Raw genomic sequence first — 57,671 nt, 5'->3', positions numbered from 1 at the left:
CGAGGCGCGCCGCAAGGCGGTCGAGGGCAAGATCCGCCGCATCGCCGCGCTGCTGGACCAGCATCCTCACCTGGGCGGATCGGCCCTCGTGGAAAACGAGCGCCACATGCTGCAGGAAATCGACGCGCTCGTGCGCACGTCGCCCACCGAGCTCAAGAAGCCGACGCCGCTCGAGGAGGCCGACACCATCATCGACATCTTCGACAACACGCTGTTCGACACGGTACCGCAGGTGTATCGCCGGTTCGACGACTGGGTGCTGGGCGAGGACGCCGGCAGCGTGCCGCCCGTGTGCCCGGCGTTCTTCCGTCCCGGCAGCTGGATCGGGTCGGACCGCGACGGCAACCCGAACGTCACGGCGAAGGTGTCGCGTCGCGTGGCGGCGAAGTATTTCGCGCACATGGTGTCCAAGCTGGCCGAGGCGTGCCGCACCATCGGACGCAACCTCACGCTGGAATCGAGGCACACCGCGCCCTCCGAAGACCTCATGAACCTGTGGAGCCATCTCGTGGAGATGAGCGAGACGCTGACGGAGCGCGTGGCGGCCGACCTGGGCTTCGAGCCGCATCGCGCCGTCATGCTGGTGATGGCCGCGCGTCTGGAGGGCACCGCGGGGCGCAACACCGACATCATGTACCACGCGCCCGAGGAGCTGGTGGCCGACCTGCGCACGGTGCAGGATTCGCTCGCGCGCGCCGGCGCGAACCGCGCCGCGTACGGCCCCGTGCAAACGCTCATCTGGCAGGTGGAGACGTTCGGGTTCCATATGGTGGAAATGGAATTCCGACAGCATTCGCTCGTGCACGAGCGCGCGTTGGCCGACATCCGCGCCCACGGCGTGCACGGCACGCTCGATCCCGTCACGCGCGAGGTGCTGGACACCTTCCGCGCCATCGGCGCCATTCAGAAGCGCTACGGGCAGAAGATGGCCCGCCGCTACATCGTGTCGTTCACCAAGAGCGCCGCCCATATGGCGGACGTGTACGAGCTGGCGCAGCTCGCGTTCTCCCACGCGCAGGACGTGCCGGAACTCGACGTGATTCCCCTGTTCGAGCAGTTAGAAGACCTGGAGAACTGCGTCGACGTGCTGGACGAGATGCTGCAGCTGCCGCCCGTGCAGCGCCGCTTGGAGCAGACGGGCCGTCGGATGGAGGTCATGCTGGGTTACTCGGATTCCTCGAAGGACGCCGGCCCGGTGACGGCCACGCTCGCCCTGCACTCCGCACAGGAGCGCATCGCCCGCTGGGCCGAGGAGCACGCTATCGACGTCGTGCTCATGCACGGCCGCGGCGGGGCCGTGGGACGCGGCGGCGGCCCGGCGAACCGCGCGGTGCTCGCGCAGCCGAAGGGGTCGGTGAACTGCCGTTTCAAGGTGACCGAGCAGGGCGAGGTCATCTTCGCGCGCTACGGTAACCGCTCGCTCGCGCTGCGCCATATCGAAAGCGTGGCGGCGGCGACGCTGCTGAACTCCGCGCCGTCGGTGGAGCGCGTCAACACCGAGGCCACCGAACGCTACGCCGACGCGGCCGCCCGCCTGAACGAGGCCGCGCACGAGCGCTACCTGGACCTGCTGCACACCGACGGCTTCGCGCCGTGGTTCTCCACCGTCACGCCCCTCACCGAAGTGGGTCTGCTGCCCATCGGCAGCCGCCCGGCCAAGCGCGGCCTCGGCGCCCAATCGCTCGACGACCTGCGCACCATCCCGTGGGTGTTCTCGTGGTCGCAAGCGCGCATCAACCTGGCCGCGTGGTACGGCCTGGGCACGGCGTGCGAGCAGCTGGACGACCTCGAGCTGCTGCGGCGCGCCTATCGCGAATGGCCCCTGTTCCGCACGTTCATCGACAACGTGGAGATGTCCATTGCCAAGACGGACGGGCGCATCGCGAAGATGTACCTGGCCTTGGGCGACCGGGATGATTTGGCGCAAACGGTGTTCGACGAGATGCAGCTGACGCGCTCGTGGGCGCTGGCCATCGTGGGCGACGAGTGGCCGCTCGAGCACCGCCGCGTGCTGGGCTGCGCCATCCGCGTGCGCAACCCGTACGTGGACGCGCTCTCGCTGGCGCAGGTGCGCGCGCTGCGCTTCGTGCGCAGCCAGCGCGAGGAGCTGTCCGACGAGGCGAAGGCCGAGTACCTGGCGCTCATCCTGGCCACCGTGACCGGCGTCTCCGCCGGCCTGCAGAACACGGGGTAGGGACAGGGGCCCGCCCCACCCTCAACCATTGTCGAAATATTGCTCCTCTTTTCGGAGAAATTTTGCTATGAGGTGCGAGAACGCGGAATACGCGGTACTATACGAGGTATCTAGTTGGAGATCCCCTTCTACACACCGCGCCGCCGCATCAGCGTGCGCGACGAAAGGACGGCCATGGGCGACATCGCGTGGCAGGCGGGCAAGGCATACCGCGAGATCATCTACGAAACAGCAGGCGGCATCGCCAAAATCAGCATCAATCGGCCCGAGCGACGCAATGCGTTCACCCCGCTCACCGTCAACGAACTGTACGACGCATTCAGCGAAGCGCGCGACGACGCGAATATCGGCGTCATCATCCTCACGGGCGCCAACCACGGCGGCCGTCACGAGGACGAGGCGTTCTGCTCCGGCGGCGATCAGAAGATCCGCGGCAACGGCGGCTACGTGGGCGAGGACAACATCCCGCGCCTCAACGTGCTCGACCTGCAGCGCCTCATCCGCGTGGTGCCGAAGCCCGTCATCGCCATGGTGAACGGCTACGCCATCGGCGGCGGGCACGTGCTGCACATCCTGTGCGACCTGTCCATCGCGGCCGAAACGGCCAAGTTCGGCCAGACCGGTCCGAAGGTGGGCAGCTTCGACGCGGGCTACGGCGCCGGCTATCTGGCCGACATCGTGGGCCAGAAGAAGGCGCGCGAAATCTGGTACCTCTGCCGTCAGTATTCGGCGGCCGAAGCGCTTGAGATGGGCCTCGTCAACAAAGTGGTTCCCTTCGATGACCTGGAAGCGGAGTGCGTGAGCTGGGCGCAGGAGATGCTGCAGTTCAGCCCCACGGCGCTGCGCTTCATGAAGGCGTCGTTCAACGCGGCGACGGACGGGCTTGCAGGCATTCAGCAGCTCGCCGGCGACGCGACGCTTTTGTACTACACCACTGACGAGGCGAAAGAGGGTCGCGACGCGTTCAAGGAGAAGCGCGCTCCCGACTTCACCCAGTTCCCCAAATTCCCCTAGGATCGAAGCGGCACGTCGAGAGGCAGGAATCCGGCAGCGATGATCGGCGCGTTTGAAAGCATGGTGCGGCAGTGTCCGCAGCGCACATGCTTCACGTACGTTGACGAAGCGGGCAACGAGACAGCGTACTCGTATCGCGAGACGCGTATGTTGTCCGCTGCGCTTGCTCGGCTCCTGCTCGATCGCGGCGTGCGTTCGGGTGACTGCGTGGCCGTCGATTTGCCGAACTGCCCCGAGTACGTGATGCTCATGCTGGCCGCCGCGTACGGCGGATTCGCCCTCGTCACGCTGAACAATCGCCTGACCGATGCCGAGAAGTTCAGCCGCTTGCTCGACATCGAGCGCAAGCCCGACGTGCGACTGGCGTCCCTGCGCATCGACGGAAGCAACGCGAGCCGTCTCGTGGACAGCGCGCAGGCGCTGCTTGCGGGCGAGATGCAGGTGAGCTCCGGGGTGGCCTCGCGCACGGCGGGCCGCGCGCCGCGCACGAGCTTCGCAGGTCGTGCCAACGCGGCCACCGCTGAGGCGCGCACCACGAAAGCGCTCGGGCGCGCAAGCACGGGCCGCGCCTCGCTGCGTCGTCGCAACGAAGTGGCGCAACAGGACGCCGCCGAGAGCGTCATCCACTTCGCCGAGCATGCCTCGCACGTGTTCGACCTCGACGCGCGCGCCGTGGTCATGTTCACCTCGGGCACCACCGGTCGCGCCAAAGCCGTGTCGCTCACCTGGTCGAACATCTGCGGGGCATCCCTTGCTTCCAACACCGCCCTCAACCGTCACGGCGAAGGCCTGTGGCAGGCGGTGCTGCCGCTCTACCACATCGGCGGCTTCCAGGTGATTGTGCGCAGCATCCTCAACTGCTGCCCGTTCGCGCTGTACGCGCGCTTCGACGCGAAGCGCCTGCTGGCCGACGCGGCGAAGAAGGGCGCCACTCATGTGTCGGTGGTGGACAAGATGCTGCAGGACATGCTGGCGCTCGACCATGCCGAAACGGTGGCGCGCTACGCCTGCATCCTGCTGGGCGGCGGCGCCCTCAACCCGCAGACGCTCGATCGCGCGCAGCGCGCGGGCGCGCGGGTGTACGCGAGCTACGGCATGACCGAGACGTCGAGCCAGATTGCGCACGCCCAGGTGACCGGCTCGTTCACGGGCGGGTTGCGTCTGCTGCCCGGGTACGAGGCCCACATCGTGGACCCGGGCGAGGACGGGTTCGGCCGCCTTGCCGTGAAGGGCCCGGGCCTGTTCGGCGGGTACCTCAACGCGCGCGCGGCGTACACGGTGGACGGGTTCTTCCTCACGGGCGACACGGCGGCGCTGTACGGCGGGCGGCTGTTCGTGAAGGAGCGCACGGAAGACATGTTCGTGTCGGGTGGCGAGAACGTGTACCCGGCCGAGATCAAGGAAAAGCTGCTGCGCGTGGCCGGGGTGGCCGACGCGCACGTGTTCGGCGCGCCCGACGCGCGATGGGGGCGGCGTCCCATCGCCTTCGTGGAGCGCGAAAAGCCGCGTCAGCCGCAGAAGGCAACGAGCCGCTACGCGCAGCAGGCGCAGGCTCAAGCCGCCGGGCTTGCGAACCTGTCGAACCGCCAGCTTGCCGCCGCCATTCGCGCGAGCTTGGCACCGCGCCTGTCGAAGCTGTACCTGCCCAAGCACGTGTGCGTGCTCGACGAGTTTCCGCGCACGGGCATCGGCAAAGTCAACCGCGCCGCGCTCGAGCAGGCGTACGACCAGCGCATCGAGGTCGTGCGCGTCACGCTGCACCGCATCCGCCTGCCGTTCATCACGCCCTTCAAAACGGCGAAGGGCACGCTGACGCACCGCGAATCGGTCATCGTGGAAGTGACCGACCATCAGGGCCGCACGGGCCTCGGCGAATGCGTGGCGTTCCCCACCGACTGGTACCTGCCCGAGACGCTCGACCAGGACGTGCGCATCCTGCACGACGTGCTTGCGCCGCTCGTGCTGCACGAGATGTTCCTCCATCCGCGCGAGGTGAGCGCCACGTTCGCCGCGGTGCCCGAACTCAAGGCGTTCCCGCTTGCGTGCGGAGCGCTCGAGCCCGCCCTGTGGGACCTGTACGGCAAGATCGTGGAGAAGCCGTTGTGGCAGCTCATCGGGGGTACGCCCGAGAGTGCGAACGCATCCGCGGGCGCCGCCGTCAAGGGCGGCAGCGTCGCTGTGCCGGCCGGGGCGGTGCTCGGCCTCGGTTCGGCAGTGGAAACGGTGGCCGCCGCGCGCCGCTGCGCCGATGCGGGCTACAAGCGCGTGAAGCTCAAGGTGAAGCCGGGCTCGGCGCTCGCCTGCGTGCAGGCGGTGCGCGCCGCGTTGCCCGACATCATGATCACGCTCGACGCCAACCAAAGCTTCTCGGAGCGCGAAGCCGAAGAGCTGCGCGCCCTCGACGGCCTGAACGTCGCCTGGATCGAAGAGCCGCTCGACCCGCGCCGCCTGCCCGCCGTCGGCCCGACGGACCTGTTCAGCCGCCTCGCGCGCCTGCAGCGGGGGATGCGCACGCCCCTCTGCCTCGACGAATCCATCGCGCGCCCCGACGACCTGCCGCGCGCGCTCGCGCATCCCGAGCTGCGCTGTTACGCGCTCAAGCTGGGCAAATGCGGCGGCGTGCAACCGGCGCTCGACTTCCTGCGTATGGCGCAGACGCGCGGCATCGACGTGTGGATGGGCGGGATGTACGACACGGGCGTTTCCAAGCGCCTGCATGCCGCGTTCGAGACGCTGCCCGCCGTGGGGTCGCCGGGCGATATCGGCGCGACGGCGCGCTACTTCTCCAGCGACATCACCGACCCGCCGTACACGGCCGAGCGCGGCATGGTCACGCTCAATCGCGAGGGATACGGTTCCGGATTGGGCTGCGACCTCAACCGATCGGTGCTGGACGGCGTGCTCGTAGAGCGCATGGTCATCGAATAACCCCTCTTGTCACCCTGAGCGAGCGAAGCGTGCCGAAGGATCCCGTACGTGTGCTCGTGCATGTTCGATTGGGATTGCCCTGCATGCAAAATGTTGCATAACGGTGTGCCGGATTGCAGCGTTGTGGAGTATCATGCTACCAGTCGTACAACGAGGAAACGGTGATTTTATGAGCGAATCCGCATCGCACCACCCGACCACGGCAGTTTCGGCTGCGTCGTCCGCGTCTCCGGACATTCCCCGACCCCAAGGCGGTTTAGGTATCTTCCGCCTGGTCACCACGGTTATCACGCTCATCGTTGGCGGTGGCGTGTTCACCCTGGCAGGCGACCAGGCAGCAGGTGGCGCCAGTGGCGCAGCTATCCTTACCGCATGGAGTATCTCGGGCATCGGCGTTCTGTGCCTGGTCATGACGTTCTTCGCGCTCTCGCGCATCAAGCCCGAATTGAAGGGCGGCATCTACAGCTATGCAAGCGCCGGTTTCGGCGACTTCCTGGGCTTCAACAGCGCCTGGGGCTATTGGATCAGCGCGCTGCTGTGCACGGTGAGCTTCTCGGCGCTGCTGTGCGGCGCGCTCGCGTACTTCTTCCCCATCTTCGGCGAGGGGACGAACCTTCCCTCGGTCATCGCGGCAAGCTGTCTCATCTGGTTCTACGTGTTCCTCGTGTCGCGCGGCATCAAGGAGGCGACGGGCGTCAACGCCGTCATCACCATCTCGAAGTTCGTGCCCATCTTCGTGGGCATCACGGCCATCATCTTCTTCCAGAAGTTCGACCTGGGCATCTTCATGGCGAACATGACCACCGGCGCCGATCCCGGCCTGCCGTTCTTCGACCAGGTGAGCAGCACCATGATGATCACCATCTGGGTGTTCGTCGGCATCGAGGGCGCGGTGGCTATTTCGGGTCGTGCCAAGAAAGAGCGCGACGTGGGCAAGGCCACCATCATCGCGTTCGTGTGCGTGCTGTCCATCTATCTTATGGTGAGCATGCTCAGCATGGGCGTTATGCCGCTGTCCGAGCTGGCCGAGCTGCCGAACCCGGCGCTTGCCGGCGTGCTGGAGCACGCGGTGGGGCAGTGGGGCGCCATCCTCATCAACGGCGGCGTGGTGCTGTCGCTCGTGGGCGCCATGCTGGGCTACACGGTGCTGTCGAGCGAGTCGCCCTACGAGGCCGCCGAGCAGGGCGTGTTTATCAAGGCGTTCGCGAAAACGAACAAGAAGGGCGCTCCCATCGTCACGCTCGTGGTGACGAACATCGTCGTGGAAGTGTTCCTCATCGCCATGCTGTTCTCGGACAGCACGTACCAGTTCTTCTACGCGCTGTCGGCCGGCATGATTCTGCTGCCGTACCTGCTGTCGGCGGCGTACTTCGCCAAAATCACGTTCACCGAGCCTGAGGCGTTCAAGGGCAAGGTGGGCGGCGCGCTCATCCTGTGGCGCATCTTCGGCATCTTCGGCGTGGTGTACAGCTTCTTCCTGGCGTGGGCGTCGGGAGCGGTGGGCCTCACGCTCATGTCGCTGCTGTACGCGCCCGGCATTGTGATGTACATCTGGGGAAAGAAGGAGCGCAACGAGCCGTACCTGAAGAGCACGGTGGACAAGGTGGTGGTGGCCATCATCCTGATTGCCGCCGTGATCTCGCTCGTGCTGCTGCTCACGGGGCAAGTGGTGCTGTAGCGCCGCCGCCCTTCGACATCGACCCTCCCCGAGGAGGCCCGCGCAAACTGCAAGCGCGGGCCTCCTCGTTGTTTGGGGAAGGAGGCTCACCCCGCCCGTGCTCCCTGCAATCCTTACCCTCCCACTTGACAAAATGATCGGGGGGGGGGCATTATATGTGGATGGGTAAGGAAATGTCGCACGGAGGGAGGCGCGAGGACGATGGGCGAGCTGACGGACGCGGTTGCGCGCGAGGGCGTGCGCTCCGTCGAGCGCATCGTGCCGGGCGACCCTATTCCCTACGAAGGCCCGCTTGCGAAGCCGCAGGCCAGAACACGCCGGGTCATGGCGCGCGTCTTGCAGTACCTCGCGGAGCACGAACGCCCCGACGGCCCCTTCGCCATCGTCTCGCGGCACGTGCTGCAGTGCGAGCTTGGCATCACGCCCGGACGTCTGCGCAACGTGCTGTACACGCTTGTGCGGTGCGGGTGCGTGCGAGTGATCGCCTGCTTTCGCGAAGACGGCGGTCAGCGGGAGAGCGCCTACCAGATTACCGACGAGGGGCGCGCCTTCCTGCGCACGTACCTGCATGAGAACATGTTGCCGCCTTCCGAGGCGTTGGGTTGACCCCTCCCGCTCGGCCGCTCGCTCGGGTACACTGAACGGTACACGACATTTTCGGGTCCGGGCGGCTGACGGAGGAAACGCATGGAGCTTTTAGAGGAGCGCATCAAGCACGACGGGGTGGTGAAGTCGGAGGGCGTGCTCAAGGTGGACAGCTTTCTGAATCACCAGCTGGACATCGACCTGTTCGACGCGATGGGCGAGGAGTTCAAGCGGCTGTTCGCCGACGCGCCTATCACGAAGATTCTCACCATCGAGGCGTCCGGCATTGGCATCGCATGCGTGGTGGCGCGGCACTTCGGCGTGCCGGTGGTGTTCGCGAAGAAGGCGCAAAGCATCAATCTCGACGGCGAGATGTACACGACGCGCATCGAATCGTTCACGCACAGCCGCGTGTACGACGTCATCGTGTCCAAGAAATTCCTCGGTGCCGACGACCACGTGCTGATCATCGACGATTTCCTGGCGAACGGCTGCGCGCTTAACGGGCTCATCGAGCTCGTTGACGAGGCCGGCGCCACGGTGGAGGGCATCGGCATCGCCATCGAGAAGGGCTTTCAGCCGGGCGGCGATGACCTGCGCCGCCGTGGGTACCGCCTCGAGTCGCTGGCCATCGTGGACGGCATGAACCCCGAGACGGGGGAGATCGCGTTCCGATGAAGCCATTCGCACACGAGAACCTGTTCAAGCTCGACGGCGACATCCCCGTCGTGCGCGCCATCCCGTATGGCATCCAGCACATCCTGGCCATGTTCGTGGCCAACCTCGCGCCCATCCTCATCGTAGGCGCGGCGGCGGGGCTCGCCGACGACCAAATTGGCATGCTCGTGCAAAGCGCCATGCTCATCGCGGGCATCGGCACGCTCATCCAGCTGTTTCCCCTGTGGCGTATCGGCTCGGGGCTGCCCATCGTCATGGGCATCAGCTTCACGTTCGTCACCGTGCTCACGGGTATCGTGGCAACGTACGGCTACAACGTGGCCATTGGCGCCATCATCGTGGGAGGTCTCATCGAGGGCGTGTTGGGCCTGTTCGCGAAGTATTGGCGCCGCATCATCTCGCCCATCGTGGCCGCGGTGGTGGTGACGGCCATCGGCTTCTCGCTGCTGGGCGTGGGTGCGTCTTCATTCGGCGGCGGCAGCGGGGCGGCCGACTTCGGCTCGCCGCAGAACCTGCTGCTGGGTACCATCTCGCTGGTGTCGTGCCTGGTATTCCAGGTGCTGGCGAAGGGGAAGACGAAGCAGCTGTCGGTCCTGTTCGGCCTGGTCATCGGGTACGCGTGCGCCGTGGTGGTGGGCGCGGTGGACTTCAGCGGGTTCGCGAACCTGCAGCTGTTCGCGCTGCCGCAGCTCATGCCGTTCGCCCCCGATTTCGACCTGGGCGCCATCGTGTCGGTGACGCTCATCTTCCTGGTGTCGGCTACCGAGACCATCGGCGACACGTCGGCTTTGACGATGGTGGGCCTCAATCGCGAGGTGAAGGAGAAGGAACTCACGGGCTCCATCGCGTGCGACGGCTTCGTCAGCTCGCTGTCCGCGTGCTTCGGCTGCCTGCCCATCACGTCCTTCTCGCAGAACGTGGGTCTCGTGGCCATGACGAAGGTGGTGAACCGCAAGGCTATCGCCACGGGCGCCGTGATCATGGTGCTGGCGGCGTTCCTGCCGATCATCAGCGTTATCTTCGCGTCGCTGCCCGAGGCGGTGCTGGGCGGCTGCACCATTATGATGTTCGGCAACATCATCGTGAGCGGGTTCCAGATGATCGCGCGGGCGGGTTTCACGCAGCGCAACATTTTGATTGCCGCGCTGTCGCTGGCCGTGGGCATCGGCTTCACGCAGGTGTCGGCCCTGTTCGCCAGCTTCCCGGCGCTCGTGCAAAGCGTGTTCGCGCAGAACTGCGTGGCCGTCGTGTTCCTGGTAGCCGTCGTGGCGAACCTCGTGCTGCCGAAGGATGCCGGCACGAACGACGCAGTTGCAGCCGAGGGTGAGACGTCGAGCGATGTTCCCGTCCTCGAAGAGGATGGTGATCTCGCGCCGGCGTAGAGACGGCGCGGTGGGATGGCTCGCGACGAGGGCTGCCTTTCTAGCGGGCTTTTGTGAGAACGGGGACTTGGGCTACGAGGCAGAGGCCAAGGATGCCGATGGCGGCGATGGGGATGATGACTTTCATGGGAGTGCTCATGCGCGCTTCCTTTCGTTGCGGTGCGTGACGCCTTCCACCTTACCCGTCCCGCTTTGCGAGAACATGACAAAACCCACCGTTTCCCTTACATTTTCGTCACTTTGACATAAGGGAGTGTCGCACTTGTGGAAACATGCGGGTTTCAGGTAACGGACATATGACCGGGTGCAACAATGCCGTACGATTGCAAGGCGAATAGTCATACAAAGGAGGACCATCCGCAATTATGCACCCAGCAGTCAGTTTGCTTCTTGTCCTGTTTTTCCTGCTCATGAATGCGTTCTTCGTCGCCGCCGAGTTCTCGCTCGTGCGCGTGCGAAAGTCGCAAGTTGAAATCCTTGTCGACGAAGGTCGCAAGGGCGCCAAGAACACCAAGCTTGTCGCCGACAACGTGAACGCGTACCTGTCGGCCTGCCAGCTTGGCATCACGCTGGCATCGCTCGCTCTCGGCTGGTTGGGCGAACCCGCGGTGTCCGAGCTCATCGGCCCGCTGCTTGCCGCCTTCGGCCTGCCCGAGGCAGCCATCCACGCCATCGCCCTCGTCATCGGCTTCGTGGTGATCACGGCGCTGCACATCGTGGTGGGCGAGCTTATCCCGAAGTCGCTGGCCATTTTCTCCACCGAACGATATGCCCTGTTCACGGCTACGCCGCTGGTGTGGTTCTACCGCATCACGTACCCCATCATGTGGCTGTTCAACAGCATCACGAACGGCGTGATGAAGCTGCTCGGCCATGACGTGGCCAACGAGCACGAGGTGTACACCGACGAGGAAATCAAGCTGCTCATCGACGAGAGTACCGAAAGCGGCCTCATCGACCCCGAGCAGAACGAATACGTGGACAACATCTTCGACCTGGGCGACAAAGACGCCGAGGCCATCATGACGCCGCGTACCGATGTGGTGTGCATCGACCTCGACGACCCGCTCGAGGAGAACCTGCAAACGGTGCTGCAGTACAAGTACACGCGCTACCCGGTGTGCCGCGGCAGCAAGGACCGCATCGTCGGCTTCGTGCACGTGAAAGACCTGTACACGCTGCCGCCCCATAGCACCAACGAGGATTTGCGCATCCGCATGATTCAGGCGGTGCCCGAGAGCGTGCCCATCGCGAAGCTCCTGCAGACGCTGCAGGAGAAGCGCACGAAGATTGCCGTGGTCATCGACGAGCACGGCGGTACGGCCGGCATCGTCACGATGAGCGACATCATGGAGCAGATCGTGGGCCGCATCGACGACGAGTACGCGCACGGCGGCTCGGACGAAGTGGTGCAGCTTGACGACGGCAGCTACCTCATCGACGGCTCGCTGCCCATCGACGAGGTGGGCGAGCTTATCGGCTTCGAGCCCGTCGAGTCCGAGGAATGCGAGACGGCCGGCGGCCTGCTGCTCACCGTGTTCGACCGCATCCCCGCCGAGGGCGACTCCGTCACGGTTGAGGACGGCGACCGCGCCAAAGCCACGTTTACCGTGGTTGACATGGACCGCCATCGCATCGACAAGATTCGCGTCGTGCTCGAGCGCGCCCCGGAGGGCGACGCCGACTAGCCGCTAGCTCACCGTCACGCCGGCGAAGCGTTCGGCGTTGTGCCAGAGCATGTTCTCCAGTTCGTCCTCGGTGAAGCCTGCCGTGACGAACTGGTCGTACTCGGCCGCGGGGCTCCACATGGGGTAGTCCGACCCGAACATGATGCGGTCGGTGCCCCACATGCGCGCGAGCTCCACCGTGCGGCGCTGCCCCAGGAAGAACTGGGAGCTTGAGGCGTCCACGAACAGGTTCTCGGCGTTGTGCAGAATATCGTAGCCCACTTCGTAGCGCGACCAGCAGCCGAAGTGGGCGGCATCCACCACGAGGTTCGGGAACGCCTTGAGCACGTTCATGAGGCGATTCGGGTGCGAGTAATCGTAGCGGTAGTCGCCCGTGTGGATGACGATGGGCAGGCGCCCCTCGATGATCTCGTAGATGTTCATGAGCCGCGGATCGTCCATGTTCACGTGCTGCGTGTCCGGGTGCAGCTTCATGCCCTTGAGGCCGAGGCCGATGGCACGCTCGATCTCTTTTTCCGGCTCGGGATAATCTTGATGCATGGCCATGAAGCCGATGAACTCGGGGTGCAGCCGACATTGCTCGGCGATGAAGTTGTTGATGGATTCCACGCTGCCCGGCGTGGTTGCCACCGAGTGCACGATGAAGTGCGTGATGGGCGCCTGCTCCTGCGCGGACAGCAGGTGCTCCACCGTGCCTTCGCCGAACATGTCGACCAGGTAGAAATCGCCGACGGCGTCGACGGCTTTCGGCGCGATTTTCTCGGGATAGATATGGGCATGGGCATCGATGACGGCCATGGGGAATGCTCCTTCGCTGCGACTTCGTTAGGATGGTGCCGGCGGTGCCGGGCGGGGCCTTGCGACCCGTTTCGTGTTTCGCCTTCCGATTGTAGAGCATCGGTGCCGTCGTCGCATTAATCAAAGCGCGGTTCTTGGGGATTTGAGGGCGTCGCTTGGCCGCCGCAACCAATACTTGCGGCTTTTGCCCACCAGATATGCTGGTGCAACCGGCTCCCGCCCGTCTACTATGGGATGCAAAGAAACGACAAAGGAGCTTTCATGGCAGATGTGCGGGTGCAGGCGGCGGGAATCACCGGGTTGGAAATCAAGTGGGCATCGGGCGCGGTTGACGTGGTTGTGGTGGACGACGGGACGTGCGACGCCATCGAGCTGACCGAGACGGCATCGCGCCCCTTGTTCGAGGGGCAGCAGATGCGGTGGCGCGTTGTGGGCGGCACGCTTGAGATCGATTACGGTTCCTGGTTGGAATGCATGATGGTGTGGCGAAAGGACCTCGAAGTGCGCATCCCCCGCGCATACGCGAGCGCCTTCGAGCGGGTGACCATCGATGGGGCATCGGGCTCGTACCGTGTGCGTGGCGTCGGATGCGGCACGCTGCGGCTCAAATTGGCTTCGGGAAAGATCGACGTTCAGCAGGTGGCGGCGCACGCGCTGAGCGTCGATGTGGCAAGCGGGCAGGTGTCGGCTTCGGGCCGTTTCGAGGACAGCGTCGCCGTGCATGCGGCGTCGGGCAAGGCGTGGATCGCGTGCGACGGCCTGTGCCCGCGCACCATCGATACCACCATCGCGAGCGGCGGCGTGCACGTGGCGCTGCCTGCCACGGCGGGGTTCACCGCGCGCATCACGAAAGCGTCGGGCAGGTTCTCGAGCGGTTTCCCGCTCGAGCAAAGCGGCGGCGCATACCGCCACGGCGACGGCTCCGCCCGCATCACCGCCCGCATGGCCAGCGGCTCCTTCGCTCTGGACTCCGTGGGGTAGAGGTGAGGGGTGCGCAGAAAAGGCAGGGGCGCGGCCCGTTCGGCACCGCGTCCCCGCAATCGGTTTACGCCTGCGCCGCTTGCTGACCGGCAACGCGGCCGTTGATCAGGCAGTCGGCCGTAGCGCACGACCCCAGACGGCAGGCGCCGTGTACGCCGCCGGTCACTTCGCCCGCGGCGTACAGGCCGGGGATGGGATTCAGGCTCACGTCGAGCACCTGCGCGTTCGTGTCGGTTTTGAGGCCACCCATGGTGTGGTGCACCTTCGGCCAGACGCGCGTGACGTAGTACGGCGGCACGGACACCGGCTTGGCCTCCTCGGGGATCATCTTGTGGAAGTCCTCGTCGTTGCGCGCTTCGACGAACCCGTTGTAGCGGTCGATTTCAGCCTTGAGCGCGTCGAGCGGAATGTCGAACTTCGCGGCGATGTCCTCGACGCTGTCCATCTTCCACGTGATGCCGTTGTCCATGGCGGGCTGCAGGTTCGCCTCGAAGTTCCATGCAGGAATGTTCTGCTCGTCCACAATCTGAATGAGCGGCACGCCGTTGGCAACGATGGCGTCGGAGTACACGCGGCGATCGGCCAGCTCGTTCACCACGCGCTTGCCGGTTTGCGGATCGACGGTGAGGCAGTACGCCACGTTCGCGTCGATGTAGCTGGGGCCCTTGCCGTATCCCACCTCGTCGGGGCTGCACCACGGGCCCAGCTGAATCCAGTCGAGATGCACGGGCAGCGCGCCGGATGCCATCGCGGCGGCCAAAGCCTCGGACGTTGCGCCCGGCTGGTTCGTGCAGTCCACGTCCTCGCCCACGCGCGGGTCGTGCTTCGAGCGCCACACCACGTCGTTGCCGAAGCCGCCGGATGCCATCACCACGGCGCGCGACGCCTTGATGGTGTAGGGGGTGCCCGATGAGGGGTCGTTGTTCTTCGCGCCCTTGTTCACCTGCACGCCCACCACGCGGCCGGCATCGTCGCGGAAGAGCTTCGTCAGCATGCGGCCGGTTTCAACTTCCACGCCCATCTCGGACAGCTTGTCCAGAAGCGGCTGCACCATAGCCGAGCCGTGGCCGATTTTGGGATGCAGCGTGCGCACGGTGTTGTGGCCGCCGTAGGGGATGACGTTGACGTTGCCCGCTTCGTCGGTGTCCCACTCCACCCCCAGCACGTCGCGCGTCCACTCCCATGTCTCGTTGGACTTCTCGGCGATGGTGCGGCACTTCTCTTCGTCGTTCATGTTCAAGCCGGCGGCCATCATATCGGCCACGTACTTGTCCACGGAGTCTTCGATGCCCTTGGCCTTCTGCGCGGACGACATGCATACGGCGAAGTCGCCGTCGGCGATCATGGAGTTACCGCCCGGCGTGCCCATTTTCTCGATGACCTTCGTGTCGGCACCGGCGTTCTTGGCTTCGTACGCCGCGGCAAGTCCCGCGTAGCCCGAGCCGACAACCAGCACTTCGCACTCTTCGTCCCACGACGCAGGCAGCCCCGTGCCCGAACCCGGTTGCGCGGACGCGGCGTCCGCGTTCTTCGGCGCGCAGCCAGCCAGGCCCGCCCCCGCGAGCGCCACGGACCCAACGGCGAGCCCCTTCAGAAAATTCCTTCTCCCCATCTGCGTGTTCATATGCATCCTCCCGATTGCATGCGCGTATGCGCTTGGTAGTGCACCCGTCGCGGACGGCCGGTGCAAGTGTCGAGGGGAGCATGGCAGGTTGCGGAAACATGCGTGTACCACCATTGGAGCTATTTTCGGGAAAAACCGGGGTGCGACGTGGTCGACCAAAAGGAGGTACGAGGCTGCGATCAGGCGTTTTCTTCGTCGCTTTGCGCGCCTTGCAGCAGATCGAGCAAGTCTTGCCGGGAGTGTACGTCCAATTTCGCATAGGCGCGACGGATGTGCGTCTTCACCGTGTAGTTCGACAGCACAAGCTTTTCGGCGATATAGACGGCGCTGCGGCCCTGCGCGTACAATCCGAGGATCTCTTGCTCGCGCGATGTGAGGCCGGCCGGTTCGGCGACGGCGGCCAAGCGGGCGGCGAAGAGGTCGCTTGCATCCTCGAGGTGCTCGGTGGCCGCTCCGGATGCGGCGGTGTTCGGGCTGGCAAGCAGCTGCTCGGTGCGCTGTTGCTTCAACACGTACAGCCCGATGGCCAAGCAGCCGATGAACAGAATCCACAGGCTCACGGTGGACAGCGCGCTCGCGACCGCGGGCGAGAGCGGCCCCGCGCTCGACAGCGCCATGGCCAGCCCGCGACCGCCCAGCAACCCCAGGCGCATGGTGCCCAGCCCCAGCGCGTAGATGACGAAGCCGCCGAGCGGGCTGCGATGCCCCTCCCAGGCGAACACCACCCACACGAACAGGCCGAAGAAGTTGAACAGCACCGCAGGAAAGCCGCTCGTGAAGAACGATTGGTCGGTGACAAGCGAGCGACCCATGAGCACGGTGGCCAGCACGATGGGAACGATGATCATGACGACGACGCTCGAGCTGGGTTTCGCTTTGATGGCGTACAGCAGCACGGCGAGCGAGATGGCGATGATGCCAATTTGCACCTCGGGCGAGGTGATGAACTGCTCCGACGCCATGAGCGCGTCGATTTGCATCATCGTGCCAAACAGGAACGAGAACGCGAAGCTGCCCACAAGCGACACCTTCGTGAACGACGATAGGCGGGCGGGTGCGTCCGAGCGGGGCGCCTCGACGGCGTTCATGCTGAAGTCGAGCTTCGCCAAGCAGCACCCGAGCAGCAGCACTGACGCTACGGGCAGCACCGCCTGCATGGCGGTTCCCGCATCGGTGCCGGTGCTCAGCGAGATGAGCAGCGAGAACGTGCTCCATAGCAGGTAGGCGCCCGCCACGAGCACGGTGGAGACGGCGGGAATGAACGAGGCGAAGCACACGCCCCAGCACAGGTTGAGCAGCGCGAGGGCGATGTACACGACGGTTTGCAGCGGCATGACGAGGCTGTTGGGAAACATGCCCGAGGCGAGAGCTACCATGGCAAGCGCGCACGCGGCAGCGCAGATGAAGTACAGCGCACGCGACGAGTGCGCGCGGAAGCGGTACGCGAGGTATCCGCCGACGAGGTACGTGAGCGTCTCGGCGATGAGCAGGGGAAAGGGCGTCAGACCGAACGCCCCAAAGCTAGGAGACGGCACTTGCAGTACGACGAACGCCCCGTCACCAAGCATGACGGCGGCCAGCAGCCACCACGGATGCGCTACGCTACGTTCCACGAACCCCCTCTTTCGTCTCATGGCGAGATGCCATTATAGCGCGAAACCATGAGCGGAAATTTATGAACGTTTTGTGAAGTAGCGAGATAATGTTTGCTCATCAAGGAGGAGAAGAGTAATATCCTTTCTTGCCGCTTTTCCTGTTTGAAAGCTATTCGGGCAGGAAGGGTAGGCGCAACATAACGGTGCGGGGTGGAGCAGTCTGGTAGCTCGCCGGGCTCATAACCCGGAGGTCGTAGGTTCAAATCCTGCCCCCGCGACCATTGAACCTAACAGGTCGGAAGCTAAGCTTCCGACCTTTTTGTTTCATCTTTGACTGCGCCTTGTTTTGTACGTTTTTTGTACTTCTCCCTTTTCGGATATGCGAGCACCCTGTATCACGGGCTGTGAATAAGCGTGCGGAGGGAGAGCCATGTTTAAGGTGCTTGCCATTGGGGATATGCACTTGAAGCAGGAGATCATCCTGCCGAGGATTGTCGTGTTGGCAGAGCGGTACGAGGTTGATTGCGTAGTGCTGCTTGGCGACTGCTGCGACGAATGCCACGCGGACAACGACATGTGCATGAGGGGCCTGTACTGCCTTGCCGATTGGGTGGACGAGTGCCGGTCTCCGGGCTTGCGGGTTGACGTGCTGCTGGGGAACCACGGTTACCAATATCTTCCTGGAGGAGAGGGACCGGGCCCCATGCTGGCCTCATGGGCATGGTGCGTGCCTTTCTGATTGATCTTGAACCCGTTATTGCCGTCGAGATCGACGGGTTTTTTGTTTATCCATGCCGGCGTAACCGATGGTTGGGCCGAGCGCTGCCTTGACGAGCCTTGCGATGCTGCGGACGCATACGTTCAGCTTAACGACATGTATCAAAGTTCCCAGATCACCGTGTGCTGGCCGCATGCGGTCCGGGCAGAGGAGGTTGGGATACGCCGAGTCCTTTGTGGACCGATTGCGAGGAGCTAAGGGAAGACCCCTTTCCCGGCATCGGCCAAATAGTCGGACATACTCCTTTGAGCACATGCGAATCGGGCGATGGAGGATTCGATGCTTTTGATGCAGACGAACGACTATGGTTCTGCGATACGTTCTCGCTGAACAGCAGCATGCGACCGCTCGGGGACAGGAGCATGCTGCTCATTGACGACGAAAATGTTTCCGTCGTGGGTGGAGGGGACGATTGTGAGTTGGAGCCTTGGGAAGACGCGGTTGCAAGCTGGCTTCGAAATTGAAAAATGGAATGGGGGGGGGGGTTCTTCATGGACGCATCAGACGGTTGTGATTTTTGCAGAAAGCGCAAACCCCTTCAAAAGAGGACGGAGGCGTATGGGGGCATCTTAGACGTGATCCTTTATGAAGATACCCTTGATGCCTATACCTCTCTTCCCAATGAAGGGAGTGTGGTCGCGAACACTTTGATGACCATAGGCTGCTGCCCATGACTTGAAGTGGGGTTTGCCTGCGGGGACTTGGTGCACACCCCGCTACGCCGGACGCGGACAACCTTCGATGGGCTTGCGTGCGGTAGTGGCTGTGCCACGCGCTTCGCAGACAGATAAATATGGCGACTTGTATATTCGATGATAATTCAACGCATATTTATATAGCGGGCTTTTATCTTCTGCGTGGATGAGCTAAGAGTGCATCGTTCTTCTCGCTTGTTGGTAACGCGAGCTTGTCGTTCTTCTCATAAGTGGATATTATGGCTGGCAGAAGCACTCGCAGTACGTGGTAGAATGTCTTTTTCCTGCTAACCGTTTTGGGGGTATGAGGGCAGCAGGGTTTCCGTTATACTTTTCAGCTGGATTTGCCTCTTCCGAGCGTGTCTTGGCAGATGCGCTCGTCTCCGTATTGAGAAGGATAATTGGATGCCGATTGCTGGAAAGACTGTCAAGCTGCGAGCCGTGGACTTGTTCGCGGGATGCGGAGGCATGTCCAAAGGCTTCGAAAACGCTGGCTATGATATTTCGGCAGCGTTCGAGTTCTGGAGGCCAGCGATTGATGTCTATAAAGCGAACTTTTCGCATCCTGTTGTGGAGCAGGACCTTTCGAAGGTCGATGAGTCTGTCGAAAAGATAAGAGCTTACTACCCGGACATCGTCATTGGAGGCCCGCCCTGCCAGGACTTTTCAACTGCCGGCTACCAGGATGAGACCCGTGGGAGGGCGATTCTCTCCGTCTGCTACGCACGTGTAGTGGCAGCGGTGAAGCCGCACTACTTCGTCATGGAGAACGTTGCCACGATTCGAAACACTGAATCGTTTCGTAAGGTGATCGTTGCCTTCAAAGAGGCAGGCTATGGGCTTACGCAGAAGATGCTCAACGCCGCATACTGCGGTGTCCCGCAGACGCGCAAGCGTATGTTCGTAGTCGGCGAGCTTGGCGGCGATGATGGTTTTCTCGACGAAGAACTTGAGCGAGGGTTCGCCGATAAACCCATGACCATCCGCGACCACCTCGGGGATTCTCTCGGAATCGACTACTACTTCCGCGTACCGACGAACTATACGCGTAGAGGGGTCTTCAGCATAGACGAGCCATCTATGACCATTCGCGCCGTGGACCGACCTATCCCGAAGGGATACAAGGGTCATCCCAGCGATCCCGTACCTGTGAGCGAGGTCAGGGGGCTTACTCCTAAGGAGCGCAGCCTCATACAAACCTTTCCCGAGGATTTCGAGTTCTTCGGTGGCAAGTCAGACATGAACACTATGATCGGCAACGCCGTTCCAGTGAATCTTGCCTCATACGTTGGCAACGCTCTTATGCGCTACGTTGTCAGCAAGCAGGAGGGAGCCGGCGATGCGCGTAGTTGACCTTTTTGCAGGATGCGGTGGCATGTCGTACGGGTTCGAGCAGGCGGGCTTCGACGTCGTTGCCGCCTTCGACAACTGGGACTCTGCCATCAGGATTTACGAGGCTAACTTCGACCACCCCATATACAAGCGTGACCTCAGTATCGATGACATCACTCCGACGGTTCGCAAGCTGAAGCCCGATGTCATTGTGGGCGGGCCTCCTTGCCAAGACTACTCGATTGCTGGGAAGAGGCAGATCGGTGAGCGTGCGAACCTTACCGTGAAGTACGCCGAGCTCGTCATCGCTATCAAGCCGACCTGGGTCGTTTTCGAGAACGTCTACAACATCGAGCGCTTCCCTACGTTGCCGAAGATGGAGCAGAGGCTTCGTGACGCCGGATATGGAATCACCACGCATGTGCTTGATGCAAGCCGTTGTGGTGTGCCGCAGAAGCGCAGGCGTTTTTTCCTGATCGGCAAACTCGGAGAGAAGGATGGCTTCTTCGACGATGCGATCGTTGCGAACTTCTCGAAAAAGCAGATGACCGTTCGCGACTATCTTGGCGATAAACTTGGGACGCAGTATTATTACATGCATCCCCGCAGCTATAACCGTCGCGCTGTATTCTCTATCGATGAACCATCGGCAACGATTCGCGGCATCAATCGGCCGATTCCAGAGAGCTATAAACACCACCACGCTGACAAGGCAGATATTTCCGATGGCGTGAGGGCGCTCACGACGCGTGAGCGTGGCTACTTGCAGACGTTCCCCGACTCGTTCGAGTTTCCCGGAGCGAAGACTGATGTGGAACTTGCAATCGGCAATGCCGTCCCGCCAAATCTCTCGAAATATGTCGCGACCTGCATAAAGGATTACGCTGAAGAATAGAGCCCTGCATTGTCCTGAGGAAGGAATCATGACGTACTTCAAGAAGATCTCCGATTGTCAAACGTACTTAGGGCACGACTCCGAGTTCCACTATGACTTCAACGCTAACAGCGGTGGTGGACAAGCGTTTCTGGGTGGGAAGATCGTCGATGCAGCTGGAGTGTCCGCATCATCGAGCGAACTTGAGGGTCGTACTGTTGGCTTCGCTATTCGGTTCCGAGATCAGCTAATCGACCTCAGTAACAATGGCGGCGGCTCATATGAAATATTTCCACGAGGTGCCGGTAGCCAGAGCATGAAACTCGGCGTGCAGGGGAAAGTAAACCCAAACCTCCTCATAGCCGCAGCACTGATGCTTCCCAAAACATGCGGGCGCAACATGGCGGTATCCATCATGGTCTCGCCGCTCACTACGGAAAACTACTGGCTTCGTTCGATGTGGCTTGACGTTGATCGTGGCAAAACGAACACGGTAACTTTTATACCGAAAGACTTCGTTTTCGAGGGCGGACTTTCGAAGAGGCAGGGCGTGACCTCCCAAAGGGATACAGTGGAAGGCAATCAGCAATTCTTCAAGCTCGATTACTTGCGCAGAATCGAGGACATCGTCTCTCTAGCCGATGAAGTCAACCTGCCTATCTATGCTCGTGAGACCTTGGGTTACTACCGCGATATCTACCTCGGCAACGAGGCATTCGACTACGAGAGCGGTGCCGGAAAGATCCAAGAGCTCATGGGCAAGCTGTCGTTGGACTACAGCGATGCCTACTCTGGGTACAGTGATCCCCTCGTCTTTCTCATGGAGCTATGTGGGCGAGATGATGACTCCTTGCGCGTCCCTGTGGAGAAGTCCCTTGACATTCACGAGCCACGCAACCTCATCTTCTTTGGTGCCCCGGGCACGGGCAAGTCATACGAGCTGAACAAGCTCGCCATTGGCACCGACGAGGAGCTGGGATGCTTCGACCAGGCGAATATAACGCGAGTTACCTTCCACTACGATTATACTTATGCTCAATTTGTTGGCTGCTTTAAGCCCTACTCCGCCGTAAAGGAGCAGGGCGGGGATGATGCTGCGAGCAAGATAGAGGAGGAAATCACCTACCGCTTCGTGCCGGGACCGTTTCTGGAAACCTATATCAAGGCCGTTCAGAACCCCGGTACTAACTATCTGCTCATTATTGAGGAGATCAACCGTGCAAACCTTACCGCGACGTTCGGCGACATTTTTCAGTTGCTTGACCGCAAGGAAGGCGGCATGAGCGAATACGAAATCGCTGTGCCCATAGAGATGCGCAGCTATCTCAAGGCCTTTCTGCCGGAATATGCGACCAACGCGCACATAAGCAACCCGGCAAAATTGTTCTCTGAGCGGTTACGGTTGAAGGAGGAGTGCGAACGACTCTGCCTGCCTCCCAACATGTATATCTGGGCAACCATGAATAGCGCCGACCAAGGTGTGTTCCCGATGGATACGGCATTCAAGCGTCGTTGGGACTTCCGTTACATGGATATCGATGCGGGCAGTTCTGTCATTGCGCAATATTGCGTACCCGTAGCGGGGCACTCGCATCCTGTGAGCTGGGACAAGTTTCGTCGCGGGATCAATAACGTGCTTCTCAGCGCGGGCGTGAACGAGGACAAGTTGCTCGGCCCCTTCTTCATCCCGCCTTTCCGTCTCAAGGACGCCGAGCGCTTTACCGAGACATTCCAGGACAAGGTGCTGCTCTACCTCTTCGAGGATGCAGCCAAGACGAAGAAGTCGAAGGTGTTCAAGCGCGACGGGACGTTCACCTACTCTCAGGTGTGCGCCGACTTTCGCGAGAAGGGCGAGTTTGCCTTCAACTGGAAGGACGAACCTCTCTCTTCCGAAGGACTGCATGACCAAGTGACGGAGGATGCCGACATCGTCGACGCCGAGGAGTAGGCTGATGCAGACGGTCTACGTTCGCGAGCTATCCTTCCATTCCCCACAGAGTTTGTCGAGATTACTCTCGATTGACGCCACTGCTACGCAGCGGCTCATCGAACGGCTCTGTGCGCACGGGGTGCTTAAACTGAGCACGGACAACGACGGCGAAGAGTACGACGCCGACTTCGGGGATGACGTACGCGGAAAGTATCAGTTCGCCTATGTCGGTCTTGCTATGGTGGATGACCTCTGCTTCATCGTATATCCGAAGTATCTACCCTTGGCAGATGCGCATGATCCCGGTGAAGACGCGAAGGCGGCAATGCGGCAGATTTTCCGCGTGCTACGCAAGAGAGGTGGCAGCTACTCGCAGATTGCAGCTATGACCGAGGAGGGGTTGCGGGCTAATGACCGTCTTGCGCTAATGCTTGCGTTGCTTGAGTATTACGACGAGTATGGCGTTTACTCGAATTACGTACGCACCCTTGCAGACAATGGTCCTGGCAACATCAATTGGGAGCGTACTATCAACGCTAACCTCCCATATCTGACCAGCGGCAGGCCGATATACATGCAATACAAAACCGACGAGAGCGACCAAGATGCCGCAGACTTCGTCATGCGGCTACATCAGTGCGTGTTGACCAGGTGTTCAGCGTTCATGCAAGACAGCGGGCTCGCAGATCTCCTCGCGCTCGATGAGGTGTGGCTATCTGACGCCGAAGTAGGGGATTTCGGAGACGCTGACTTCATCATATACTGTCTGCAACAGGAGCGTGCCGTTCAGTACGTGACATGGAAGCAGGATGTCATCGACCTTCTGCTGCGCTATGTGGGCGAGGGTGACTCAACAGTGCAGCTTGATGCACCGCTATGCCTCGGATCATCATCCTTCTATCACGTCTGGGAAGCAGCGTGCAAAGTGGCCTTCAATGACGTTCTCGGTAAGAGGATTGGCGATCTTGGTCTTGATCTTGCGAAAGATTGGGCTGCTAGGAAGAACGAGACGGTGCTTGGAATCATACCGAGGCCAAAATGGTCCTCAGCATACGGTGTTCCTTATGGGGAAGTCCTGACTCTGATTCCGGATACGGTGCTGCTAGCGCATGACGCTGAGGGGAGAAGCGTCTTCGCAATATTGGATGCAAAATACTACACGCCCATGCTCGGTGATAAGGTGACGGGGGCGCCTGGCGTCGAATCGGTGACGAAGCAGTTCCTCTACCAGGCCGCATATCGCAAGTTCATAGAGGATAACGGCTTCGACTCTGTGGTCAATGCGTTCATCGCGCCGACATCGGAGGGCAGCATCCAGCACTCGGGACGCGTAAGCTTCCCCATGGTCATACCTGAGGAGAAGGAGCCGCTCTCCAATGTTGTCGAGCTGTTCAAGATTCCCGCAACGCGAGTTTTCGACGCCTACTTGTCTGATTCATCACTCGATAGCGCCAGTCTGCTTACGATCATCGGGTAAGCCGGCTGCTGGTGATAACCCTTCGACGATTACCCACGTCCGGAATCTGGTGCCGATAGGATATAGATGCATGGTGTCGACATCTGCACCGGGGAATGCCAGGATTATCTGGGCCGTACGTCGTGGTGAACGTATCGCCTCAGAGGCGTATACGAGGCCGTCATCGAATTCTGGCAGCAATGCTGTCATGCGCTCAATTTCGGATTTCTCAAAGTAAGGGCATATCCAGCCATTCCAGTGGTCATCCCGGTCGAGATAGGCACGGTGGTTGCATTCTGGTCGGTGTTCGAGATTGACAATCGCAACATGTTCACAATGGTGCATAGCTCTACGTCCTGTCCGTGCATATTACCTTGAGTGCCGGGACTGTTCTAAACCCGACGAGGAGTCGCGTTTGCCGCCAGAGATAACATTTATAGGCGGATGGAAAGCAAGGCTTTGGATAAGCTGGAACGGGATATTCGTAGCGTTGGCAATTTCAAAGACGTTGCCAGAGCTATCCTTCTCAAGATCCAAAACCTTGTCTGCAATCTGAGAGCGCTCCGACTCTATGACGTTAGGCTCTTTTGTCTTCATGTCTCGTGTGCCCAATTTCTTGCATAGACCATGATATTGCTAATCGCTCACAAGATTCAGTATGTGCGACAAATGAGGTCGCAAATGTCGACACCTTCCAGAACTGCTTGGCCCTCATGACATTACTGAGTGACAGCCCTCGCGGCTCTTCAAGCGGAAGCCGCGGCTTGGCATGAGAAATGCGGAGGCAAGTGCATTTGCCTCCTTCTCGACATCGCACGTCCCCAAACGATCGAAACGCTGGGCACCTCTGAGAAATTCTTTGCGCGCCAATCCTTCATGCTCAGACAATCGCGGAGGCTTCCGGTCGCGCAGAGACAGGGTTCAAGCCCGCGTCCGTTCAAGGGCGAGAAGTCAGGCATGCAGATGACGTAAGGGTCGTAGACAGCCGCCACTACTTCATGAATCAGGTCAACGCTGGGATCGGGTGAGGTGGAGATAGGCTTGTCATCGACAGAGGAATCTTCGCTTGCAGTTTGTGCGGTATTATTCATGTATGGGCGCGATGCTCTCCTTAGTTCCAAAATGTAACCAAATTTTTCGGTCACGTTTTGGAACTAGTCAAGTGGCAATGCAAGAGCGGTTTCTAAAGATGGTCCGTCAGCACGCCATCGTTGCTCTTCAGCACAATGTGAACGCCGAAATACTTCTCTGCCGCATCGGTGTGATCGACCACGATAATGGCTTTACCTTTTTCTCACAATGCATCTAGGTACTTAGCCACTTGAAAAATTCCCTCATTACTAAGCCCTCTAAACGGCTCATCAACACCGATGAACTTCGATGTTGTCCCCATAGCCGTAAGCAGCTTAATTCTTATGTTCTCGCCACCCGACAGCGACTCCGATGGCTGACCAAGTACGAGGTGCCCAAGCATGAGCCTGGAGGCGACAATCAGCGGTTTGGCTATGCGATCGTCTTTGCCCTTGAAGAACTCGGCTGCTTCGTCGATGGTCATCCTCCACGCGTCAAGCATTGTCTTTCCATCGAGCGAGTGCTTGGCCAGCAGCTTGTGGAAGCCCGTGCCGCCGCATCCCCCCGCATTCAATGCGCGACTTGAAACATCATCGCCATACTCTAGATAGCCTGCGCCCGAGCAAACTGGCAGGCGCCGTTGCACCCAAACTGGTTGGTGAAGAATTCCTGTCCTTCTCGTGCTTCGCCGCAAACGGTCCTGTTGTGCGTACGAAGATGCCGAGCAGCGTGGCGGCATGGGAATACTTATTGCCCGCGAGGGGCTTCTGGTCGATGCGGAGGTAACGATCGAAGTGCTGCGGCAAATATTCACGAAGCAGGGTCGATTTGCCTACCCCCGATGTTCCCGACAAGAGATTGAGGGAGCCTTCCCCTATGCTGACGTCGATGCCTGTGAAGTTGTACGCATGGTTTCTTGATGTTAGATGGACCATGCGATTCGGTTGGCCGGCGGCAACGTCGAGACTTCTCCTCTGGCGATCTAGAAACGCATCAGCATCTATCAGCTTCCCGCCGTTCCTGCCGCCGCCCTCGCCCAGGGCAATGATGTTCTGCGCGCGGTCGACGAACATCTCGCTGTGGTTCACGACTACTATCGTGTGCCTGGAAGCAAGTCCCACGATATTTTCGAACACCGAATCGCGCTCTTCTCCGGAAAGCCCCGCGAGTGGCTCATCTAGCACGACGAGCATGTCCGACAGCTGCGCGTTGAAGAGCTGCACCATTCTCAATCTCTGCAACTCTCCACCCGAAAGTGTCGGTATCGAGCGGTTTAGGTTGAGATGTCCCGAATTGAGCTCCACTGCCTTCGAAAGAAAGGCATGTATTATGCCCTTGATGGCAAACGCCACGCCTGAGGAGCCACCATCATCTCTGATTTGCTCCACATGCTTTACGAGCTCGCCGAATGGCAGCGCCATGAATTCGCCTATGGACAAGCCCTCAACCTTGTAATCATCAAAAAACAGAGCAAATCTTTCCCCGTGGCAGCTCTCGCATGCGACATCGCTATAGAGCTTCTTCGAGGGATCGAATCCGACCATCATCGGCTCGCCAGTCATTACGCCATAGAACTTCATGGTTCTGCGCGAATGCGCGCCAGCCTTCTTGTAGCGGATTGAGAATTTGTTCGCACTCTCACCGTACAGGAATTCGCGTCGGTCGCTATCAGACAGCTCCCTGAGTGTCTTGCTTGATTCTATTTTCCGCTCGTTGCAGAACTCTTGGATCATTTGGAGTTATTGATCATGATACAGGGAAAAATGCAGGTCAAAAGACTACATACGATTCTCCTTATCAATCTGATTACGATGAACGCATACCCTTATTCGCTCATAGCCCGGAGGCCGTAGGTTCAAACCCCGCTCTCGTGACCATGAACCTAACAGGGAGGGACACATGTCCCAACCTTTTTAGGATCCGTCGCATCGCGTGATGCGATATCGTTCGGCTCATAATACTGTCTTTCGGAGCGCCCACCCTGTCTGATGCGCATAGTGTTCAAAACCGAGTAGGTCTATCCTTGTTGAACAGGTATACTGATCCTGTGGACACGATAGGTTCGTGGTACGCAGAATCGATAAACGAGGTGATGGAGATGGGTCGAAACAAGAAAGCGTCGAATCCGTCCCAGAAAAAACTCGTGAAATATTTCACATACGCGGCCAAAGATGTCGGACAAGCCAGCGAAGAAGCGGTCATCCAGAACAAGTGCTATCCCAATGGTCAGGCGTTCTATTCGCTGCTTTGGTATTTTGAACACTGCATCGAACGCGATCTTGACCCAAAATCGCCATGCTTCAACCCCCTGCTGGATGCATATCTGAACGGCGATATCTCCGCAATCATTAATCCGCCGAGAATCGACGATGCGCAACGCGCGGAAGAACGGCGTCTGCTGGACACCATGTTTCCCCAAAGCGAGTATCCGTTGAACCCGCGTCAGATCGAGGCGGTGCATAAGGCGCTGCATTTCCCCTTCTCAATTATTAAGGGCCCTCCTGGAACCGGGAAGACCGAAACCATCTTGCGCATAGCCGCGCTGGCCGTGGCCAAAGGCCAAAACGTGGCCGTTGTTTCCACGAACAAAGCGGCAGTGGAGAACGTCGACCAGAAACTTGAAAGAGAGGCTTTGCGGTTTTACGGGCCTCCGTCCTTCGACCTGCTCTCCCTCCATGAGACGAACGACCTTGCTTTCGCTGCGGCGTGCAAGCATGCGAGCCTGGGCGACAAGAAAAAGCGTGCGAAAGCGGAAGATCCTGTGACCAGCGCGTGGCTCGCTTTTGATGCGGAGACAAACCACGGTATCCATGTATTCGCCGACGGCGAGAGCATGTCCGGCTGGGAGCAGAACAAACTGCATGGAGAATTTACCGCCAAGCATCCTCTCGTCACCAGCACCGTTCATTCGCTCAAAAAATGCTTCGCCGATGGAGATGTCGAAAAGTACGACTTAGTAATAATGGATGAGGCGTCGCAGACGAATCTCATAGTTGGAATCGTGGCGATGAGTTGTGCGAAACGCATGGTGCTCGTGGGCGATGAGGAACAGTTGCCGCCGGTGATCACTGAAGTGCACCAAGAAGCCATGAGCACCTACGCCAAACGCAAAAAGCTGTTCAAGAAGGGCGGCGCATCGCCTTACGATATAAGTCGAGACGGCCTCAGCTTTCTTACCTCGTGCTATGAGGTGTTTAGCGATCGCAGTCCTGTTCTCATGACCATGCTGAACGAACATTTTCGTTGCCATCCGGCCATTATCGGATTTTGCAATCAGGAAGTGTACGGTGGCGAATTGGTCATCAAGTCGCATCCGAAAAACCTGGCGACGCCCTGTCCTATCCGTATTTGTTGGTACGAAGGGGACTACCGCGAAGGGGTTTGGCCTCCCAAAGCTCCGCCGGAAGAAAACCCGAATCAAAAGCAGCGGTCCACCTATGTGAACCGTAAGCAACTGCTTATCCTGGAACAAGAAGAGGCTGCGCATCTTCAAGATCTTGCGCATGCTGGAAAGTCTATCTGTATACTCTCGCCTTTCCGTGGGCAGATATATGCGCTGATGAATTCTGTGAAATGGATATTGGCCGGCATTGTTCAAGACTCTGATATCGCCCTCGAAACCAGTTATGAGGAAGAGAGCGACTCTCCGAGGGTGTACGACCCCATCTACACGCTGACTATCCATAAGTCCCAAGGCAGGGAGTTCGATTCCGTGTACCTGCTTCCCGTCGAGGATGGCAACTGGGAGTGGCCCTGGTCGCAAGGGCGTCGACTCGTCAACGTCGCGGCCTCGAGGGCAAAAGAGGAGCTTGTCGTTATCCTCTCGACGAAGCTTATGGAGGACGATACGCAATACTGGCTTGCTGGGAGGAACGCGAACGTCACCCAACCGGCGAGAGCAGCCGACGACAAGAACAATCAGGAAATGTACGTCCGTCGCCTTGTCGAATACGTTAGACGCCTTGCTCCGGAGAAAGAGGGACAGTCCGGGTGCGACGCCTACTACGGTTTCCACAAGTCGGTGATCACTTCGGTGTTCGACGAGGTGCCCTTTAGACAAGGGCGAAAGCGGAACAAAGAGTGGGCTCCAGAGTCGTGCATCAAGGAATCTCTGCAGGATTTGAGGGTAGAAGGAGTATCGGTTGCGCAAAACGTTAAACTCGATCAACTCAGCCTGTCAGACGGCGCGCTGGTTAGCGAGGCGTGTGCCGGTCGTTATATCAAATCCGATGAGGCTCATTACGATTTTGTTCTGTACGAATCCCACTCCAAGCACGTTTTGATGGCCATCGAAGTTGATGGCATGCAGCATCGCTTCAAGCGCAAGAGCGGCCGTCCTGATGACTCGCAGCGCGAGCTCGACGAGACGAAGAACGCCGTGGCTAAAGAGGTGTGCGGCGCGGATCTCTGCTGGTTGGGCAAAATTCGCATGGGGTCGCTCGCGACGGAAACGGGAAACGCGGAAGCCATCGAGGGAGAATCTGCGTCGAAAAGTGCACCGAGAAGCGCTTGGCCCAGTTGGAAATGCTTTCCCAGCAAAATCAGCACCGATGCAAACTTCGTGTTTCTGCGTATTCCGTCCGACGGCAGCACGTTTTGGGAAACCGAGGCGCTTCACGAGAAGGCCCTGGCACTTGGCGCCAATAAGGTTATTGCCAACGACTATCTGCCGCCGACCATAGAGGAATATCTCGAAAAGCAGCGGCGGCTTAACACTCAGAACGCCGCCAAAAACTTACTTCGTTATCTCGGCGAAGAGGGTGAACACGTGGCGACGCCGCCCGCGAAGCAGCCTGGACACAATGAGCGAAATGCGTGTAATTCCGGATCCGAGAACGTGTCCATCACCAAATGTCTTGAAGAGTGGCGTCAGGACTCCGCTTTGGCCGAGTTGTTGGTAGACGTGAGCGCTGCGGATATGAACCGGCGTCTTGTGAGTGCTGGGTATCAAGTACTTGAGGACGGCAATTATCGCAAACGAAAGCCGTCGGAACGAGGTAGAAGCATCGGCATTTCCGAATTCTCATCCTCTGACGCCAAGGGTCCGTACATATCTCCGTGCTATTCGGCCGAGGCTCGTGCGTATTTGGCTGCGCATATGCAGGAACTGCTTGAATCATGATCGCGCCGATGCTGAATGCCGGGTTTTCGAACTCGGTCGATTGAGCCTGATCGCGAAGTGCTGTTGCGCTCCTTGAGCGAAAAATGATTATATACTGCAATCTGGATCGTTATTTCGTTGGGGGAGGACCGTCGGCATGGATGGCTATTTATTCTTGGACGTGGAGTGGGCCGATGCAAGGCGTCATATTTGCTCGGTGGCCTATCAACGGACGAACTACGATGGTGACCTTCTCGACAGCCAGTATCACTTGGTGAATCCCCTGTGCGATTTCGATCCGATGACGCAGCGCGTTCACGGGATAACCGAAGAGATGGTGGCGCAGGAACCGACCTTCGACGTCGTGTGGAACCAATCACTTGGCGAATTGGTCGAGTCTCACGTGGTGGTTGCACATTGTGCCAAAACGGCGGATTGTCCCGCCATCTACCGGAGCCTCGAGTACGTCGAAATCGAAATGCCCGAGCTCCTTTACATCGATACCGGCGAGATGGCGAAGCGGGTGCTGGGTGGTCGGAAATACGGGCTGTCGATGTGCTGCGACTACTACGGTATCTCCCTCGATCAGCACCATGACGCCTTGTGCGATACGAATGCTTGTCGAGAATTGTTTTGGAAACTTGCCCAGGAAACCGAGGTGCCCGCTCCGAGGCTTTACGTCTTCGGCGGGGGCAAAAGGTAGGAATAGCAAGGGCCGCCGCGCTCGATGACGCGGCGGCCCTTGCTTGGCGGGGATGTTATAAATCCAATCCCAGCAGGTTGATGGCGTTTTGGCGGCCGATTTGCTCGCGGTCGGCGTAGCTCAGGGGGGTGTTGTCGAACCAGAGGGCGGCTTCGTCGAGGCTCTCGTACGGGGTGTCGGACGAGAACATGACGTGCGACGCGTCGCATTCCATGAGGGTGTTCAGGAACGCTTGCGTGTTGAAGTGACCGCTCGTGGTGACGTACACGTTCTTCTCGAAGTACTCGGTGAGGGGCTTCTTGTGGGCGCCGCAGGGCTTCTGGTTGTTCAGGCGATGCTGCACGCGCGGCAGGCCGAAGGGCAGGCCTTCGCCGAGGTGGCCCATGATGAGCTTGGCCTCGGGCAGCTCGTCGAACAGGCCGCTGCACAGCAGGCGCAGCGCGTGGAGCGCGGTCTCGGCGCCGAAGCCCCAGGCCGAGCCGAGCAGGCCCTCGTACCCCTCGTAGCCGCGCTGCTGGTTCGGGGCGGGGTCGCGGGGGTGCAGGTAGAGCGGCACGTTGAGCTCGACAAGCTTCTGCCAGAAGGGGAAGTTCTGCTTCTCGTCGAGGTACTCGATGTTGTTCTTGTCGTTCTTCATCGTGTAGCCGTTGATGAGCGCGCCGACGAATCCCAGCTCCTTGACGCAGAACTCGAGCTCCTTGCAGGCGGCCTCGGGGTCTTGCAGGGCCACGGCGGCGAACGCGTTGAAGCGCGTCGGGTACTTCTGCACGTAGTTCTCGTAGATCCAGATGTTCATCTCATGCGCGCGCTTCACGGCCTCGTCGGTGTCGAGCACCTCCTGGATACCCGGCTGCGTGAGCGACATGATGAACATCTCCACGCCGTTGCGGTCCATCTCCTTGATGCGGATTTCGGGAGAATGCAGGCGCGCTTTCACGGCCTCGAAGTAGTCCTCCTTGTTGCGAGCCGTCTCGTTCTCGGGGTCGCCGGTTGCGTCCCAGGTGGGGGACTCGTAGTGCTCCTCGAGCGCGATTTTGCCGTGGGTGACTTCCTGGCCGTAGGGCGCCACGTAGTCCTCGATGAATTCGGTGCGAAGTTCGTGCTCCATGGTGGGTGTGCCTCCTTGTGAGTGGATCGATTGCGATGATCCGCATTCTAGCAACGGGATTTTCGGACCGGTATCTGCAAAATCACACAGATTGTACGAATTCGGACAGATGTAGTAAAATTGGTTGAGAATGCACGAGGAGGGGATCATGGACCGCACGAACGATATGCGGAAGGCTCGCAGCCGGCAGTATATGACGGACGCGCTGCTCGACCTGATGCGCGAGAAGGACTTCGAAAGCATCTCGGTCAACGAGATTGTGAAGCGGGCGCGCGTGTCGCGCAGCACCTTCTACTTCCAGTTCGAGGACAAGTACTGCTTCCTCAACCAGATCATCGACGACGTGCTGGGCGACCTGCGCCGCGCCGCGAACCCGTCCGAGCAGCTGGAGAAGGGCCTCGAGTGGGAGAGCCACGCGTACTACCAGCGGCACTTCGAGTACATCTACGATCACGCGCACTTCTTCCAGACGATGCTGGGCGAGCACGGCGCTCCGCTGTTCAACAAGAAGTTCGAAGAGAGCGCCTACGCCACGTACCAGGACATCTTCCGCAAGGTGCAGGCGGACAGCATGGGCGCGCCCCTCGACTACTTCATCCAGTACATCATCTCGGCTCATATCGGCATCACGGTGAAGTGGATCAACGGCGGCCTGCGCGAGCCTCCCGCCGCGATGGCCGAGCTGCTGACGAAGCTCACGTTCCACGGCCTGCTGCACGGCTTGAACATGGACGAACAGGTGCGCCTGCCGCAGTAACGCCCGCTCTCGCGGCGACCCGGCGCCTCCTTCCTACGCATATTACCCTAAGGAAATACGCGCTTTGCGTACTTACGAACGACCCTGCAAGTTGGGATGATGAGCACGTCGGGGGTTCGGTTCGATACAAGGGGATGCTGCATGAGCGACGGCAAAGATGGCAGTGATCGACGTTTATCGGCGTACCGTTGGGTGATCCTGCTTGTTGCCTGCGCGCTCATCTTCATGACGAACTACCTGCAATTCCAAGTGTCGTCGCTCGCGCCGCTCATCGTGGTGCGCTTCGGGCTCGACTCGGTGGAACTGTCCAGCCTGCTGCTGGCGCCGCTGCTGTCGGGCGTGTTCCTAAGCATCCCCGGCGGGGTGCTGTGCGACCGTTTCGGCCCGCGCGTGGTGGTGGCCGTTGCCACGGCGGTGTCGGTGGCGGCCGGGTTCGCGCGGGTGGGGGCGGGGGACTACTCGTCGCTGTTCTGCGCGATGCTGCTGCTGGGATGCTGCCCGGCCGTGTTGCAGGCATCGCTCATCAAGCTGTTCTGCATCTGGTTCAAAGGAGCCAGCAACCTGGCCATGGGCCTCTACTTCGCCAGCGCGTCGGTGGGCATCGCGTGCGCGCAGGCCACGTCGAACCTGTTTCCCACCATGGACGCGGCGTTCTTCGCGCCCTCGGTGCTGTTTCTGCTGTGCGGCGTGGCCTGGGCGCTGTTCGCGCGCGACGTGCCCGAAGGCGAGGCACCGCCCGAGGGCGAGCGCATCGTGCGCTACCTGAAAACCGCCGCCACCAGCAAAAACGTCTGGCTCATCGCGCTGGCCGTGGGGTTGGGCATGGCCACGTCCACCGCGTACATGGGGCTGTTCCCGCAAGCGCTGTACGAGGTGCACGGCCTTGATCCGGAAGCGGCCGGCGTGACGGCGGCCGTGCTGTCGTTGGGCTCGATAGCCGGCTCGGTGCTGGGTCCGCTTGCGTGCCGGCGGCTTGGCAGCGTCAAGGGCATGCTGGCGGCCATCGTGCTGTTGGGCGGCGTGGCGAAGCTGGTGAGCTGGATGCTGTTCGGCGGCGAGGGCGTTTGGGTGTTGCTGCTGGTGAACGGCGCGCTGGGCTCGGCGGCGGGGCCGGTGCTCGAGGCGCTTCCCGGAGCGTTTCCCGAGATCGGGCACAAGTACGCCGGCTCGGCCGGCGGCCTCGTGGGCAGCGTGAGCCTGGCCATCAGCTACGCGCTTCCGCTTGCCGTGTCGGGCGTGGCCGGCGCGGACTACTCGCTCAACCTCATCCTGGAATCGCTCTGTTTCGCCGTGGCCGTGGTGCCCATCGCCCTGTTGTCGAAGCCGCGCGAGACGCCCTGCACCCGCTAGCGAACGCGCATGTGCTTGCGCGCGAACATCGCCAGTTCGAGGCGGCTTTTCGCACCCGCTTTCTTGTAGAGATTCTCCAGATGCTTGCGCGTGGTGGCGGGGCTGATGCACAGATCTTCGCTGATTTCGCCGTTGCTTTTACCCTGCAATAGGCAGGACAGCACCTCGCCCTCGCGCGCCGTGATGCTGTGGTCCTGCAAAAACTTCTCGAAGTCGCGTTGGCTGCCGTCGGACAGGCGATGCTGCGTGAGGCGCTCGGTGATGTGCGGCTCGAGCACTTCCAGGATGAACACTTCCTTGTCGCTGAAGTCGACGAGCTTGCGGTTGAGGTTGAGGGACCCGAGCGGCCCCTTCGCGCAGGCGAAGGTGCAGGTGAGCACGTTGCGTCCACCGAGAAAGTCCGCGTAGTACGCAGACGATTGCTTCTCTTCCTTCGTTACGAAGTCGCTTTCGCGGATGACGCGCGACTCGTCGGTGGGAACGAGCTCGCGAATCTTGTCGTCCTTCCACGCCGTTTCGAGGTACTCATCGAGACGCCCCTCCTCGCAGTCGATGCCGATGGGCGATGCGAAGAAGTTGGGCGTGGTGGACACCTTCGACAGATCGGTGAGGAAGAACGCAGCCGATTCGTAGGGGATGAGGATGCGCAGCTGCTCGAGGATGGTACGGCGAAACGCGTAGTCCTCGTTGAGGCGGTTTGCCAGGCCGATGATCTTGATGAGCTGCAGCCATTCGCCGTCGGTGAGCAGGTTGAACGACGTCGCGGATTGTTCGTCTGACATGGCCCCTCTTTACCCCGTACCCCGAAGAATGTGTGGAAGGCGCGCGGCACGCACCCGCTGCCATGGGGGCATTATAGCCCGAAACCCCTCCCGACACCGCGGCAACCGCCCGTAACGCGTATTCTTTCTCGCGGGAAAAGCTGACGTTTCCGCTGGTAAATAGCGTGTTGCTACCATCGTCTACCCCTTTTTGCGTAGAAAGATACGAAGTTCAGTCGATGGTGGGCGCTGAAGCCAGTCCCTATACTTCCTGGTGATGCCGGCGTATCAACTATTGCATTCACATCGAATAAGGAGGGGAAATCATGGAATCGCGTACGTTGTCCTCGTATCGTTGGGTGGTACTGCTTGTTTCGTGCCTCATCATCTTCATCGCGGACTACATTCAATTCCAGCTTTCCGCATTGGCCACCGAAATCATGCCCGCGCTGGGTATCGACGTGGCTCAGTTCTCTGCTCTGCTGCTCGCGCCGCTGCTGGCGGGCGTGTTCGTGTCCATCCCGGGCGGCTCGCTTGCCGACAAGTTCGGCGCGAAGATCGTCGTGGGCGTGGCGACGGCAATCTCGGTAGTGCTCGCCTTCGGCCGTCTCGTGGCGGGCGACTTCACCGTCATGCTCATCATGATGCTGGGCACCGGCATCGCGCCGTCCGTGCTGCAAGCCGCCACCATCAAGCTGTTCGGCGCGTGGTTCGAGGACAAGATGGATTTCGCCATGGGCATCTACTTCGCGGCCGCTTGCTGCGGCATCGCGGCCGGCCTGGCGACGTCCGCCTTCTTCCCGAGCGTGCAGGATGCCTACCTGTGGTCGTCCATCGCGTTCGCTGCGATCCTCGTGCTGTGGTTCGTGCTGGCGAAGAATCAGCCGAAGGGCGCTGAGGTTCCGCCGTCTGAGCCGGTCATGCAGTACTTCGGCGTGGCTATCAAGAACAAGTTCGTGTGGCTCATCGCCATCGCGACGGGCTTGGGCATGGCCACCGCCACGAACTACTCCGGCATTCTGCCGCAGGCTATGGTTGAAATGCGCGGCGTGGACATCATGGCTGCCAACAACATGGCGGCGTTCCTCACCATCGTGTCCATCTTCGGCTCCATCATCGGCCCGGTGTGGTGCCAGCGCTCCGGCAAGCCGCGCCTCGTGCTGGTCATCATCTGCCTGCTTGGCGGCGTCGTGATGATTGCCAACTGGTTCTCGCCGATCGGCATCATCCTGTGGGTGCTCCTGTTCCTCAACGGCATCTTCTCCGCCGCGTCGGGCCCCATCCTGCAAGCGCTGCCGTTCCAGCTTCCTGAAATCGGCCTCAAGTACGCGGCCTCCGCGGGTGGCGTCATCGGCTCCGTGAGCCTGATCATCTCCTACGTGCTGCCCATCGGCATCGGCATGATCGCCGGCACCGACTACACGCTGAACTTCATCCTGGAGGGCATCTTCTTCGCCGTCGCGTTCATTCCCGTGCTGCTGCTTCCGCGCTCGCTCGACCGCAAGCGCAAGGCCGGCGCGCCCGAAGAGCTTGAAGGGAGCGAAGCGTAATGGTTGCCGATCGCATTCTGTTGTCCGAGGCGGTGTTCACGGGCAACACGCTGGAACCGTTCGCGGGAGGCGTGGCCATTGCGGGAAACCGCGTGCTGGCCGCGGGCTCGAAGGACGAGGTTATGGCGCTGGCCGGCCCCGATACCCTCGTGGAGGACTACGGCGCGCGCTTGATTGCCCCCGGATTCAACGACTCGCACCTGCACTTCGCCTCGGCGGCGGCGCTGAACGACCCCGACTTTTGCGTGAACCTGATGGGGTGCACGAGCGAGCGGGAGTGCGCCGAGCGCGTGCGCGCCTTCTGTGAGGCGCACCCGCACAACGAGTGGGTGTACGGCGTGGGCTGGGATACGGCCATGTGGGAGCAGCACGAAACCCCCAGCCGCGAATCGCTCGATTGCTTCGCGCCCGAGCAGCCCATTTGCCTGAGCAGCTTCGATCATCATGCCGCGTGGGTGAACGGCGCGGCGCTGGCGAAAGCGGGCATCACGGCCGAAACGCCGCAGCCCGAAGGTGGCGAAATCGTGCGCGACGCTTCGGGGCGTCCCACGGGCCTGCTGCTGGGGCAGCCGGCATCGACGCAGGTGTCCGACCTCGCGCTGCTGGTGAAGGGCCTGAAGGGCTCCATCCTGCGCCTGCTCGACGTGTTCCGCGGGCTGGGCATCACGGCCGTGGGCGACATGTTCCCGCGCGATTTGTCGAACGACGACATCTACGACACGTATCGGCAGATCGAGGACGAAGGCGACCTGAGCTGCCGCATCACGTTCTTCCCGTCGCTGCTGGAAATCCCCGAAGCGCTGGAGATGAAGACGTCGTTCGCGAGCGATCGTTTGCGCGTGGGAGGCGTGAAGCAGGTGCTCGACGGCGTGGTTGAGGCTCAGACGGCGTTCATGCTGGAGCCGTACGAGGGCACCGATCATCGTGGCGAGACGAACCTGCCGCCTGCGCAGTTCAAGGAGCTTGTGCGCGCGGCCGACGCGGCGGGGCTTGCCGTGCGCGTGCACTGCATCGGCGATGCGGCGGCGCGTCTGGCGCTCGACGCGCACGAGGAGGCGCAGCGGGCGAACGGCCGCAAGGAGCTGCATCACTGCCTCGAGCACATCGAGACCATCGTCGACGAGGACATCGAGCGCATGGCCGCCCTCGGCGTGGGCGCGAGCGTGCAGCCGCTCCATGCGACGTTCGGTTCGTCCACGGGCTTCTACGACGTGTGCATCGGGGCCGACCGCGCGTCGCGCTGCTGGCGCTTCCGCACCGTGCGTGACGCGGGCGTCCCCCTGGGATTGTCCACCGACTTCCCGGCGGCCCCCATGGTGGAGCCGTTGCAGGTGCTGTACGCCGCGGTGGCGCGCTGCATGCCCGACGGCGAGCCGGCCGAGGGCTTCCATCGCGAGTACGCGCTGGCCTTGGGCGAAGCGCTGCAGTGCATGACGCAGGGCTCGGCCTGGGTTGAAAGCTTCGACCACGAGCTGGGCACGCTCGAGCCCGGCAAGCTGGCCGACCTTGTGGTGATCGACCGCAACCTGTTCGCGCTCGACAGCCTGCACGACATCGTGGAGGCTTCGGTGGTGCTCACCGTCGTCGGAGGCGAAACCGTGTTCGAGCGATAGCGTTCCCAAAAATGATCCGGGGGCGGGGAGGGACGCGATAGGCGACCCTTCCCGCCTCGTCTCGTTCAACCCTTGTTGGTCATGCTGTGCTATGCTCTTCTGCCCAGAATTGGTCACATAAAGCGCCCGAAGTGGGCGCGACCTCCCTGCACAAAAAGCCCCCAGCGCGGGCTGGGGGCTTGATCGTCGCGGGCCGGAGGGAGGGGAGGCCGGGGCGACGCGGGTTGGTTGGCGGGCGGGGTTAGGCGGTTTGCTCCTTGGCGGCGTTCTGACCGGCGATGCGGCCGTTCACCAGGCAGTCGGCCGTGGCGCACGAGCCCAGGCGGCACGCGCCGTGGATGCCGCCGACCGCTTCGCCCGCGGCGTACAGGCCGGGGATCACCTGCAGGTCCATGTCGAGCACCTTGCAGTCCACGTCGGTCTTGACGCCGCCCATGCAGTGGTGCACCTTCGGCCACAGGCGCACGCCGTAGAAGGGGGCCTCGTCGATGGTCTGAGCGTCATCGGGGATGGGCTTCTTGAAGTCTTCGTCCACCTTGTTCGTGACGAAGGTGTTGTAGCGCGCGATCTCTTCCTTCACCGCATCCACCGGCATGCCGTAGTGCTCGGCCGCCTCTTCGATGGACGCGAATTCCAGCGTGATGCCGGCCTTCAGGGCACCTTCGAGGCCGCTGCCGCCGTCGTACAGGGCCTTCTTGCAGGTGATTTGCACGCAGGGCTGGCCCGTTTCCAGGATGGCGTCGGCGTAGCGCTTGCGGTCGGTGAGCTCGTTCACGATGCGCTTGCCCGTGGCGACGTCAAGCGTGGGCGCGTAGCTGGCCTGGCCGTCGGTGTAGAACGCGGCCACGCCGTAGCCCGGCTCGTCGGGGCTCATGAAGGGCAGCAGCTGAATCCAGTCGTTGTGCACGGTCATCGCGCCGGCGGCCACCGAAGCGCGCAGGCCCTCGGCCGTGGCGCCCTCCTGGTTCGTGCAGTCGACGGACTCGTCGAGACGCGGGTCCTGCGCCTGGCGGAAGGCCAGGTCGCGCCCGAAGCCGCCGTTCGTCAGCACCACGGCCTTCTTGGCGCGGATGGCCACGGGCGTGCCGCTATCCACGTCGTTGCCGCTGGGTTTGTCGTGCACGATGGCGCCAATCACGCGACCGTTTTCATCCTTCACCAGGTCGGTGAGCATGCGCTTCGTCTCAACCTCGACGCCCATCTCCTTGAGCTTCTCGGCGAAGGGGCCCGTGACGTTCGCGCCGCCGCCGGCACCCTGCGCGATGGAGCGCATGACGGTGTGGCCGCCGTACGGGTACAGAAAATGCTCGCCGTCGTCGTTCACGTCCCAGGTCGCGCCCATTTCCATGGTCCACTCCCACGTTTCGTTCGACTTCTCGGCAATGACGCGGCACTTGTCCTTGTCGTTGAGGTACAGGCCGGCCACGAGCATGTCGTCCACGTACTGGTCGACGGAGTCCTGCACGCCTTCGCGCTCCTGCACGCTCGAGTTACACACGGCGAAGTCGCCCGCGGCAAGCGCCGAGTTGCCGCCCACGCGCCCGGTCTTCTCGATCACCTTGACGTCGGCGCCGGCGCTCTTCGCCTCAAGCGCTGCGGCAAGCCCAGTGTAGCCGCTGCCCACGATAAGGACGTCGCACTCTTCGTCCCACTTCGTGTCCGCGCCGTTCGCGGCAGCCGCGGTCTCCTGCTTGCCCTGCGGCGCGCAGCCCGCAAGCCCCAGCGTTGCCATGACGCCGGCCGCTGCCGCGCCGGTGATGAACGAGCGACGCGAAACGCCCGAAACGCCCGAAACGCCCGAAACGCCCGTGGAACCAGTCGATGCCGAAATCTCCCTCATGTGATGCATCCTCCTCGATCGATGATCCGAGCACGTTCCTCCAACGTGCTGCTCTGGAGTTCACCATAGGCGCGGGCGGGGGCGCGCACACCCCACCTGGAGCGGGAAATGTCGAAACCCCCCTTGAGGTGGGGTGCTCGACCTGGGGAAACGCTTAATCTTGCGTGCGGTCGATGATCTCCTGCTTGCTGTGCACGTCAAGCTTCGCGTAGATGGTTTTCTGATAGCTCTTCACCGTGTTCTTCGACAGGAACAGCGTCTCGCAGATGAATGCGAGGTCGCGGCCCTGCGCCAGCAGATAGAGGATGTCCTTCTCGCGATTCGTCAGCCCGTGCTCGTCGGCCAACACGTCGCAGCGCGCGCGGCGCACGTCCTGCTGCTCGTGGGCCATGCGGTCCAGCAACTCGTCGGCCACGCGCGCCTGCGCCACGGCCTTCTTGCGTTCGTGCGAGTTCACCATCCAGATAACCATGAGCACGAGGTACAGCAGGAAGAACGTCACGGCGGTCATGCGCACGAAGTCGGCCGTGCTGCCGATGCCCAGAAACAGCGCGATGTTCTGGCCGATGAACAGCCCCAGGCGCGGCAGCGCGTACGCCAGCGAAATGCCCACGAGCAGCCGCTTTCCGTCGTGGGCGTACGTGACCACCACGAGGAAGAACAACGATAGCATGACGAGCTTCCACCCGGCCGCGGCCAGAATGTTGAGCGAGACGGCGTAGTCGCCCGAAAGGAAGGGCAGAAACAGGATGCCCGTGGCCAGAATGCCGAACACCACGTTGAACAGCAGCGACGGCGAAGGGTTCGACCGCGTGCCGAAGTACAGCAGGAACACGATGGCGGCGGCGATGCCGCCAAACTGCGAGATGAGCAGCGAAACCTCGGGCGAGAAGCTGCCTCCCATGGCGGCGGTGTCCACGATGCCGTACACGATGGACAGCGCGAACGTGCAGATGCCCGACACGAGGAACACGTCGAGGAAGTCCCGCCGCGAGAGCGCCTTGCCGGCGGGCGCCGAGGCCGGGGAAGCGGCCGTGCCGCCCGCCGCCGGGGCCGTCGTAGCTCCCGCTCCCGCCCCCTCCCGTCGACGCGCGGCATACGCGAAGCAGCAGGCCGACCCCGCAAGGCATGCGGCGTACAGCGCGAAGCCCACCGGCGACGGAAGCAGGTCGGCCACCATGGCGATGGCCATGCCGCCCAACGACATCATCCCGCAGGCTGCGGCAATCGCGCGCGACGAGTACGGTGCGAACAGCTCGAAGTAAAACGGCATGACGAAGCCCATGCCCACCCCGGCGGCGATGGCTGCTCCCGACACGAGGCCGGGTGCGGCCCCGGTGAGGGCGGCAGCGATCATGCCGCCGATGGCCGCCGCGAACGCGACGTATCCCACGACGAGCAGCGGCAGGCGCTTCACCGGCAGCTTCGCCCCCACGATGAACGAGAACAGCACCGATGCGAGGAAGATGGACGGGTTCAGCGCGTTGTCGAACATCGTCACGGAAAAGTCCGGCTGTCCCACCAGCCAGCTCGAGTAGAAAAACGACACGCACACCGCGTAGAGCAGGGCGAACCCAAGGACGGCAACGAGGAACGGCCGGCGAGCCGCGCCCGAGGTCACATCGATCAGCTGTCTCCCTGGTGTCATATCCCCTCCGTCGTGTCGCCGCGCCCCGGCGGCGTTCGCGTCGTGCGATCGCACCATTATAGGCGATCGCAGCGAACGCGCGGCGGCGTTGCCAATCGCGTAACGTCGGAAACCCGTTACGCAGATGACCTCCTCTTCGCCATCCTGACGTTCTATGATAAGAGGACGCATTCTTCGGTTGTACGTAACGGAGGCTCCTATGACATCGTTTCTCAAGGCTGTTCGTTCCAATATCATCGCGCAGGCCATCCTGTCCATTGCGCTGGGCGTGCTGCTGGCGTTTTGGCCCGACATCACGGTGATCACCATCGTCTATCTGCTGGCGCTCTACCTGGCGGTGACGGGCGTCGTGTCGCTGATTGCCTACTTCCGCACGAAGGGCGACCGCTCGGGTTCGTTCGGCGCGCTGGCAAGCGGCGTGCTGTTGCTTGCTCTCGCGCTTGTGGTGTTCGTGTTTCCGGAAGCGGTTGCCGGTTTCTTCTCGCTCATCCTGGGCCTGCTGCTGGTCATCGGCGGTGTGGTGAACGCCGTGCGCGCGATGGAGCTGCGGCGCTATCAGGGCGGCATGTGGGTGGCGGCGCTCATCGCCGGCATCATCATCGCGCTGGGCGGCGTCGTCATCATCGTCAACCCCTTCGACACCACCGTGATGTTCGTGCTGGTGCTGGGCGTGCTGCTCATCGTGAAGGGCATCGCCGACCTGCTGATCAGCCTCTGGCTATCAAGCGCCATGAAAGAGATGCAGTAGCATGTTTTGAATCAGGAAGCCTCGCTTTTCGTCGTTGACGCGGTGAACTAGCAGCTCGGGTCCCATCCTCGCAATTCTTGCGCTACAATCGTAACGTTTTGCTTACGAGCAATTTTGTGCAAGAACCTGCGGGAGAGGTATGCTAATGGGTAACGGGACCGATCGGGCAAGCGCCCCCTCGGAGGGAGTCGTCAACCGCGAGCGGTTCGGCTCGCGACTGGGCTTCATCTTGATTTCTGCGGGCTGTGCCATCGGGCTGGGCAACGTGTGGCGCTTCCCCTACATCACGGGCGAGTACGGCGGCGCGGCCTTCGTGCTCATGTACCTCGTGTTCCTCGTCATTTTGGGCTTGCCGGTCATGGTGATGGAATTCGCCGTGGGCCGCGCGAGCCAGAAGAGTTCGGCGGTGGCGTTCGACACGCTGCAGCCCTCGCGGAAGTGGCATTGGTTTTCGTGGTGGGGCTACATCGGGTGCATGGTGCTCATGATGTTCTACACCACGGTGGGCGGCTGGATGCTGTCGTTCGTGGTGAAGATGGGCACGGGCGCGTTCAACGGCCTGGACAGCGCGGGCGTCGGCGCCGTGTTCAACGACATGCTGGCGAACCCCACCGAGCTCGTGGGGTGGATGCTCGTGGTCATCGTGCTGGGCTTTCTCGTGTGCAGCCTGGGGTTGCAGAAGGGCGTCGAGCGCATCACGAAGGTGATGATGATCTGCCTGCTGGCCATCATGGCGCTGCTCGTGGTGCGCGCGGTCACGCTGCCGGGCGGCCTCGAGGGCCTCAAGTTCTACCTCATTCCCGACTTCGGCAAGCTGTTCGCGGGCGCGACGTCGGCCGAGCAGTGGGCCACATTCGGCGATGCCGTGTACGCGGCCATGGGCCAGGCGTTCTTCACGCTGTCGCTGGGCATCTCGGCCATGGAAATTTTCGGCAGCTACATCGGCAAGGAGCGCTCGCTCACGGGCGAGGCGCTGCGCATCTGCGGCCTCGACACGGCGGTTGCCCTCGTGGCCGGCCTCATCATCTTCCCGGCGTGCTTCGCGTTCTCCGTGCAGCCCGACAGCGGCCCGGGCCTCGTGTTCGTCACGCTGCCCAGCGTGTTCAACCAGATGCCGCTCGGTCAGCTGTGGGGCGCGCTGTTCTTCGTGTTCATGAGCTTCGCCGCGCTGTCCACCATCATTGCGGTGTTCGAGAACCTCATCAGCTGGTCCATGGACAAGTGGGGCTGGTCGCGCAAGACGGCCGTCGCCCGCACCGCCCTCATCGTGACGGTGCTCAGCCTGCCGTGCGCGCTCGGGTTCAACGTGCTGGCGGGCGTGCAGATTCCGGCCATCGGCGACATCCAGTCCATCGAGGACTTCATCGTGTCGAACAACCTGCTGCCGCTGGGCAGCCTGCTGTACGTGCTGTTCTGCGTGACGAAGGGCGGCTGGGGCTGGGACAACTTCCTGGCCGAGGCCGATACGGGCAAGGGCTTGCGGTTCCCGGCGTGGTCGCGCCTATGGCTCAAGTTCGGCATTCCGGTGCTCATCATCGTGATCTTCGTGATGGGCTACGTGCCGAAGTTCGCCACCTGGTTGGGCATGGCGTAGCGAAGGGGGGCGCCGGTAGTCGTAGCCCGCGACTACCGGCTGCCTGCGGCTTCGGCGGCCAGGCTCTCCAGGAGCGCTTGCATCTTGGGAATGGCCGGCAGGTTGCCGAGGTCGTACCGAGCCGCAAGCGCGCTCATGCGGGGAAACGCGAGCCACGTGCGTCCGGCTGCGTCTTCCCATACGGACAGACGCAGGGGCAGCTCGATCGAGAAGCGCTGGTTCGCCTGCATGAGGGCGGTGCCCACCTGGGGCGCGCCGAACACGACCACCGTGGTCGGTCGCAGGTCGAGCCCCGCCTCTTCGGCGTTCTGGGCGTGGTCGAACGTGGCGAACACGGGAATGGAACGCGCTTCCAACGCGCTCTTGAGGCGGCGGACCGTCTCGTCTACGGGCAGATGCCCTTCGACGAGGCACAGGTTGTCGGTGGCATCGGCGATGTCGGTGGCATGCGGTTCGCTCATGGAGGCTCCTCTCGACGTCTGCCGCGTCGTGAGCGCGGCGCTCCGCTTCACCATACCGCGTTTCGGGTGCGGGGAGCGCGCATTGTTGGTCATCGGTTGCGCGAGAGAAAGCGAAGGCGCAGCGGTATACTAACCGCACCATGCGTTGGCGAGCGCGCCATCAACTAGAGGAGGCATTATGCAGGTTATCGAAGATCAGGTCATCAAGTTTTCCAAGGACAACGCGCCGTGCTATACCGCGCAGCCAGGCGAGGTGCTGCTGTTCAAGACGCAGGACTGTTTCGCCGGGCGCATCCCCTCCGAAGACGTGACCATGAAGGACCTCAACTTCTCGTACGGGTTCACGAACCCGGCGGCCGGCCCCGTGTACGTGGAAGGCGCCGAGCCGGGCGACGTGCTGGTGGTGGACATCTACGACATCGTCGTGGCCGATCAGGGCGTCATCGCCACCGACGACCACTGCGGACCGCTGTTCGAGACCACGGACTATCGCAGCAAGATCATCCCCATCGAGGGCGGCATGGCCGACTTCAACGGCGTGAAGTTCCCCATCGACCCCATGATCGGCGTCATCGGCACCGCGCCCGACGGCGAGGACGTCATCGACGGTTTCGTGGGCGCGCATGGCGGCAACCTGGACAACAAGCTGGTCACGAAGGGGACGCGCATGTACTTCCCCGTGCGCGTGCCGGGCGCGCTGCTGCAGATGGGAGACGTGCACGCCACGATGGGCGACGCCGAGCTGTGCGGCACGGGCATCGAGATCGCCGCCGAGATCACGGTGAAGGTGTCGCTGCTGAAGAACTTCGAGCTGAACTGGCCCGTGCTGGAAACGTTCGGCCCGCAGGGCAAGTGGTACGTGAACGCGAGCGCGCAGGAGTTCGACGAAGCCCTGATGAACGCGTCGAAAGAGCTGCAGCGCCTGCTCATGCGCATCACGGGCTGGGACGCGGTGGAAACGTACATGTACATGTCGGTGCAAAGCGACGTGGAACTGAGCCAAGCATGCAAGCCGTGCGAGGTGCAGCTGAGCCTGCGTTTCGGCACGCCGAAGCTGCCGCAGTTCCCGCCGCTGGTGGGTTAGGCGCGCGCACGAAACGACGCGCACCTATAGTGGTTGGGAGATGCGGGTGCTACTCTACTGTGGTAAAGTGGCACCCGACGAAGCGCAACGGGGGTTGCGTGAAACGAGACGAGTATAAGGGGGCGGTGCGATGGCACAGAACGAGGCTCCGGCGAAGGCGTCCGGAGAGAACATCGAGCAGTTCGGCTATAAGCAGGAGCTGCGAAGGGGCATGGGACTGTGGGACGTGGTGCTGTACGGCGTCCTGTTCATGGTGATCATCGCCCCGCAATCCATTTTCGGCACGATCCAGCAGAACAGCCACGGCATGACGCCGCTCGTGTACATCATCGGCTTCGTGGCCATCCTGTTCACGGCCATGAGCTACATGCGCATGAGCAAGAAGTTCCCCATCGCGGGCTCCGTGTACTCCTACGTGCAGCGCGGCATGAACCCGCACGTGGGCTTCATCGCCGGCTGGCTGATCCTGCTCGACTACATCCTGGTGCCGTCCCTGCTCATCGTCATGGTGATGAACTGGGGCATCGCGCTCATCCCGGGCAGCCCGGCGTGGCTGTGGGCCGTCGCGTTCATCGCGTTCAACACGTTCGTCAACATCCGCGGCATCCAGATGAGCCGCGGCGTGGACTGGGTTATCTTCGTCGTCGAGATCGTGGCTGTGGTGGCATTCATCGCGCTGGGTACGAACTTCGTGCTGGGCGGCGGCGGTGCAGGTGGCTTCGTACTCGACCCGATTTACCAGCCCGGCCAGGTGGACGCGCACTTCGTGGCGGCGGGCATCTCCATCGCCGCGCTGTCGTTCCTCGGCTTCGACGGCATGTCGACGCTGGCTGAGGAAACGCACGAGCCGGAGAAGAACATTGGCCGCGGCATCATCATCGCGCTGTCCATCATCATCGTCGTGTTCGTGGCGCAGACCTACATCGCCGCCATCGTGCAGCCCGACTGGGCGGCCACCGACCCCGACATGGGCTTCTTCGATTCCGTGTACCTGGTGGGCGGTCCGGTGTTCTACAAGATCATGCTGCTGGTGAACATCATCGCCGTGGGTATCGCGAACATCATCAACGCGCAGATGGCCTCGTCGCGCCTGCTGTACTCCATGGGTCGCGACGGCGTGATCCCGCGCGTGTTCGGCAAGGTGCATCCCAAGTTCAAGACGCCGTGGGTTGCATCCGTCTTCCTGGGCGTGGTCACGCTGTGCCTGGCGCTGCCGCTGCAGGACTACATGGGCACGCTGGCCGGCTTCGTGAACTTCGGCGCGCTTGCGTCGTTCATCCTGCTGAACTTCGCGGTGTTCTGGTTCTTCTTCGTGAAGCAGAAGCAGCGCACGTCGGTGAAAGACGTGCTCATGTACCTGATCTGCCCCTGGATCGGCATTTTCATCCTGGGATACGTGTTCACCGGGTTCGAGGCCGCCACGTACGGCGTGGGCATCGCCTGGCTGATCATCGGCCTGATCATAGGCGCCGTGAAGTCGAAGGGCTTCAAGGAAGTCCCCGAAGCGTTCAAGCATTTGGACGTGTAACGGGCAGTAGGTTTTTGAGTGATGGCGGGTCCGAACGTGCGCGATGGCGATGCGTTCGGGCCCGTTTTTGGTTTCGTGCGGCGAAGGGAGCGTGTCGTGTCCGAGCAAGGGAATGCGGTTCTGGCTGTGGGGGCCATCATGGTCGATATGGTGTGCCAGGTTGGGCGCTTGCCGTTGTCGGGCGAGGGCGTGGTGGTGGACGAGTCGCATGCCGTGGTTGGCGGGTGCGCGTTCAACGCCGCGAACGTGATGAGGCAGCTCGGCGCGCCGCATGAGCTGTTCGCGCCGGTGGGCGTGGGCATCTTCGCCGGTTTCGTCGAGCGCGAGCTCGATGCGCGCGGGCTGCAGGCGCCGCACTTCGGCACGTGCGACAGCGGCGGCTGCGTGTGCTTCGTCGAGCCGAACGGCGAGCGCACCATGGTCACGTTGCCCGGCGTCGAGCGGCACTTCGAGGAGGCCTGGTTCGAGCGCGTGGATGCGTCGCGGTTCGCCTGCGGTTTCGCAAGCGGCTACGAGGTGGAGGGCGCGGGCGGCGACGCCATCATCGGCTTCTTCGAGGCGCACCCCGACATCCTGCTGTACTACGCGCCCGGGCCGCGCATCGAGGGCGTGGGGGTCGAAAAGACGGCGCGCATCAACGCGCTGCATCCCGTGTGGCACCTCAACGACTTGGAAGCGCGCTCGTATACGGGGCGATCGTCGCTCGAGGAGGCGGGGTTCGCCCTGGTCGAGGCATGCGGCAACGCGGTGATCGTCACAGAGGGCGCCGTGGGCGCGCACGTGTTCGAACGCGAGCGCCATGTGGTGGTGCCCACCGAGCCGGTGCAGGTCGTGGACACCATCGGTGCCGGCGACGCGCACTTGGGCGCGCTTGCAGCTGCGCGCACTGCGGGCCGCGCGTGGGAAGCGGCGCTCGCGCTTGCGAACCGCGTGGCAGGCGGCGTGTGCCAAGTTGCCGGCGGGACCCTCACCGATGAGGAATTCGCGTGTCTGCGCGTGTCGCTCTAACGTGCCTCTCAACAGGCGCTACCGGCGGCCGCGACGGCGTAGGGCCTAATACAGCACGGGGTTTTCCTCGTTGCAGTAGGCCAGCAGCTTCTCGTAATCCTTCACCAGCAGGTGGTTCTTCGTGCGCTCGACGACACCCTGCGTCTCGAGCGCCGTCATGAGCTTGCTGCACGTGGTGATGTGCACCAACAGGATGTCCGACAGTGCCTGCAAGGTGAGGTTGCACTCGATGTCGTACACGCCGCGCTCGTCGGGCTCGCGCACTTCGCACAGCTTCGTCAGCCACGTGAGGATGCGCTTGCTCGACGAGTGGATGCCGCTGGTGCCAATGCGGTGGCCGATCTGGGCGAAGCTCATGTGCACCACATACAAAAGTTCATCGAACAGCTCGAAATCGTCCCTCACGATGTCGAACAGCTGGTGCTGCGTGAAGGCGAACACCACGGTGTCCTTTGTGGCGATGAACTTCATCCGGTTCTGCCCGATGGAGGCGAACCGGCGGTATTCCGACTGGAACGCATTGCCCTCGTTGCGGTAGTAGAGCACGATCTGCATGCCGTCTTCGTTTTCGAAGCAGCATTTCATCTGACCCTTTTCGATGTAGTAGAAGTAGCGGTCGTCCTTGTCGGCGCAGGCGAGGTCGATGTATTCGCCTTTGAACAGCTTGCGCTTGCGCGCCTGGTCGATGTAGTCGCCGAACTTCAGCTTCTTGAACGGAAGCGTGGGTATGAGAATGGCATCGTAGTCCTGCGTGGTCGTCACGAACCCCTCCTGTCGTCGCGTTCCACGGACGTGGCCTATTGTATCCCAACCCGTCTCGGACGCTTGCCGGATGTTTCCTGCGCAAGGTTTTTCGCTATCGCGGGAAAGCGCGCAGGTTTCGCACGATAAGTACAACTTGTGTCGGCGCTGCTAGTTGCGCTCCCCGCGATTCCGTAGAGTGAATGGTGAGCTGGGAGCGGGAAGGCGTCCCGAGGAAATCGCAAAGTTCCCCCAGATCGTTCGCGGTTTCCATCCCTCCCTCACGAGACGCCTTCCCCTTCCGCTCACAGGGGTATCACATGGACGAGAGGAGGAGTTTGAGTATGGCAACCATGGGGATGGCAATCGATCTTCGGCGCTGCGCGGGGTGTTACGCGTGCGTCGTCGCCTGCCAAATGCACAACAACACCAAGCCGGGCGTTGCGTGGGGCCACGTGGACGCGAAGGAATGGGGCGAGGACCCCGACAACCGGCGGTGCTACCTGCCGCACGCGTGCATGCACTGCGAGGACGCGCCCTGCGTGAAGGTGTGCCCGACGGGCGCGTCGTACGTGCGCGAGGATGACATCGTGATGGTGGATTACGACCAGTGCATCAACTGCGGATCGTGCCTGCACGCCTGTCCGTTCGGCGCACGCGTGCAAAACGACGTGGAAGGCAACTTCTTCGACACCGCCGAGCAGGCGCCGTACGAAGCCGAAGGAATCCAGCGCACGCAGGTGGTGGAGAAGTGCATCTTCTGCGCGGGTCGCGTGGATGCGGGGTTGCAGCCCGCCTGCGTGCAGAACTGCCCGGGCAACGCCCGCGTGTTCGGCGATTTGGACGATCCCGAAAGCCCCATCAGCGCGTTTCTTGCGAAGGACGGCGTGGTGCGGGTGGGCAACACCCACTTCTGCTACCGTCCCGTGGACGGCATGCCGAAGGATCTGCTTCCGCATGCCGAAGTGCAGGCCGTGGCGAATAAGGGCGTGGACTCCAAGCCGGCCGAGGCGGGCATCCCGCTCCCGGCCGCTATCGGAGCGGTGGCGGTTGCTGCGGCGGCGGGTGCGGGCATCGGCATCGGCGTGAAGAACGCGAAGGGCGCGAAGAACGCGGCCCCGACGGCGGACAATCATCAGACGGCGAAAGGCGGCGACGACCATGAATAGCGCGATTGAAAACGCGACCTGCGCGAACGTTTCCCGGCGAAGCTTCCTCAAAGGAGCGGCCGCGGCGGCCGTGGGCATCGCAGCGGTGGACGGCGGCTTCGAGTTCGTGTATCCCGAGAACGCCTTCGCCGACGAGAACGCTCCCGAAGTGACCAAGCACACGTACTGCGACATGTGCAACCACACGCCGAAGTGCGGTATCACCGCCACGGTGAAGGAAGACAAGATCGTGCGCGTCGTGTCGCGCGCGAACTACCCCAACGACCCGCTGTGCGCGAAGGGCCTGTCGAGCTTGCAGGAGCTCTACGATCCGCACCGGCTGCTGCATCCCATGAAGCGCACGAAGCCGAAGGGCCAGGGCGATGCCGGCTGGGAGCAGATCACCTGGGACGAGGCCTACGACACCATCGTCGCGGCGCTCAACAAGGTTAAAGACGAGATGGGCCCCGAGGGCGTGTTCTTCTACTGCGGCGACCCGAAGGAGCCGCGTGGCGCGGTAAACCGCCTGGCCAACCTGTTCGGCTCGCCCACCTACGGCAACGAGAGCTCCACCTGCGCCTACGCGGCGCTCATTGGCACGGGGCTCGTGTTCGGCGCGCAGACGATGGGCGCCAATCCCACTGACAACTCCAAGTCGTGCCTCATTTGGTCGCTCAATCCGGCGTGGTCGCTGCCCAACCGATTCGGCAAGCTGATGAACGCGAAGGAGAAGGGCTGCAAGTTCATCATCGTCGACCCGCGCGTCACCCCGACCGTGACCGGTCTGGCCGACATCCATTTGCAGCTGCGCCCTGGCACCGACGGCGCCCTGGCGCTGGGCATCGCGCACGTCATGCTGCGCGACGGCTACTTCGACGAGGAGTTCTGCCAGAACTGGACGCACGGTTTCGACGAGTTCAAGGAATACGTGCAGGAATTCACGCCCGAGAAGGTGGCCGAGATCACGTGGGTTCCGGCCGAGAAGATCGAGGCCGCGGCGAAGCTGTGGGGCGAGGAGACGCCCGGCACGTTTATCACGAGCGCCAGCCCCCAGGTGCACCACACCAACGCCGGCAACAACATGCGCGCCATCTCGTCGCTTGTGGCGCTGGCGGGCAACGTGGACGTGGCCGGCGGCTTGCAGATTGATCCAGGACTTCCGTTCGACCTGTTCGCTGCCACGCCCGCCTTCAACCGCGAGGACATCTACGATGCCCAGCTCGCCACCAAGCGCTACGACCTTGAGGACTTCCCCGTTTGGACGAAGTTCGTGAAGCAGATGCAGACGAACCGCTTCCCCGAATACGTGGACGAGGGAAAGATCAAGGCCATGGTCATGTTCGGCGGCAACGCGATGATGTGGCCGCAGAGCCACCTGTACCAAGAGGCCATCGGCAAGCTGGACTTCGCCTGCGCCGCCGATTACTACATCCGCCCGTGGACGCACGATTACGTGGACATCATCCTGCCTGCGGCGATGTGCTACGAACGCATGGCGCCCTTTGCCGTGTTCGGCCGCAAGATATACCTGCGCGAACCGGTGATCGAGCCGCGCGGCGAGGCGCGCGAGGACTGGCAGGTGGCCATGGAGCTGGGGTCGCGCCTGGGTTATGCCGAGGAGTGCTTCAATGGCAGCGTGGAGGAAGCATTGGCCGAGGTGCTGCGCACCACCGAGCTGGGCGTGACCATGCAGGATCTGCGCGACAACCCCGACGGCTACGCCGTGCCGGGCGGGGCGCCCTACGAGCCCAAGAAGTACGAGACGGGCAAGATTCGCAAGGATGGTCAGCCGGGCTTCAACACGCCCAGCGGCAAGATAGAGCTGGTGTCCGAGGTGATGAAGGAGTGTGGTTTCGAGGGGCTGCCCCTGTACAACGAACCGGTGTACAGCCCTATCAGCACGCCCGATTTGGCGAAGGACTACCCACTCATCCTGAACACGGGCTCGCGCGTGCCCATGTACTCGCATTCGAAGCTGCGCGACTGCCCCTGGCTCAACCAGTTCATGCCCGAGCCCATCGTGCGGCTGCATCCGAAGACGGCGGCCGAGCGCGGCTTGGAAGATGGCGAGCAGGTGCGCGTGTTCAACCAGCTGGGCGAGATCGAGGTTAAGCTGGAGGTGACGAACCTCGTGCTTCCCGGCGTGGTGGACATCTTCCACGGCTGGGAGAAGGCGAACGTCAATAAGCTCACGGCGCGCGAGTTCGATCACGTGACGGGCTACCCGCCGTTCAAATCGGGTCTGTGCCAGGTTGAGCGCGCATAGGAAGGGGACGCGATGAAACCGAGGAAATGGCCCATCGTCGTCGGCACGGTAGCGCTGGTGCTGGTGGTGGCCGGTATGGGATTTTGGGTGTGGCATGAGCAGCCCAGTTTCTGCGGCGCCATCTGCCACACGCCCATGGACCCCTACGTGGAAACCTACGATCAGCCCGTCGGTCAGGCGGGCGTGGACAAGTGGGGCAACGAGGTGGCCGACACTTCCAGCATGTTGGCGGTGGCGCACAAGGCCGATGGCCAGACGTGCCTGGACTGCCACGTGCCCACGCTGGGCGAGCAGCTCACCGAGGGCGTGGCGTGGGCGACCGGCGGCTACGGCGTGCCGCTGCAGGAGGCGACGCTCGAGGATCTGACGGCGGCGCGGGGGTTGGAGCCCGACACGTTCTGCCTGAACGAGTCGTGCCACAATCTCACGCGCGACGACCTGGCGAATGCGACGGCCGACATGGTGCGCAACCCGCACCTGGCGTACCACGGCGACATCTCGTGTGGATCGTGCCACAAGGCGCACCGCGCGTCGGTGAACTACTGCTCGCAGTGCCATGCCGACGCCGAAACGCCGCAAGGGTGGCTGACGGCCGACGAGGACGCCGCGCTGCCGACCGGGGAGTAAAGCGTCAGCTGCAACGGCGCTGCTTTCGGAAACCGGCGGTCACCTTCGGGCGGCCGCCGGTTGTTCGTTGCTGGTGTCTGCCTCCGTATCGTTTATGGCGGGACAGGGCTCCCTTACGATGTATTTGCGCGGGCCGGCATTCGGATGTAGCATGGCGGGACGCGCATTCGACGACAGAGGCAACACGAGCTAGGGGAGACGCAGCGTGCAAGCGGCAAGCGAAGGAACCATCACGACGAACGACAGCCGATCCGAGCGGATCGGCTTTATGCAGGGCATCGGCTGCCATCTGGTGTGGGGCATCATGCCCATCTACTGGAAGCTGCTGTCGGCCATTCCCGCGCTCGAGGTGCTGTCGTGGCGCATGGTGTGGTCCTGCGTGTTCGTCGTGCTGCTGTGCGCGTTCGTGAAGCGCACGCGCTTCCTCCACCTGCTGCGCGACCCGCGCGCCGTGGGCACGTTCTTGGCATCGGGCCTCATCGTCACCTGCAACTGGGGCGTGTACGTGTGGGCCACGAACAGCGGGCACCTGCTTGAGACGAGCATCGGCTACTACCTGTGCCCGCTGTGTAACATCGCATTCGGCCTGCTCGTGTTCAAAGAGCGGCTGACGCCCATGCAGAAGCTGGCCACCGTGCTGGCCGCCGCGGGCGTGGTGTTCTTCATGGTGGTGCACGGCGGCGACGTGTGGATCGCCCTGGCCTTAGCGGTGTCGTTCAGCGCCTACGGCGCGGTGAAGAAGAAGGGCGGCTACCCCGCGTTGCCGGGTATGGCGCTTGAATCCCTGCTCACGGGCTTGCTGGGGGCGGGCGCGTTGGCGGTGGGTGCCGTGGCTCCCTGGATTTGGCAGGTGGCCCCTGCAACCCCCGACTTCATCGCGGTCACATCGCCGACGCTCGACTTCGCGCTGCTCGTCGGTTGCGGTCTGCTCACGGCTATTCCGCTGCTGCTGTATTCGGCTGCCGCCAACCGCATCTCCATGACGGTGCTCGGGTTCATCCAGTACGTGAGCCCCACCATCGCGATGGTGCTGGCCGTGGCGTTCTTCGGCGAGCAGTTCACCTTCGCGCACGGCGTGTGCTTCGCGCTCATCTGGTGCGGCATCGCGGCCGTCGGCATTGAAAGCGCTCTCGCAAAGCGCAAATCCCCCCAGCTGGAGGATACCGCGGAGGCAACGCAATAGCGAAGAGCGCCGCCACGAGGCGCTCCGGCCCCCGAACGAAGGTGGGGCGTGAAATGCGGGGGTCGTTCATGTTTCTCCTCGCCTTTGCGCTTTGCAGAATGCTTTGCCGTTTTGTATAATGGACGAGCCGCAGGGAGCGTGAACTCCCCACGGCTCTCGGATCGCCTCGGCGGTTTGGGTTTATTGCTGGCGCTCCTTTCCCCTTCGGGTTAGGAGCGCGCTCCTTATCACCAAAGCCAGCTCGATGACGCGGGAAACGAACTCCAAGAGCAACGCTGCCAAAGCAACAAACTCCAAAACGGTCATGGTCTTCACCTCCGTCCATCTAGAATACTGAGAGGGAGAGGCACCAAGCCGCCCGGCTGATCCGTACTTCCATGATACCAAGCTCATCTTGCACTTCGATGGCGTGCCTCACTACGTAAAGCCGCCTGGACCTTGCACGATTCTGGCGGAAATCGAGTGCGGTTCTAGCATGTTTCGCAAGCGAATCCGACGCGTTTCCAACGCCCTCCTAACGTCGCTCCGGCGTCATTCCAGCGCAAGCCATCCCCCGAACGAATGTTTCACGTGAAACATTCGCCGTAGCTCGTCCCCGCCGCTTGTGCAGCTGTTCTGCAATTGCGGGGTCTCTTGCTTGACATCTTCCAACGCCGTACTAAAATCACGTGTTAGCACTCGAAGCCCGAGACTGCTAACGGGGCAGACCGGCAGGTACGAAAGGGAGCGACGCCACATGCGCAAATTCAAAACCGAGAGCAAAAAGCTGCTCGACCTCATGATCAACTCCATCTACACGAACCGCGAGATCTTCCTGCGCGAGCTCATCTCGAACGCGTCGGACGCGGTGGACAAGCTGTACTTCCGCAGCCTCACCGACAAGGACATCCAGCTGAGCAAGGACGAGCTGGGCATCCGCGTGGCGTTCGACAAGGACGCGCGCACCATCACCGTATCGGACAGCGGCATCGGCATGTCGAAGGACGACCTCGACCGCAACCTCGGCACCATCGCGCACTCCGACAGCATGGCCTTCAAGGCGGACAACGCCGACAGCCAGGGCGAGGACGTGGACATTATCGGCCAGTTCGGCGTGGGCTTCTACTCCGCGTTCATGGTGGCGAGCAAGGTGCGCGTCGTGTCGAAGGCGTACGGCAGCGACGAAGCCTGGGCCTGGGAAAGCGACGGCGTGGAGGGCTACTCCATCGAGCAGGCGGAGCGCGAAGACCACGGTACGGACGTCATCCTCACGCTCAAAGACAACACCACCGATGACAACTACGACACGTTCCTCAGCGAGTTCGGCCTGAAGAATCTCATCAAGCGCTACAGCAACTACGTGCGCTACCCCGTGCAGATGGAGGTGTCGAAGTCGCGCGCGCTGCCGAAGCCCGAGGACGCTGGCGACGACTACACGCCCGAGTACGAGGACTACACCGAGGTCGAAACCATCAACTCGATGATCCCCATCTGGAAGCGCAGCAAGTCCGAGGTCACCGAAGACGAGTACCACGAGTTCTACAAGACCGACTTCCACGACTTCGCCGACCCGGCGCGCACGTTCTCCATCCACGCCGAAGGCGCGCTCAGCTACGACGCGCTGCTGTTCATCCCCGGTCGCGCTCCGTACGACCTGTACAGCAAGGACTTCAAGAAGGGCCTCGCGCTGTACAGCTCCAACGTGCTGATCATGGAGAAGTGCGAAGAGCTGCTGCCCGACCACTTCAACTTCGTGCGCGGCGTGGTGGACAGCCAGGATCTGCAGCTGAACATCTCGCGCGAGACGCTGCAGCACAACAGCCAGCTGCGCGCCATTGCGAAGAAGATCGAGAAGAAGATCACGTCCGAGCTGAAGAAGATGCGCGACAACGACCGCGAAGAGTACGAGAAGTTCTTCGAGAACTTCGGCCGTGGCCTGGAGTTCGGCATTTACACGAGCTACGGCATGCTGAAGGATCAGCTGGCTGACCTGCTGCTGTTCTACTCGGCCAAGCAGGAGAAGCTCGTCACGCTCGACGAGTACGTGGCCGCGGCGCCGGCCGATCAGAAGGCCATCTACTACGCAGCCGGCGAGAGCCTTGAGCGCCTGGGCAAGATGCCCATCGTGAAGACGGTGCTGGGCAAGGGCTACGACGTGCTGCTGTGCACGAAGGACGTCGACGAGTTCTGCTTCCAGGCCATGATGGCGTACGCCCCCGCAGACGCCGAGGGCGAGGACGCGCCCGAGCCGCTCGAGCTCAAGAACGTCGCGTCGGGCGATCTCGACTTGGCCACCGAAGAGGAGAAGAAAGACGCCGAAGCGGTGACGAAGGACAACGAGGACCTGTTCGCCGCCATGAAGGAAGCGCTGGGCGATGCGGTGACGAAGGTGGCGGTGTCGTCGCGCCTCACCGATGCGCCGGCGTGCATCACCGCGGCGGGCCCGGTGTCGCTCGAGATGGAGCGCATCATGGCGCAGATGCCCGACGGGGCCGACGGCCCGAAGTCCGAGCGCGTGCTCGAGATCAACGCGAAGCACGCCGTGTTCGACACGCTCAAGGATGCGCAGGCGGCCGGCGACGCCGAAAAGGTGAAGCTGTACACCGACATCCTGTACAACCAGGCGCTACTCGTCGAAGGCCTGCCCATCGACGACCCGGTAGCCTACGCCAACGCCGTCACCAAGCTGATGGCGTAACTTCTGCGAAGGGGGGCGCTCGCACATGCAAGCCCCCCTTTTTTTATCCGTCACATGAAGCCCGCAACGCAACGTTTAGTCCAGGCTGCTTGTTATCCCGATAGCGTCATGGAACTCCTCGTATTCTGATTGGAGGGCATCGTTGTCGTTCTCGTCGGTCGCCTCAACCTTCTTCAGAAGTGGCTTCAACCCCGCAGCAATCTTTGTCCATCTCCGATGCCAGAACTCACTGTAGTATTCGGACAGCGGACTCATCGACGAGAAGTCTTCGGCGGCGTTCTCCGCGGCATCGAGATTCAGCTGGATCAGCTCGACGAGCGCGGGCTTTGTGACCTCGTGCAGGTAGACGTCGTCGTTGCTCCATCCCTTGGATGTCATCGTCTGCCCGCTCGCCTCATCGTAGGTCGTCTTGCCTTCCGGAAGGAAGTAGAAGTCCTCGTTGGAGGGATCGTAGTAGATCAGGCCATTGTTGAGAACGGCTATGCCTCCTTCCGGCTGCACGTCTCTGCTGGTATCCGGCGGCTTAGGCCAGTCATCTTCCTGTATGCCGTTGCACGCGGCCATCGACGGGAGGCACGACATGAGCAGGGCGAGCACGAGAGCCGCCTTCACGATCCTGTCTGCATGCGAATGCATGGAGCCACCTCTCTCTGCGTCATGTGTCCAGCGTCCCGGAATACGGTAATCGTAACCAACACGATGACAATAATATCATCGGCGGAGCGTTTTCCGTGCTGGGAGTGTCTTTCAGCGTTGGGCGCTCGCGGCGACGGCTCCTGCTGCTGCGGCGATCGCAACGGCTCCGACGACTGCGGCGCCGAGGGGATCGCTGGTGCTTGCGAGCGGCTTGGGGTTGGACGGCGTGGCCGCGGGCTCGGGCGCGGGCAGCGGGGT

Annotated in this window: 42 protein-coding genes and 1 tRNA gene (1 of these 43 running past the window's edge); 31 read left to right on the top strand and 12 right to left on the bottom strand. The window is 61.9% G+C overall.

The genetic code is table 11. From position 1 onward, the window contains the following. From C1876_RS12900 to C1876_RS12865, 8 genes are all read left to right on the top strand, one after another. Positions 1-2,194 carry the 3' portion of a phosphoenolpyruvate carboxylase gene (locus C1876_RS12900; protein ID WP_114547135.1) on the top strand. It extends 590 nt beyond the left edge of the window, so the window shows 2,194 of its 2,784 coding nt (coding positions 591-2,784); its start codon lies beyond the left edge, outside the window; the stop codon is at positions 2,192-2,194. 174 nt (positions 2,195-2,368) lie between these two features. Beyond that, the gene (gene menB, locus C1876_RS12895; RefSeq protein ID WP_114547142.1) at positions 2,369-3,208 is read left to right on the top strand and encodes a 1,4-dihydroxy-2-naphthoyl-CoA synthase; all 840 of its coding nucleotides are present in this window, start codon (positions 2,369-2,371) and stop codon (positions 3,206-3,208) included. A 39-nt stretch (positions 3,209-3,247) separates the two neighbouring features. Then, complete coding sequence (menC, locus tag C1876_RS12890) at positions 3,248-6,136, top strand: o-succinylbenzoate synthase (protein ID WP_114547134.1); 2,889 nt, start codon at positions 3,248-3,250, stop codon at positions 6,134-6,136. A 169-nt stretch (positions 6,137-6,305) separates the two neighbouring features. Next, the gene (locus tag C1876_RS12885) at positions 6,306-7,814 is read left to right on the top strand and encodes a basic amino acid/polyamine antiporter (protein WP_114547133.1); all 1,509 of its coding nucleotides are present in this window, start codon (positions 6,306-6,308) and stop codon (positions 7,812-7,814) included. 201 nt (positions 7,815-8,015) lie between these two features. Beyond that, complete coding sequence (locus C1876_RS12880; RefSeq protein ID WP_114547132.1) at positions 8,016-8,420, top strand: hypothetical protein; 405 nt, start codon at positions 8,016-8,018, stop codon at positions 8,418-8,420. 81 nt (positions 8,421-8,501) lie between these two features. Continuing rightward, entirely contained in the window at positions 8,502-9,077 is a 576-nt protein-coding gene (locus C1876_RS12875) for a xanthine phosphoribosyltransferase (RefSeq protein WP_114547131.1), read from the top strand. Further along, a complete protein-coding gene (locus C1876_RS12870; protein WP_114547130.1) occupies positions 9,074-10,459 on the top strand; it encodes a uracil-xanthine permease family protein in 1,386 nt (461 codons plus the stop codon). The genes C1876_RS12875 and C1876_RS12870 overlap by 4 nt, the downstream gene beginning before the upstream one ends. A 365-nt stretch (positions 10,460-10,824) precedes the next feature. Next, positions 10,825-12,147: a hemolysin family protein gene (locus C1876_RS12865; protein WP_114547129.1), complete on the top strand. Its 1,323-nt coding sequence runs from the start codon at positions 10,825-10,827 to the stop codon at positions 12,145-12,147. Between the two features lie 3 nt (positions 12,148-12,150). Here the strand turns inward: C1876_RS12865 and C1876_RS12860 are convergent, their stop codons facing one another. Next, entirely contained in the window at positions 12,151-12,945 is a 795-nt protein-coding gene (locus C1876_RS12860; RefSeq protein ID WP_114547128.1) for an amidohydrolase family protein, read from the bottom strand. Positions 12,946-13,206: 261 nt separating this feature from the next. Between C1876_RS12860 and C1876_RS12855 the strand changes: the two genes are divergently transcribed. Continuing rightward, the gene (locus tag C1876_RS12855) at positions 13,207-13,926 is read left to right on the top strand and encodes a DUF4097 family beta strand repeat-containing protein (protein WP_158544693.1); all 720 of its coding nucleotides are present in this window, start codon (positions 13,207-13,209) and stop codon (positions 13,924-13,926) included. Positions 13,927-13,990: 64 nt separating this feature from the next. On the opposite strand, the gene C1876_RS12850 is transcribed toward C1876_RS12855, so the two are convergent. Both C1876_RS12850 and C1876_RS12845 read right to left on the bottom strand, forming a co-directional pair. Then, positions 13,991-15,550 carry a flavocytochrome c gene (locus tag C1876_RS12850; RefSeq protein WP_244910148.1) on the bottom strand — a complete coding sequence of 520 codons (1,560 nt, stop codon included), beginning with the start codon at positions 15,548-15,550 and terminating at the stop codon, positions 13,991-13,993. 179 nt (positions 15,551-15,729) lie between these two features. Further along, on the bottom strand, positions 15,730-17,163 hold the full coding sequence (locus C1876_RS12845; RefSeq protein ID WP_158544692.1) for a helix-turn-helix transcriptional regulator: 1,434 nt from the start codon (positions 17,161-17,163) through the stop codon (positions 15,730-15,732). A 186-nt stretch (positions 17,164-17,349) separates the two neighbouring features. Between C1876_RS12845 and C1876_RS12840 the strand changes: the two genes are divergently transcribed. The 6 genes from C1876_RS12840 to C1876_RS12815 all read left to right on the top strand — a co-directional run bounded on the left by C1876_RS12840 (position 17,350) and on the right by C1876_RS12815 (position 24,231). Continuing rightward, positions 17,350-17,426 (top strand) — tRNA-Met (locus C1876_RS12840). A gap of 149 nt (positions 17,427-17,575) precedes the next feature. Next, positions 17,576-17,884 (top strand): hypothetical protein, encoded by a 309-nt coding sequence (locus C1876_RS12835; protein WP_114547124.1) that lies wholly within the window; start codon positions 17,576-17,578, stop codon positions 17,882-17,884. Between the two features lie 1,139 nt (positions 17,885-19,023). After that, positions 19,024-19,971, top strand: a complete 948-nt coding sequence (locus C1876_RS12830; RefSeq protein ID WP_114547123.1) for a DNA cytosine methyltransferase — start codon at positions 19,024-19,026, stop codon at positions 19,969-19,971. Then, positions 19,958-20,845: a DNA cytosine methyltransferase gene (locus tag C1876_RS12825; protein WP_114547122.1), complete on the top strand. Its 888-nt coding sequence runs from the start codon at positions 19,958-19,960 to the stop codon at positions 20,843-20,845. Before C1876_RS12830 ends, C1876_RS12825 begins: the two co-directional genes overlap by 14 nt. 28 nt (positions 20,846-20,873) lie before the next feature. Then, positions 20,874-22,772, top strand: coding sequence for an McrB family protein (locus tag C1876_RS12820; RefSeq protein ID WP_114547121.1), 1,899 nt, complete (start codon positions 20,874-20,876; stop codon positions 22,770-22,772). A 4-nt stretch (positions 22,773-22,776) separates the two neighbouring features. After that, on the top strand, positions 22,777-24,231 hold the full coding sequence (locus C1876_RS12815) for an LlaJI family restriction endonuclease (RefSeq protein WP_211309551.1): 1,455 nt from the start codon (positions 22,777-22,779) through the stop codon (positions 24,229-24,231). 1,273 nt (positions 24,232-25,504) lie between these two features. On the opposite strand, the gene C1876_RS12805 is transcribed toward C1876_RS12815, so the two are convergent. Then, positions 25,505-25,783: a hypothetical protein gene (locus C1876_RS12805; RefSeq protein ID WP_114547118.1), complete on the bottom strand. Its 279-nt coding sequence runs from the start codon at positions 25,781-25,783 to the stop codon at positions 25,505-25,507. 88 nt (positions 25,784-25,871) lie between these two features. Continuing rightward, positions 25,872-27,014 carry a hypothetical protein gene (locus tag C1876_RS12800; RefSeq protein WP_114547117.1) on the bottom strand — a complete coding sequence of 381 codons (1,143 nt, stop codon included), beginning with the start codon at positions 27,012-27,014 and terminating at the stop codon, positions 25,872-25,874. A gap of 365 nt (positions 27,015-27,379) precedes the next feature. On the opposite strand from C1876_RS12800, the gene C1876_RS12795 reads away from it, so the two are divergent. Together C1876_RS12795 and C1876_RS12790 are read left to right on the top strand one after the other, a co-directional pair. Further along, on the top strand, positions 27,380-30,403 hold the full coding sequence (locus C1876_RS12795) for a DEAD/DEAH box helicase (RefSeq protein ID WP_211309550.1): 3,024 nt from the start codon (positions 27,380-27,382) through the stop codon (positions 30,401-30,403). Positions 30,404-30,539: 136 nt separating this feature from the next. Further along, complete coding sequence (locus C1876_RS12790) at positions 30,540-31,085, top strand: 3'-5' exonuclease (RefSeq protein ID WP_114547115.1); 546 nt, start codon at positions 30,540-30,542, stop codon at positions 31,083-31,085. A 55-nt stretch (positions 31,086-31,140) separates the two neighbouring features. Here the strand turns inward: C1876_RS12790 and C1876_RS12785 are convergent, their stop codons facing one another. Continuing rightward, complete coding sequence (locus tag C1876_RS12785) at positions 31,141-32,193, bottom strand: amidohydrolase family protein (RefSeq protein ID WP_114547114.1); 1,053 nt, start codon at positions 32,191-32,193, stop codon at positions 31,141-31,143. A 148-nt stretch (positions 32,194-32,341) separates the two neighbouring features. Here C1876_RS12785 and C1876_RS12780 point away from each other — a divergent pair, with 148 nt between their 5' ends. Further along, on the top strand, positions 32,342-32,950 hold the full coding sequence (locus tag C1876_RS12780) for a TetR/AcrR family transcriptional regulator (RefSeq protein ID WP_158544691.1): 609 nt from the start codon (positions 32,342-32,344) through the stop codon (positions 32,948-32,950). A gap of 141 nt (positions 32,951-33,091) precedes the next feature. After that, the gene (locus tag C1876_RS12775; protein WP_158544690.1) at positions 33,092-34,300 is read left to right on the top strand and encodes an MFS transporter; all 1,209 of its coding nucleotides are present in this window, start codon (positions 33,092-33,094) and stop codon (positions 34,298-34,300) included. Here the strand turns inward: C1876_RS12775 and C1876_RS12770 are convergent. Then, the gene (locus tag C1876_RS12770; protein WP_114547111.1) at positions 34,297-35,082 is read right to left on the bottom strand and encodes a response regulator transcription factor; all 786 of its coding nucleotides are present in this window, start codon (positions 35,080-35,082) and stop codon (positions 34,297-34,299) included. The two genes, C1876_RS12775 and C1876_RS12770, sit on opposite strands and share 4 nt — an antisense overlap. 305 nt (positions 35,083-35,387) lie before the next feature. Between C1876_RS12770 and C1876_RS12765 the strand changes: the two genes are divergently transcribed. Both C1876_RS12765 and C1876_RS12760 read left to right on the top strand, forming a co-directional pair. Further along, on the top strand, positions 35,388-36,611 hold the full coding sequence (locus tag C1876_RS12765; RefSeq protein ID WP_114547110.1) for an MFS transporter: 1,224 nt from the start codon (positions 35,388-35,390) through the stop codon (positions 36,609-36,611). Next, positions 36,611-38,224, top strand: a complete 1,614-nt coding sequence (locus C1876_RS12760; protein WP_114547109.1) for an amidohydrolase — start codon at positions 36,611-36,613, stop codon at positions 38,222-38,224. Before C1876_RS12765 ends, C1876_RS12760 begins: the two co-directional genes overlap by 1 nt. A gap of 241 nt (positions 38,225-38,465) precedes the next feature. Here the strand turns inward: C1876_RS12760 and C1876_RS12755 are convergent, their stop codons facing one another. After that, positions 38,466-40,064 carry a flavocytochrome c gene (locus tag C1876_RS12755; RefSeq protein ID WP_114547108.1) on the bottom strand — a complete coding sequence of 533 codons (1,599 nt, stop codon included), beginning with the start codon at positions 40,062-40,064 and terminating at the stop codon, positions 38,466-38,468. A gap of 154 nt (positions 40,065-40,218) precedes the next feature. Further along, positions 40,219-41,712, bottom strand: a complete 1,494-nt coding sequence (locus C1876_RS12750; protein WP_114547107.1) for a helix-turn-helix transcriptional regulator — start codon at positions 41,710-41,712, stop codon at positions 40,219-40,221. A 199-nt stretch (positions 41,713-41,911) separates the two neighbouring features. Between C1876_RS12750 and C1876_RS12745 the strand changes: the two genes are divergently transcribed. After that, positions 41,912-42,460 carry a DUF308 domain-containing protein gene (locus C1876_RS12745; RefSeq protein ID WP_158544689.1) on the top strand — a complete coding sequence of 183 codons (549 nt, stop codon included), beginning with the start codon at positions 41,912-41,914 and terminating at the stop codon, positions 42,458-42,460. Between the two features lie 145 nt (positions 42,461-42,605). Then, the gene (locus C1876_RS12740; protein ID WP_211309549.1) at positions 42,606-44,054 is read left to right on the top strand and encodes a sodium-dependent transporter; all 1,449 of its coding nucleotides are present in this window, start codon (positions 42,606-42,608) and stop codon (positions 44,052-44,054) included. A 32-nt stretch (positions 44,055-44,086) separates the two neighbouring features. On the opposite strand, the gene C1876_RS12735 is transcribed toward C1876_RS12740, so the two are convergent. Further along, entirely contained in the window at positions 44,087-44,515 is a 429-nt protein-coding gene (locus tag C1876_RS12735) for a DUF302 domain-containing protein (protein WP_211309548.1), read from the bottom strand. Positions 44,516-44,693: 178 nt separating this feature from the next. On the opposite strand from C1876_RS12735, the gene C1876_RS12730 reads away from it, so the two are divergent. From C1876_RS12730 to C1876_RS12720, 3 genes are all read left to right on the top strand, one after another. Continuing rightward, entirely contained in the window at positions 44,694-45,599 is a 906-nt protein-coding gene (locus C1876_RS12730; RefSeq protein ID WP_114547103.1) for an acetamidase/formamidase family protein, read from the top strand. A gap of 130 nt (positions 45,600-45,729) precedes the next feature. Continuing rightward, positions 45,730-47,127, top strand: a complete 1,398-nt coding sequence (locus tag C1876_RS12725) for an APC family permease (RefSeq protein ID WP_114547102.1) — start codon at positions 45,730-45,732, stop codon at positions 47,125-47,127. A 96-nt stretch (positions 47,128-47,223) separates the two neighbouring features. Continuing rightward, positions 47,224-48,135 carry a carbohydrate kinase family protein gene (locus C1876_RS12720; RefSeq protein ID WP_244910147.1) on the top strand — a complete coding sequence of 304 codons (912 nt, stop codon included), beginning with the start codon at positions 47,224-47,226 and terminating at the stop codon, positions 48,133-48,135. 45 nt (positions 48,136-48,180) lie between these two features. On the opposite strand, the gene C1876_RS12715 is transcribed toward C1876_RS12720, so the two are convergent. Next, positions 48,181-48,897: a Crp/Fnr family transcriptional regulator gene (locus C1876_RS12715; protein WP_114547100.1), complete on the bottom strand. Its 717-nt coding sequence runs from the start codon at positions 48,895-48,897 to the stop codon at positions 48,181-48,183. 323 nt (positions 48,898-49,220) lie between these two features. On the opposite strand from C1876_RS12715, the gene C1876_RS12710 reads away from it, so the two are divergent. The 5 genes from C1876_RS12710 (at position 49,221) to htpG (ending at position 56,777) form a co-directional block, all read left to right on the top strand. Beyond that, a complete protein-coding gene (locus C1876_RS12710) occupies positions 49,221-50,045 on the top strand; it encodes a 4Fe-4S dicluster domain-containing protein (protein WP_114547099.1) in 825 nt (274 codons plus the stop codon). Beyond that, on the top strand, positions 50,038-52,290 hold the full coding sequence (locus tag C1876_RS12705) for a molybdopterin-containing oxidoreductase family protein (RefSeq protein WP_114547098.1): 2,253 nt from the start codon (positions 50,038-50,040) through the stop codon (positions 52,288-52,290). Before C1876_RS12710 ends, C1876_RS12705 begins: the two co-directional genes overlap by 8 nt. A gap of 12 nt (positions 52,291-52,302) precedes the next feature. Next, the gene (gene cgr1 / locus C1876_RS12700; RefSeq protein ID WP_114547097.1) at positions 52,303-52,917 is read left to right on the top strand and encodes a cytochrome c-type protein Cgr1; all 615 of its coding nucleotides are present in this window, start codon (positions 52,303-52,305) and stop codon (positions 52,915-52,917) included. 205 nt (positions 52,918-53,122) lie between these two features. Continuing rightward, a complete protein-coding gene (gene rarD, locus C1876_RS12695) occupies positions 53,123-54,100 on the top strand; it encodes an EamA family transporter RarD (RefSeq protein ID WP_148044547.1) in 978 nt (325 codons plus the stop codon). A 736-nt stretch (positions 54,101-54,836) separates the two neighbouring features. After that, positions 54,837-56,777 carry a molecular chaperone HtpG gene (gene htpG, locus C1876_RS12690; RefSeq protein ID WP_114547095.1) on the top strand — a complete coding sequence of 647 codons (1,941 nt, stop codon included), beginning with the start codon at positions 54,837-54,839 and terminating at the stop codon, positions 56,775-56,777. 75 nt (positions 56,778-56,852) lie between these two features. Here htpG and C1876_RS12685 read toward each other — a convergent pair whose 3' ends face one another. After that, on the bottom strand, positions 56,853-57,413 hold the full coding sequence (locus tag C1876_RS12685) for a hypothetical protein (RefSeq protein WP_114547094.1): 561 nt from the start codon (positions 57,411-57,413) through the stop codon (positions 56,853-56,855). Between the last annotated feature and the right edge of the window lie 258 nt (positions 57,414-57,671).

This window comes from Eggerthella sinensis (genome assembly GCF_003339815.1).
Classification (GTDB): domain Bacteria; phylum Actinomycetota; class Coriobacteriia; order Coriobacteriales; family Eggerthellaceae; genus Eggerthella; species Eggerthella sinensis.
The sequence above is the reverse complement of the archived record's forward strand: the minus strand, read 5'-3'. Positions and strand labels throughout refer to the sequence as shown.

Coding starts and splice junctions, on each gene's coding strand:
- C1876_RS12770 (WP_114547111.1), bottom strand. CDS start 35,082: ATGTCAGACGAACAATCCGCGACGTCGTTCAACCTGCTCACCGACGGC.
- C1876_RS12870 (WP_114547130.1), top strand. CDS start 9,074: ATGAAGCCATTCGCACACGAGAACCTGTTCAAGCTCGACGGCGACATC.
- C1876_RS12780 (WP_158544691.1), top strand. CDS start 32,342: ATGGACCGCACGAACGATATGCGGAAGGCTCGCAGCCGGCAGTATATG.
- C1876_RS12865 (WP_114547129.1), top strand. CDS start 10,825: ATGCACCCAGCAGTCAGTTTGCTTCTTGTCCTGTTTTTCCTGCTCATG.
- C1876_RS12765 (WP_114547110.1), top strand. CDS start 35,388: ATGGAATCGCGTACGTTGTCCTCGTATCGTTGGGTGGTACTGCTTGTT.
- C1876_RS12710 (WP_114547099.1), top strand. CDS start 49,221: ATGGCAACCATGGGGATGGCAATCGATCTTCGGCGCTGCGCGGGGTGT.
- C1876_RS12745 (WP_158544689.1), top strand. CDS start 41,912: ATGACATCGTTTCTCAAGGCTGTTCGTTCCAATATCATCGCGCAGGCC.
- C1876_RS12775 (WP_158544690.1), top strand. CDS start 33,092: ATGAGCGACGGCAAAGATGGCAGTGATCGACGTTTATCGGCGTACCGT.
- C1876_RS12760 (WP_114547109.1), top strand. CDS start 36,611: ATGGTTGCCGATCGCATTCTGTTGTCCGAGGCGGTGTTCACGGGCAAC.
- C1876_RS12750 (WP_114547107.1), bottom strand. CDS start 41,712: ATGACACCAGGGAGACAGCTGATCGATGTGACCTCGGGCGCGGCTCGC.
- C1876_RS12735 (WP_211309548.1), bottom strand. CDS start 44,515: ATGAGCGAACCGCATGCCACCGACATCGCCGATGCCACCGACAACCTG.
- C1876_RS12800 (WP_114547117.1), bottom strand. CDS start 27,014: ATGATCCAAGAGTTCTGCAACGAGCGGAAAATAGAATCAAGCAAGACA.
- menC (WP_114547134.1), top strand. CDS start 3,248: ATGATCGGCGCGTTTGAAAGCATGGTGCGGCAGTGTCCGCAGCGCACA.
- C1876_RS12740 (WP_211309549.1), top strand. CDS start 42,606: ATGGGTAACGGGACCGATCGGGCAAGCGCCCCCTCGGAGGGAGTCGTC.
- C1876_RS12730 (WP_114547103.1), top strand. CDS start 44,694: ATGCAGGTTATCGAAGATCAGGTCATCAAGTTTTCCAAGGACAACGCG.
- C1876_RS12705 (WP_114547098.1), top strand. CDS start 50,038: ATGAATAGCGCGATTGAAAACGCGACCTGCGCGAACGTTTCCCGGCGA.
- cgr1 (WP_114547097.1), top strand. CDS start 52,303: ATGAAACCGAGGAAATGGCCCATCGTCGTCGGCACGGTAGCGCTGGTG.
- C1876_RS12805 (WP_114547118.1), bottom strand. CDS start 25,783: ATGCTTGACGCGTGGAGGATGACCATCGACGAAGCAGCCGAGTTCTTC.
- C1876_RS12830 (WP_114547123.1), top strand. CDS start 19,024: ATGCCGATTGCTGGAAAGACTGTCAAGCTGCGAGCCGTGGACTTGTTC.
- C1876_RS12875 (WP_114547131.1), top strand. CDS start 8,502: ATGGAGCTTTTAGAGGAGCGCATCAAGCACGACGGGGTGGTGAAGTCG.
- C1876_RS12785 (WP_114547114.1), bottom strand. CDS start 32,193: ATGGAGCACGAACTTCGCACCGAATTCATCGAGGACTACGTGGCGCCC.
- C1876_RS12820 (WP_114547121.1), top strand. CDS start 20,874: ATGACGTACTTCAAGAAGATCTCCGATTGTCAAACGTACTTAGGGCAC.
- menB (WP_114547142.1), top strand. CDS start 2,369: ATGGGCGACATCGCGTGGCAGGCGGGCAAGGCATACCGCGAGATCATC.
- C1876_RS12795 (WP_211309550.1), top strand. CDS start 27,380: ATGGGTCGAAACAAGAAAGCGTCGAATCCGTCCCAGAAAAAACTCGTG.
- C1876_RS12885 (WP_114547133.1), top strand. CDS start 6,306: ATGAGCGAATCCGCATCGCACCACCCGACCACGGCAGTTTCGGCTGCG.
- C1876_RS12850 (WP_244910148.1), bottom strand. CDS start 15,550: ATGAACACGCAGATGGGGAGAAGGAATTTTCTGAAGGGGCTCGCCGTT.
- C1876_RS12790 (WP_114547115.1), top strand. CDS start 30,540: ATGGATGGCTATTTATTCTTGGACGTGGAGTGGGCCGATGCAAGGCGT.
- C1876_RS12880 (WP_114547132.1), top strand. CDS start 8,016: ATGGGCGAGCTGACGGACGCGGTTGCGCGCGAGGGCGTGCGCTCCGTC.
- C1876_RS12855 (WP_158544693.1), top strand. CDS start 13,207: ATGGCAGATGTGCGGGTGCAGGCGGCGGGAATCACCGGGTTGGAAATC.
- htpG (WP_114547095.1), top strand. CDS start 54,837: ATGCGCAAATTCAAAACCGAGAGCAAAAAGCTGCTCGACCTCATGATC.
- C1876_RS12860 (WP_114547128.1), bottom strand. CDS start 12,945: ATGGCCGTCATCGATGCCCATGCCCATATCTATCCCGAGAAAATCGCG.
- C1876_RS12825 (WP_114547122.1), top strand. CDS start 19,958: ATGCGCGTAGTTGACCTTTTTGCAGGATGCGGTGGCATGTCGTACGGG.
- C1876_RS12815 (WP_211309551.1), top strand. CDS start 22,777: ATGCAGACGGTCTACGTTCGCGAGCTATCCTTCCATTCCCCACAGAGT.
- C1876_RS12685 (WP_114547094.1), bottom strand. CDS start 57,413: ATGCATTCGCATGCAGACAGGATCGTGAAGGCGGCTCTCGTGCTCGCC.
- C1876_RS12725 (WP_114547102.1), top strand. CDS start 45,730: ATGGCACAGAACGAGGCTCCGGCGAAGGCGTCCGGAGAGAACATCGAG.
- C1876_RS12755 (WP_114547108.1), bottom strand. CDS start 40,064: ATGAGGGAGATTTCGGCATCGACTGGTTCCACGGGCGTTTCGGGCGTT.
- C1876_RS12835 (WP_114547124.1), top strand. CDS start 17,576: ATGTTTAAGGTGCTTGCCATTGGGGATATGCACTTGAAGCAGGAGATC.